Origin of the sequence: Rhodocaloribacter litoris (assembly GCF_011682235.2) — a bacterium.
GTDB lineage: Bacteria > Bacteroidota > Rhodothermia > Rhodothermales > ISCAR-4553 > Rhodocaloribacter > Rhodocaloribacter litoris.
Map to the genome: position 1 here is coordinate 1246036 of NZ_CP076718.1, position 57671 is coordinate 1303706.

General features: G+C 67.2%; 43 protein-coding genes (2 of these 43 only partly in view). 21 read left to right on the forward strand and 22 right to left on the reverse strand.

Annotated elements, in window-relative coordinates; genetic code table 11:
- On the reverse strand, nt 1–928 hold the 5' portion of the coding sequence (locus GQ464_RS05215) for a nucleoside recognition domain-containing protein (RefSeq protein WP_166979809.1). 71 nt of this gene lie to the left of the window's left edge; only the first 928 of its 999 coding nucleotides appear in the window; it begins with the start codon at nt 926–928; its stop codon lies beyond the left edge, outside the window.
- Between the two features lie 453 nt (nt 929–1381).
- Between GQ464_RS05215 and GQ464_RS05220 the strand changes: the two genes are divergently transcribed.
- Nucleotides 1382–1672 carry a Bor family protein gene (locus GQ464_RS05220; protein WP_166979811.1) on the forward strand — a complete coding sequence of 97 codons (291 nt, stop codon included), beginning with the start codon at nt 1382–1384 and terminating at the stop codon, nt 1670–1672.
- Between the two features lie 91 nt (nt 1673–1763).
- Here the strand turns inward: GQ464_RS05220 and GQ464_RS05225 are convergent, their stop codons facing one another.
- From GQ464_RS05225 to GQ464_RS05235, 3 genes are all read right to left on the reverse strand, one after another.
- Complete coding sequence (locus GQ464_RS05225; RefSeq protein WP_166979813.1) at nt 1764–2246, reverse strand: BCAM0308 family protein; 483 nt, start codon at nt 2244–2246, stop codon at nt 1764–1766.
- Between the two features lie 143 nt (nt 2247–2389).
- Nucleotides 2390–4267, reverse strand: coding sequence for an excinuclease ABC subunit UvrC (uvrC, locus tag GQ464_RS05230; protein WP_166979840.1), 1878 nt, complete (start codon nt 4265–4267; stop codon nt 2390–2392).
- Between the two features lie 109 nt (nt 4268–4376).
- On the reverse strand, nt 4377–5072 hold the full coding sequence (locus tag GQ464_RS05235; RefSeq protein ID WP_166979815.1) for a cytidylate kinase-like family protein: 696 nt from the start codon (nt 5070–5072) through the stop codon (nt 4377–4379).
- A 218-nt stretch (nt 5073–5290) separates the two neighbouring features.
- Between GQ464_RS05235 and GQ464_RS05240 the strand changes: the two genes are divergently transcribed.
- On the forward strand, nt 5291–5791 hold the full coding sequence (locus GQ464_RS05240) for a hypothetical protein (RefSeq protein WP_166979817.1): 501 nt from the start codon (nt 5291–5293) through the stop codon (nt 5789–5791).
- Between the two features lie 16 nt (nt 5792–5807).
- Here GQ464_RS05240 and ggt read toward each other — a convergent pair whose 3' ends face one another.
- A complete protein-coding gene (gene ggt, locus GQ464_RS05245) occupies nt 5808–7529 on the reverse strand; it encodes a gamma-glutamyltransferase (protein WP_166979819.1) in 1722 nt (573 codons plus the stop codon).
- A 97-nt stretch (nt 7530–7626) separates the two neighbouring features.
- Between ggt and GQ464_RS05250 the strand changes: the two genes are divergently transcribed.
- Complete coding sequence (locus tag GQ464_RS05250; RefSeq protein ID WP_166979821.1) at nt 7627–9015, forward strand: formimidoylglutamate deiminase; 1389 nt, start codon at nt 7627–7629, stop codon at nt 9013–9015.
- A 61-nt stretch (nt 9016–9076) separates the two neighbouring features.
- Here the strand turns inward: GQ464_RS05250 and GQ464_RS05255 are convergent, their stop codons facing one another.
- Together GQ464_RS05255 and GQ464_RS05260 are read right to left on the reverse strand one after the other, a co-directional pair.
- A complete protein-coding gene (locus GQ464_RS05255; protein ID WP_166979823.1) occupies nt 9077–10324 on the reverse strand; it encodes a dipeptidase in 1248 nt (415 codons plus the stop codon).
- 48 nt (nt 10325–10372) lie between these two features.
- A complete protein-coding gene (locus tag GQ464_RS05260) occupies nt 10373–11188 on the reverse strand; it encodes a sugar phosphate isomerase/epimerase family protein (protein ID WP_166979824.1) in 816 nt (271 codons plus the stop codon).
- Nucleotides 11189–11385: 197 nt separating this feature from the next.
- Here GQ464_RS05260 and GQ464_RS05265 point away from each other — a divergent pair, with 197 nt between their 5' ends.
- A complete protein-coding gene (locus tag GQ464_RS05265) occupies nt 11386–13182 on the forward strand; it encodes a CRTAC1 family protein (RefSeq protein ID WP_166979826.1) in 1797 nt (598 codons plus the stop codon).
- The gene (locus GQ464_RS05270) at nt 13179–14639 is read left to right on the forward strand and encodes a pyridoxal phosphate-dependent decarboxylase family protein (protein ID WP_228350621.1); all 1461 of its coding nucleotides are present in this window, start codon (nt 13179–13181) and stop codon (nt 14637–14639) included. The genes GQ464_RS05265 and GQ464_RS05270 overlap by 4 nt, the downstream gene beginning before the upstream one ends.
- On the opposite strand, the gene GQ464_RS05275 is transcribed toward GQ464_RS05270, so the two are convergent.
- The 3 genes from GQ464_RS05275 to GQ464_RS05285 form a co-directional block, all read right to left on the reverse strand.
- The gene (locus GQ464_RS05275) at nt 14634–16433 is read right to left on the reverse strand and encodes a BamA/OMP85 family outer membrane protein (protein ID WP_228350622.1); all 1800 of its coding nucleotides are present in this window, start codon (nt 16431–16433) and stop codon (nt 14634–14636) included. The two genes, GQ464_RS05270 and GQ464_RS05275, sit on opposite strands and share 6 nt — an antisense overlap.
- A gap of 209 nt (nt 16434–16642) precedes the next feature.
- A complete protein-coding gene (locus tag GQ464_RS05280) occupies nt 16643–17965 on the reverse strand; it encodes an amidohydrolase family protein (protein ID WP_166979828.1) in 1323 nt (440 codons plus the stop codon).
- A 158-nt stretch (nt 17966–18123) separates the two neighbouring features.
- Nucleotides 18124–22197: a hybrid sensor histidine kinase/response regulator gene (locus GQ464_RS05285; RefSeq protein WP_228350623.1), complete on the reverse strand. Its 4074-nt coding sequence runs from the start codon at nt 22195–22197 to the stop codon at nt 18124–18126.
- Between the two features lie 285 nt (nt 22198–22482).
- Between GQ464_RS05285 and GQ464_RS05290 the strand changes: the two genes are divergently transcribed.
- The 3 genes from GQ464_RS05290 (at nt 22483) to GQ464_RS05300 (ending at nt 26047) form a co-directional block, all read left to right on the forward strand.
- The gene (locus tag GQ464_RS05290; protein WP_166979832.1) at nt 22483–24159 is read left to right on the forward strand and encodes an NAD+ synthase; all 1677 of its coding nucleotides are present in this window, start codon (nt 22483–22485) and stop codon (nt 24157–24159) included.
- 55 nt (nt 24160–24214) lie between these two features.
- A complete protein-coding gene (mutY, locus tag GQ464_RS05295; protein ID WP_228350624.1) occupies nt 24215–25330 on the forward strand; it encodes an A/G-specific adenine glycosylase in 1116 nt (371 codons plus the stop codon).
- 219 nt (nt 25331–25549) lie between these two features.
- Complete coding sequence (locus tag GQ464_RS05300; RefSeq protein ID WP_166979834.1) at nt 25550–26047, forward strand: hypothetical protein; 498 nt, start codon at nt 25550–25552, stop codon at nt 26045–26047.
- 32 nt (nt 26048–26079) lie between these two features.
- On the opposite strand, the gene GQ464_RS05305 is transcribed toward GQ464_RS05300, so the two are convergent.
- Together GQ464_RS05305 and GQ464_RS05310 are read right to left on the reverse strand one after the other, a co-directional pair.
- On the reverse strand, nt 26080–26574 hold the full coding sequence (locus GQ464_RS05305) for a DUF4199 family protein (RefSeq protein WP_166979836.1): 495 nt from the start codon (nt 26572–26574) through the stop codon (nt 26080–26082).
- A 207-nt stretch (nt 26575–26781) separates the two neighbouring features.
- Complete coding sequence (locus tag GQ464_RS05310; protein ID WP_166979848.1) at nt 26782–27267, reverse strand: DUF2085 domain-containing protein; 486 nt, start codon at nt 27265–27267, stop codon at nt 26782–26784.
- Between the two features lie 287 nt (nt 27268–27554).
- Between GQ464_RS05310 and groES the strand changes: the two genes are divergently transcribed.
- Both groES and groL read left to right on the forward strand, forming a co-directional pair.
- Nucleotides 27555–27842: a co-chaperone GroES gene (groES, locus tag GQ464_RS05315; protein ID WP_228350625.1), complete on the forward strand. Its 288-nt coding sequence runs from the start codon at nt 27555–27557 to the stop codon at nt 27840–27842.
- A 96-nt stretch (nt 27843–27938) separates the two neighbouring features.
- On the forward strand, nt 27939–29570 hold the full coding sequence (groL, locus tag GQ464_RS05320) for a chaperonin GroEL (protein ID WP_228350626.1): 1632 nt from the start codon (nt 27939–27941) through the stop codon (nt 29568–29570).
- A gap of 91 nt (nt 29571–29661) precedes the next feature.
- Here the strand turns inward: groL and GQ464_RS05325 are convergent, their stop codons facing one another.
- The 3 genes from GQ464_RS05325 to GQ464_RS05335 form a co-directional block, all read right to left on the reverse strand.
- A complete protein-coding gene (locus GQ464_RS05325; protein ID WP_228350627.1) occupies nt 29662–30348 on the reverse strand; it encodes an SIMPL domain-containing protein in 687 nt (228 codons plus the stop codon).
- A 175-nt stretch (nt 30349–30523) separates the two neighbouring features.
- Nucleotides 30524–32029, reverse strand: a complete 1506-nt coding sequence (locus GQ464_RS05330; RefSeq protein ID WP_166977493.1) for an asparagine--tRNA ligase — start codon at nt 32027–32029, stop codon at nt 30524–30526.
- A gap of 153 nt (nt 32030–32182) precedes the next feature.
- Nucleotides 32183–33622, reverse strand: a complete 1440-nt coding sequence (locus tag GQ464_RS05335; protein WP_228350628.1) for a GWxTD domain-containing protein — start codon at nt 33620–33622, stop codon at nt 32183–32185.
- 226 nt (nt 33623–33848) lie between these two features.
- Here GQ464_RS05335 and GQ464_RS05340 point away from each other — a divergent pair, with 226 nt between their 5' ends.
- A complete protein-coding gene (locus GQ464_RS05340; RefSeq protein WP_166977491.1) occupies nt 33849–40385 on the forward strand; it encodes a DUF4397 domain-containing protein in 6537 nt (2178 codons plus the stop codon).
- A 112-nt stretch (nt 40386–40497) separates the two neighbouring features.
- On the opposite strand, the gene GQ464_RS05345 is transcribed toward GQ464_RS05340, so the two are convergent.
- The 4 genes from GQ464_RS05345 to pdhA form a co-directional block, all read right to left on the reverse strand.
- Complete coding sequence (locus GQ464_RS05345; RefSeq protein WP_166977489.1) at nt 40498–41337, reverse strand: metallophosphoesterase family protein; 840 nt, start codon at nt 41335–41337, stop codon at nt 40498–40500.
- Nucleotides 41338–41455: 118 nt separating this feature from the next.
- Nucleotides 41456–42760 (reverse strand): pyruvate dehydrogenase complex dihydrolipoamide acetyltransferase, encoded by a 1305-nt coding sequence (locus tag GQ464_RS05350; protein WP_166977487.1) that lies wholly within the window; start codon nt 42758–42760, stop codon nt 41456–41458.
- A 56-nt stretch (nt 42761–42816) separates the two neighbouring features.
- Nucleotides 42817–43812: a pyruvate dehydrogenase complex E1 component subunit beta gene (locus GQ464_RS05355; RefSeq protein WP_228350629.1), complete on the reverse strand. Its 996-nt coding sequence runs from the start codon at nt 43810–43812 to the stop codon at nt 42817–42819.
- A gap of 42 nt (nt 43813–43854) precedes the next feature.
- Nucleotides 43855–45006, reverse strand: coding sequence for a pyruvate dehydrogenase (acetyl-transferring) E1 component subunit alpha (gene pdhA, locus GQ464_RS05360; protein WP_166977483.1), 1152 nt, complete (start codon nt 45004–45006; stop codon nt 43855–43857).
- A 334-nt stretch (nt 45007–45340) separates the two neighbouring features.
- Here pdhA and GQ464_RS05365 point away from each other — a divergent pair, with 334 nt between their 5' ends.
- The 7 genes from GQ464_RS05365 to nosR all read left to right on the forward strand — a co-directional run bounded on the left by GQ464_RS05365 (nt 45341) and on the right by nosR (nt 53049).
- Complete coding sequence (locus tag GQ464_RS05365) at nt 45341–45970, forward strand: RNA polymerase sigma factor (protein ID WP_228350630.1); 630 nt, start codon at nt 45341–45343, stop codon at nt 45968–45970.
- A gap of 23 nt (nt 45971–45993) precedes the next feature.
- The gene (locus GQ464_RS05370; RefSeq protein WP_166977481.1) at nt 45994–46275 is read left to right on the forward strand and encodes an anti-sigma factor family protein; all 282 of its coding nucleotides are present in this window, start codon (nt 45994–45996) and stop codon (nt 46273–46275) included.
- 139 nt (nt 46276–46414) lie between these two features.
- Nucleotides 46415–47191 (forward strand): polyprenol monophosphomannose synthase, encoded by a 777-nt coding sequence (locus tag GQ464_RS05375; protein ID WP_228350631.1) that lies wholly within the window; start codon nt 46415–46417, stop codon nt 47189–47191.
- 182 nt (nt 47192–47373) lie between these two features.
- Nucleotides 47374–48636 (forward strand): NADP-dependent isocitrate dehydrogenase, encoded by a 1263-nt coding sequence (gene icd / locus GQ464_RS05380; RefSeq protein WP_166977479.1) that lies wholly within the window; start codon nt 47374–47376, stop codon nt 48634–48636.
- Nucleotides 48637–48993: 357 nt separating this feature from the next.
- Nucleotides 48994–51156 carry a PAS domain-containing protein gene (locus tag GQ464_RS05385; RefSeq protein WP_166977477.1) on the forward strand — a complete coding sequence of 721 codons (2163 nt, stop codon included), beginning with the start codon at nt 48994–48996 and terminating at the stop codon, nt 51154–51156.
- Nucleotides 51074–51667, forward strand: coding sequence for a response regulator (locus GQ464_RS05390; RefSeq protein ID WP_228350632.1), 594 nt, complete (start codon nt 51074–51076; stop codon nt 51665–51667). Before GQ464_RS05385 ends, GQ464_RS05390 begins: the two co-directional genes overlap by 83 nt.
- Nucleotides 51664–53049: a response regulator c-di-GMP phosphodiesterase, NosR family gene (gene nosR, locus GQ464_RS05395; protein WP_166977473.1), complete on the forward strand. Its 1386-nt coding sequence runs from the start codon at nt 51664–51666 to the stop codon at nt 53047–53049. The genes GQ464_RS05390 and nosR overlap by 4 nt, the downstream gene beginning before the upstream one ends.
- A gap of 10 nt (nt 53050–53059) precedes the next feature.
- On the opposite strand, the gene GQ464_RS05400 is transcribed toward nosR, so the two are convergent.
- Both GQ464_RS05400 and GQ464_RS05405 read right to left on the reverse strand, forming a co-directional pair.
- A complete protein-coding gene (locus tag GQ464_RS05400) occupies nt 53060–54214 on the reverse strand; it encodes a tRNA-queuosine alpha-mannosyltransferase domain-containing protein (RefSeq protein ID WP_166977471.1) in 1155 nt (384 codons plus the stop codon).
- 51 nt (nt 54215–54265) lie between these two features.
- On the reverse strand, nt 54266–54568 hold the full coding sequence (locus GQ464_RS05405; protein ID WP_228350633.1) for a hypothetical protein: 303 nt from the start codon (nt 54566–54568) through the stop codon (nt 54266–54268).
- Between the two features lie 166 nt (nt 54569–54734).
- Between GQ464_RS05405 and GQ464_RS05410 the strand changes: the two genes are divergently transcribed.
- A complete protein-coding gene (locus GQ464_RS05410; RefSeq protein WP_166977469.1) occupies nt 54735–55472 on the forward strand; it encodes a ComF family protein in 738 nt (245 codons plus the stop codon).
- A 13-nt stretch (nt 55473–55485) separates the two neighbouring features.
- Here GQ464_RS05410 and GQ464_RS05415 read toward each other — a convergent pair whose 3' ends face one another.
- A complete protein-coding gene (locus GQ464_RS05415) occupies nt 55486–56100 on the reverse strand; it encodes an ABC transporter ATP-binding protein (RefSeq protein WP_228350634.1) in 615 nt (204 codons plus the stop codon).
- Between the two features lie 106 nt (nt 56101–56206).
- Between GQ464_RS05415 and GQ464_RS05420 the strand changes: the two genes are divergently transcribed.
- Together GQ464_RS05420 and GQ464_RS05425 are read left to right on the forward strand one after the other, a co-directional pair.
- On the forward strand, nt 56207–56761 hold the full coding sequence (locus GQ464_RS05420) for a DUF4399 domain-containing protein (RefSeq protein ID WP_228350635.1): 555 nt from the start codon (nt 56207–56209) through the stop codon (nt 56759–56761).
- Between the two features lie 784 nt (nt 56762–57545).
- A protein-coding gene (locus GQ464_RS05425) for a DUF5687 family protein (protein ID WP_166977465.1) crosses the window boundary here: on the forward strand, nt 57546–57671 show its start. The gene runs 1404 nt beyond the window's last position; 126 of the gene's 1530 nt are visible here — the first part of the coding sequence; its start codon is at nt 57546–57548; the stop codon falls past the right edge of the window.

A 57671-nucleotide genomic window follows, 5' to 3' on the forward strand; every position in this document is an offset into this window, starting at 1 on the left:
GCCGCCCGAGTACCTTCGCCGACGCGATGGCCACGATCAGGGAGAGGAGCGTGACGATGAGGATACTGAAGAAGAGCTGGTTGATCTGCAGGCCCATGATGGCCACGAGCAGCACCGGCGGCACGATCTGCACGCTGGCGGTGTTCATCGCCAGGAGCATCACCATGTCGTTCGTGGCCGTGTCCGGCTCCGGATTGAGCTTCTGCAGTTCCTCCATCGCCTTGATGCCCAGCGGAGTGGCCGCATTGCCCAGCCCCAGCATGTTGGCCGTCAGGTTGAGCACGATCATGGCAAGGGCCGGGTGATCCTTCGGGATGCCGGGAAAGAGGGGGCGCAGGACCGGCTGCGTGAGGCGTACCAGGCTGTAGAGCATCCCGGCCCTGTCGGCGATCTGGAGCAGGCCCATCCAGAGGGCCAGCGTGCCGATGAGCCCGAGCGCCAGCGTCACAGCCGTCTCGGCGAAGTCGATGGCGGCCTCGGCGATGGCGTGCATCTTGACGAAGCGCACGGGCGGGAACGTGACCGTGGTGGCGGCGAGCGTGTCGCCCCGGAGCGTGAGCGGGCCGATGAGGCCGCGCAGGTCGTTGTCCCGGGCCGAGGTCATCGCACGGATCGTCGAGAGCGGCTCCGGCACGGCCACGTCCTCCGCGAAGCGGAGCTGCCGTCCCTCGCGCGTCTGCACGAGCACCCCCTCGTAGGACGCCGCCGGACGGGCCTCCGTGCCGTAAAAAGCACCGAACGTCTCCGGATCGATCGTCACGGTGAGGGGCACCCGCCGGGCATCGGGATCATAGCCTTCGGGAAAATGCAGCGTGACGGGCAGCGGCCGGTCGTTCCGGTAGGTATCGCGGGAGAGATCGCGGAGGTCGTGCACCATCGCAAAGACCAGGCTGAAGACGATCAGCCCGGCCCAGATGTAGTTCAGCATGTCGAGGACCTCGGATGAACGATGGATACGGGACGAGAACGGACGCGCTATGATACAAAAAACGGGCCTTGCGAACAGGCGCCTCCCGCGACCCTCCGGCCCCTCCGGCGAAGATCACGGCCGGCCGCGCGAACGGCCCGTCGTGGCACCGGGCTCCGGCCCGGCCTCAAAAATTTTTTATCACCCGAAGGTAGATGAAGTGCTAGAAAAAGCTTACATTCTTCGCCGGTTTGCAGCGTTATAAACGGGTCATAGCCATTGAAGGCGTCGGTGTGCAGCGTGATGTAGCCGCACCCTTCACGGGTGCGCCCCCTGTCCGCTGGCGCGCCCGGGCTGCCGGGACGCGCAACGCGTCCAGATCCGCGGCTACACGTGGGCCGTTCGCTAAGAGCAGCCATGCCCTCCATGGCCATGACCTCCGCTATATTCCAACTTGTAGCCGGAGAACTGCGCATGAATGTTCGTCACATTGTCTGTGCCCTTGCCCTGCTGTTGCTGACGGGTTGCTATCATGCCCGGGTCACGACGGGCCTGACGCCTTCGACCGAGGTCATCGACATTCCCTTCGCCTCGGCATGGATCTACGGGCTCGTTCCCCCCAGCATCGTTGATGTCGAGAACGAGTGTGAAAACGGTGTGGCCCGCGTCGAGACACAGTTGAGCTTCGTGAACCAGCTCGTGGGTGCCATCACCTTCGGCATCTACACGCCGATGCACATCCGGGTGACCTGTGCCGCCCGGTGACCCGTCCCTGCCCTGACGGAACAAAAGACGCGGGGCCTGCCCTGATCTGGCAGGCCCCGCTGTTTTCAGGCGCACCCGGTGGAAGCCGGGTTCAACGTTCCCAGCGTGCCCGGATGGTTTTGGCCCCGTCGCCGTACTGGTACGTCCATTCGCCTTCGTAGGAGCGGGCCAGGGCCTCACCGATGCGCCGGGCGACGTGCACCCCGGTCGTGGTCACGACGGTCTGGCTGTCCTCCTGCCGGATCTCGATCAGGCGCTCGAGCGGGTGCAGGGCTTTCTCGGCCTGCTCGACGTTGCGCACGAGGTTGAGGAGCTCCTCCCGGTGGGTTTCGAAAAAAGCCCCCCGCAGCTCGATGTACCCTGCCGGGTAGTGATCGGCGATCCGGCGGCAGGCGGGGCAGACGGTCTCGTTGGCACCCGGCGGCGGCGGCTCCCACGTCCATCTCCCCTTCGTATAGACGGCATTGCATTCGGTGCACCGGGTCGGCTCAGGCCATTTTTCGCGGGGTCGATAGGTATCGATGCGCTTGGTCTTGATCAGCCGGTCTTTACGACCATACTGCCCTTTCTGCATAATCGAATCCTCCTTTAAGGCGATCAACACACGTTTTTCGATGTCGCGAAGACAGGTCGTGGGCGACACGGAGAAGGCAACGGAAACGCTGCTTTCACGATAACAAAATGATTACAAAGACGCCAGTAGCGACCGGTGCGGGCTCAAGAAATCGCGTCGTCGTTCCGGGAAGAGGGAGCCGGCGCGGGCAACTCGAAGTGGGTCCGGATCCGGGCCGCCACGGCCGGGCCGACGACCTCGGCCAGTTCCGCCTCGGAAGCGGCCTTCACCCGCCTGACCGAACCGAAGGCCTGCAGCAACCGGCGCACTCGCTTCTCTCCGAGGCCGGGGACGTCCATCAACTCGGAATGCAGCACCTGCTTCCGGCGCTGCCTGCGCTGGAACGTGACGGCGAAGCGGTGGGCTTCGTTGCGCACCCGCTGCAGCAGTTGCAGGGATGAACTCGTACGGGGAATGATCACCGCCTCGGCGTCGCCCGGGAAGAAGACCTCTTCGAGCCGTTTGGCGAGGCCGACGACGGGAAAGCGTCCCTTCACGCCGGCTGCTTCGAGCGCCTCGACTGCATGCGAGAGCTGTCCCTTGCCGCCGTCGACGACGACCAGGTCGGGCCATGGGCCGTCCTCCCGCCGCACCCGTTCGTAGCGCCGCGCCACCACCTCCTGCATCGAGGCGAAGTCGTCCGACTTGCCTCCCGCCACGGAGCGGATCTTGTAGGTGCGGTAGTCCTTCTTCTTCGGCCGGCCGTCCTCGAAGACGACGCAGGAGGCGACGATGCCGGTGCCGCCGAGATGGGAGACGTCGAAGCATTCGATCCGGCGGGGCAGGCGCGGCAGGTGCAGGTCCCGTTGCAGGGCCCGGACGGCGTGGGGGATGCGCCCCTCTTCCTGCCGGTTTTTTTGCAGGCGCCACTCATCGAGGAGCAGCCGGGCGTTGGCCTCCACCATGCGGAGGAGCGCGGCCTTGTCCCCGCGCTCGGGCACGCGCAGCGGCACCTTCTTGCCCCGGCGCACCCGCAGCAGTTCCTCCAGCGGCGCCGGCTCGGCCACGGGCATCCCGAGCAACACCTCGTCGGGGAAGAAGGTGGCCTCGGCGTAATAGTGCTCGACGAGCGCCTGCATCAACTCGGCGTCCGAGCGGCCTTCGAGGCGGCGCAGGTACTTGTGCTGCCGCCCGATGACCTTGCCCTCGCGCACCTTGAAGATCGCCCCGCAGGCCACATCCTCCGCCCGGTCGATGGCCAGCGCAAAGAGGTCCCGGTCGTCGAAGTCCTGCCCGACGACCTTTTGCCGGTCGGCGTACCGTTCGAGCGCCCGGATGCGGTCCCGCAGCGCAGCGGCCTCCTCAAAGCGCAGTGCGGCGGCCGCTGCTTGCATCTGCGCGGTGAGGTGCTCGATGAGTGCCTTCGTCTTGCCGTTGAGCAATTGCTCGACCTGCCGGATCGTCTCGTTGTAGTCCTCCTCCGTCTGATAGCCGACGCACGGCCCCTTGCACCGCTTGATGTGGTACTGCAAACACACCTGGTACTTGCCGGCGGCGATGGGCTCGGGATCGAGGCGGAGGCTGCAGTCGCGCAACTGGAACAGCGAGCGGATGGTGTCCAGCACCAGGCGCATGCTTTTCACGTCGGTATACGGGCCGAAGTACTTCGAGCCGTCCCGTTTCACGCGCCGGGTGGGAAAGACACGCGGAAAGCGCTCGTTCGTGATGCAGATGTAGGGATAGGTCTTGTCGTCCCGGAGGTTGACGTTGTAACGCGGCTTGAGGCGTTTGATCAGGTTGTTCTCCAGGATCAGCGCCTCGGCTTCGGTGTCGGTGACGATCACCTCCACGTCGGCGATTTTGCGCACGAGTGCCTGCAGGCGCCCGTCCTTCGGGCGGCTTTCCTGGAAGTAGGAGCGAACGCGCTGGCGCAGGTTCTTGGCCTTGCCCACATAGAGAACGGTTCCGGCGGCATCCTTGTGCTGGTAGATACCGGGAGCCGCCGGCAAATGGGCGAGCTTCTCTTCGAGCGACGGGGTCATCGGCAACACCGCGGGCGGTCTTCGCAAGAGGAACGAGTGCACCGGGATGGTGTTTCCTGCCGGAGCCCACCGCTTCCGTTGCACGGCCTGGCGCGGAGCCCGGGTCGTTCTAGGCCGTCACAACGGGCAGCGCCAGGCCGGTTTTCAACTCATAGGCGTGCGCGACGAGGCCCGCCAGGCTTTCCAGATCGAACGTGCCGGCGTTGAGGACGAGGTCGTAGTCGGCGGCGTTGTTGACGTCACGCCGGAAGTTGTGACGGACGAACTCGGCCCGCTCGGCGTCCCGCGCTTCGACCCGGCGACGGGCCTCGCGCTCGTCGAGCCCCTGGGCTTCGGCGTAGCGCTTCACCCGGAGTTCGAACGGGCAGACGACCCGCACGCTGAGCATGTCGCGGGAGCGGAGGATGTAATTGGCCCCGCGCCCGACGATGATGCTGCGGCCGTGGTGGGCGATGGTCTTGACCACCCGCATGAGGGTTCGCAGGTACTGCACGTTGGTGTGGGAGCCCCCCAGCAGCGTGGCGTTGATGGCATCCTCGATGGCCTCGCGATGGTGCTCGTCGAGGGAGGCCAGCAGGCGTGCGTCGGCGCCCGCCTCCTCGGCGATGGCCTTCACCAGTTCCTGATCCCAGACCGTGAAGCCGGTGCGGTCCCCCAGCAGCCGGGCCAGCGCCGCCCCCCGCGCCCCGAACTCCCGCGAGATCGTGATGACGGGATAACGCACCTTCTTGCGGGCAAACGCAAGGTTTTCCCGTTCCCAGCGGCGAATCTGCTCCTCCAGGATCTGTTCGAGATGGCGGGCCATGGCATGAACGCTCTGCTACCTGATACAACCGGACACAGTTCAGCATACGGATCCGCACCCAGATTGGCAACGAACCCGGAGCCACACCGCCCGGGAATCAACCGGGCGGCCGCGTTGTCTAGATGAGGTAGCGCATACGAATTCCCCGGCATTCCACACCGGCAAGGCCGGCGCTACGGCCCTTTCACAGAACCGGTATCAACCCGGAGCAACGACACATGTACGACCGCCTTTCCCGTCTCCGCTCACCGCTTGCCCGGACCTGCGCCGCGGGCGCACTCCTCTTCGGGATGATCTCCTGTTCGATGTCCCCGGACGAAGGGCTTCTGGTCCCTCAATACGATTCCGGGACGGCCGCCTACCGGATCGAGCGGGCGTGGAACGACCGGCTGGTGCAGCAACTCTACCTTTCCGCCACCGAGCTGGCCAGCGGCGATACGCTCGCGCTCCGGTCGCTGCTGATCAACCGGGGCACGAAGCCGGTCACGGCCACCTGGCGCGTCTGCGGGCTGACGATCCGCTCCGAGATGCAGATGGAGGAGCCCTTCATCCTATGCGCCGCCCACAGCGCCACGGGCGCCATCGCGCCCGGCGACACCGTGATCACGGAAGACGCTGGGCGGATCCACGCAGCGCCCGGCGTCTACACGCTGGAAGTCCAGCACCTGATCCACCCACCCCGAACCCTCACCGTGGCGGTCACCGTGCGGGCGCCCTAGCCGCGGGACGACGGCCTCAGTACCCCACGGCCCGGCCGCTCGGGGCCCGGGTATCGGCGGCGCCGTAGCGGATGCCCGTGGCCGGATCGACATAGATGCCGTGCGCCCGGCCCTGGTAGTAACGAACGCGGACGCGGTGCCCCATCATCTCATAGAGACGGCGGGTATCCGGCGAGAGGCCCCACCGTTCGAACGACGTCTCGTCCGGCAGCCACTGGTGATGGATACGCGGGGCCTCGACGGCTTCTCCGATGTTCATGCCATGATCGAGCACGTTGAGCACCACCTGCAAGACGGTGTTGATGATGGTGCGCCCGCCGGGGCTGCCGATGACGAGCACGGGCCGCCCGTCCTTCGCCACGATGGTGGGGGTCATGCTCGAAAGCATGCGTTTCTCCGGCGCCACCCGGTTCGGCGGCGTGCCGATCAGGCCGGTGGTGGTGGTCCGGCCCGGGATCGGGTTGAAGTCGCCCATCTCGTTGTTGAGCAGGAAGCCCGCCCCTTCGACGACGATGCGCGCGCCGTAGCTGTGCTCGAGCGTGTAGGTCAGCGAGACGGCGTTGCCGGCGGCATCGACCACGGAGAAGTGGGTCGTCTCTTCACTCTCCGGGATCAGGTAGGCCGCGTTGAACCGGGCCGAGTCGCTCTCGGAAGCCCGGAACAGGTCGATCGTCTGCCGCAGCGCGCGGGCATAGTCCTTCGAGGTGAGGCGGTCGACGGGCATGTCCGGGTTGAAGTCCGGATCGCCCAGGTACAGGGCGCGGTCGGCATAGGCACGGCGCATGGCCTCGGTGAGCAGATGCAGGTAGAGGGCGCTGTTGTGCCCGATCGCCTTCAGGTCGAACCCCTCGAGGATGTTGAGCATCTCGACGAGGGCGACGCCACCGGAACTGGGCGGGGACATGGCGTAGACGTCGTAGCCGCGGTAGGTGCCATGGACGGGCGGCTGCTCCTTCGCCTCGTAACGCGCCAGATCCTCCTCGGTGATGAGCCCGCCATGCCGGCGCATGAAATCGGCCAGGAGCCGTGCCGTCTCGCCCCGGTAGAAGCCGTCGTGCCCGTGATCGCGGATGCGGGCGAGCGTGCGGGCCAGGTCGGGCTGTCGCAGGATCTCGCCGGGCTCGTACGGCTCGGTGCCGTTTTTGAGGAAAGCGTTGCGCGTTGCCGCGTAGAGCGGATCGGTGAGGGTGCGGAAGGCCCGCAGGTCGTCTGCCAGATCCCACGACACGGGAAAGCCTTCCCGGGCCAGGCGGACGGCCGGCTCGACGAGATCGGCCCAGGGCAGCGTGCCGAGACGCCGGTGCGCCAGCCATAGCCCCGCCACCGTACCGGGCACCCCGACCGAGAGCGGCCCCTCGTGATTGGCGTTGTCACGGATCTCACCGTGCTCGTCGAGGAACATGGTCTCGGTGGCGGCCAGCGGGGCCTTCTCACGAAAGTTGAACGCCGTGACCGTGCCGTCGGCGCCGTGATAAACCAGGAAACCGCCCCCTCCGATGTTGCCGGCGGCGGGGTGCACCACGGCCAGGGCAAAGGCCGTCGCCACGGCCGCATCGACGGCATTCCCGCCCCGCCGGAGCACGTCCACACCCACCTCGGACGCCAGGTAGTGCGTGCTGACCACCATCCCCTGACGGGCCGGCACGGGAATCCGCCCGGCCTGCGCACGGGCCGGCATCACCATCCAGCTACTCCACATCAGCCCCGCCAGAACCAGCAGGCACGAAATTTTTCGCATGATTCCTCCGGCTTGTGTCGTCGTTTCGTATGTTCCCGGCGTGCCTATGCCGGGGGCACGCAATCTACACCGGCGCCGGGACTTATTCACGATACAAATGCGGTTGAAAGAACTCCATTGCCCGACGGCGCTGTTGCCGGACGGCTGGGCCCGCGACGTGGTGATCAAGTTCGACGAGGCCGGATGGATCCGGTCGGTACGGACGGAGGTGATGAGCTGGCCGGCGGTCTCGGCGGCCGGGCCGGTCCTGCCCGGCATGCCGAACGTACATTCCCACGCCTTCCAGCGGGCCCTGGCCGGGCTGACCCAGGTAGCCGGTCCCGGGGACGACGACTTCTGGTCGTGGCGGCAGATGATGTATGCCTTCGCCGGGCGGATGACGCCGGAGGCCGTCGAGGCGACCGCCGAACAGCTCTACGTGACGATGCTCAAGAGCGGCTACACGGCCGTGGGCGAGTTCCACTACCTGCACCACCAGCCCGACGGCACCCCCTACGCAGACCGGGCCGAGCTCTCGCGGCGCATCCTGGTGGCGGCCCGGCGGGTCGGCATCGGCCTGACGCACCTGCCGGTGCTCTACGCCTACGGCGGCTTCGGCGCACAGCCACCCTCCGATGAGCAACGCCGCTTCCTCAACGACGTCGACGGGCTGGGGCGCATCCTGGAGGCGGTGGCGGCCGACTGCGCGCAGGACCCGCAGCTGCGCCTCGGCCTGGCTCCCCACTCGCTCCGTGCCGTCACCGAGGCCATGCTGCACGAGGCCCTCGCCCTGCTCGACCGCCTCGACCCCTCGGCGCCGGTCCACATCCACGTGGCCGAACAGATGCGGGAGGTGATGGACTGCCTGGTCTGGAGCGGGCAGCGCCCGGTGGCCTGGCTGCTGGACCACATGCCCGTCTCCGAACGGTGGTGCCTCGTGCACGCCACCCACATGATGCCGGAGGAAACCGCCGCGCTGGCGGCCTCCGGCGCGGTCGCCGGCCTCTGCCCCACCACCGAGGCCGACCTCGGCGACGGGCTCTTTCCCGTGGTGGATTACCTCCGGCAACAGGGACGCTTCGGCATCGGCTCGGACAGCCACACCCTCGTCTCCCCCGCCGACGAACTGCGCATGCTCGAATACGGGCAGCGTCTCTCCCGCCAGCGCCGGAACGTGTTGCGGCATGCGGATCACCCCTCGATCGGGCGCGGGCTCTATACGGCGGCCCTCGACGGCGGCGCCCGTGCCCTCGGACGGCCCATCGGCCGCATCGCTCCCGGCTACCGGGCCGACCTCGTCGTACTCAACGCCGAAGACCCGCTCCTCTTCGGAAAAAGCGATGACGCCATCCTGGACACGTACCTCTTCTCCGGCGGCCCGGCCCTCGTCCACGACGTCATCGTCGGCGGGCGTCATCTCGTGCAGGCCGGGCATCATCCCGACGAGGAAGCCATCGCCGCACGCTACCGCCGGACGATGGAACGGCTGCTCCGCCAGGTCGTGTGATGCTCGCATGACGGACGCCCCGGTCAACTCCAGCATGGCGTCCCGTCCCGCGCCAGGCCCGTCAGCGGGAAGCCACCTCGGCCTGCATCTCACGGGCGACGCGCTCGACCTCGCGCCAGACGCGCAGCAGGTTGCCGCCCCATAGCTGCGCAATCTGCGCCTCGGTGTAGCCCCGGCGGACGAGCTCCAGCGTCACGTTGAACGTCTCCGAGGCGTCCTGCCAGCCCTCGAGGCCGCCTCCGCCGTCGAAGTCGGACGCGATGCCGACGTGGTCGATGCCGATCAGCTCCACGGCATAGTCGATGTGGTCGACGAAGTCGCGGACGTCGGGGCCGGGCCAGCGGGCGTCGATCTCGTCCATACGGGCGCGGTAGACGGCGCGGGCCGAGTCCGAAAGGGCCTGCCAGGCCGCATAGCCGGTGATGCCCATCTCCTCCCGCAACGCCGCCACGGCCGCCTCTTTTTCGGGCGGGTCGGCCTTCACGAAGGCCTCGAGCGCCACGATCTGGATGACGCCGCCGTTCTCCTTCAGGGCCCGGAGTTGTTCGTCGTCCATGTTGCGCGGGTGGTCGGCCAGCGCCCGCACGCTCGAATGGGAGGCGATGACGGGCGCCCTCGAGACCCGCACCGCATCGAGCATGGCGGCCTTCGAGATGTGCGAGACGTCCACCATGATGCCGAGGCGATTCATCTCCCGGACGACTTCCTCGCCGAAGGGACTGAGGCCGTCGTGCTCGGCCTCGACGTCGCCCAGCTCCGGCTGCGGCTGCGCCGAGTCCGCGATGTCGTTGTGGCCGTTGTGCGCCAGCGTCATGTACCGGGCACCGAGGTCATGGTATTGTTTCAGGAGCGCGAGGTCCTTTCCGATGACGTAGCCGTTCTCGATGCCGATGGCGGCCACCAGCTTGCCCGCACGGTGGATGCGCTCGACGTCGTCCGCCGTGTAGGCCAGCTCGATCAGGTCCGGGTACAGCTCCTCGGTCATGCGATGGATGGCGTCGAACTTGACCAGGGCGTCGGCCTTCGCCTTCTCGTAGTTCTCCGGCGTGCGCTCGGTCTGCCCGACGTAGACGATGAAGAAGGCCGCATCCAGCCCGCCTTCCTGCATCTTCTGCAGGTTGACCTGGCGGTCGGCGTCGAGGGGGTCCACCTCCTCGGTGGCGAAGTTGAAGGGAATGTCGGCGTGCGTGTCGATGGTGAGCACGCGCTCGTGGATGGCACGGGCCGTTTCGACGAGGGCCTCCTCGCCCCGGTCGCACGCAGGGAGAACGAGCATCGAGAGAATCAGGCAGAAGAAAAGGGGGCGCATGGTGCTTGTTCGTGTCTGGAATCGGTTGAGGCAGGCCCAATATAAGCTTCAGGCTCGTGCGGCGAAACGGTCGGCCTGTCGCCGGGCCATCCAGTCGCAGACCTCCCACAGGTCGGCCAGGGGTTCCCCGGTCTGCGGGTGGATGTGCAGATACGGTGGCGGGCCGAACTCGGGCGTCAGCGTGGTCGTGGCCAGGCCCTGGCGCTCCTGGGCATCCCAGACCCGATCCCACCAGTGTTCGTGGGCCGCCAGGGCATCCCGGTAGCGGGGCAGCCGGGGGTCGGGCACCTGCGGCCCCTGGGCGTACCCGACACGGGCATGCAGGTGCAGCGTCCGCGCCGCACACCGCTCCAGCAGGGGGGCCTGATCTTCCAGCAAGCGCTCGCAGACACACACCCAGTGACTGAAGTCGCCGCAGAGCATGAGCCCCTCGAAACGCTCGATCAGCCGGCCCGTGATCCACGGATGAAAGAGGATGCGCCCCCGCTGCGTCTCGTGGGCCACACGCACGCCGTGGTTGGCCTCGATGCTCAGTACATCCTGGAAATACCGGATGCTCTGCTCCTCCGTCCACGCATCGACCCCGTCGCGGCTGGTGATGACCACGGGTTCGAAGTCCTTCAGGGCGGCCTCGAGCTGCCGCCAGAACGAAGTGATGTGCTCGGCGACGGTCCGGCCCCGGGTGAAAAGCACCGGGATGAACTGCAGCTCATACGCCGCCAGCAGGTCCTTGAAGTGGGAGCGCCGGTTCACCGGGGGCAACGCGGCCTCGACGCCGTCGTAGCCGGCCGCCTTGATCCGGGGAAAAGCCTCCTCCAGTCCAAGGTCGATGCCCCAGAGATGACGAAAAAGTGCAAGCTTCATGACGGGAAGGCCCTTGATGTGCACGTCGCCGGGAGAGCGTCAAGGTAGAAAACGAATGCCAGAGGCGAAAGGGATCGTCCCCCGCGGACCGCCGCGGAAAGAAAACGGCCGGGACGATGCCGGGCCACGGCATGCCGGAACCGGAGACCGGTGCGATGGCGTCAGAAGACGCCCGTCCCATCCCACCCAGCGATCCCATGCCGGCACGATCGACTTCGACCCGCCGCTGCCGGAGGTCTCCGGCGCCGGCGTTGCTGCTGGCGGCGGTGTTCCTGGCCGCCGGCGGCGCCGGATGCGGTGCCCCGGGTTCTTCGGAACCCTCCCGCCCCCCGGCCACCGCCCCGGCCGCCCGTCCCGCCTTTACCGACCTCACCACCGCAGCCGGCCTCGGCGACTTCCGCCACGAGAACGGCGCCCGCGGCGACACCTGGTTTCCCGAAACCATGGGCTCGGGCGGCGGCTTCCTCGACGCCAACGGAGACGGCCACCCGGACATCGTCCTCGTCGGCGGCGGCGCCTGGACGCCCGAGGAGGACCGCGCCGTCCGCAAGCTCTGGCTCTACCTCAACAACGGCGACGGCACCTTCACCCTCGCCCCCGCGGGGACCCTCCCCGACGACCTCCCCGGCTACGGCATGGGCCTGGCCGTGGCCGACTACGACAACGACGGCGACGACGACCTCTTCTTCACCACCCTCGGCCCCGATCACCTGCTCCGCAACGACGGCGGCGTCTTCACCGACGTGACCCGCTCCGCCGGCCTCCCCCACGACCCCACCTGGAGCACCGCCGCCCTCTTCTTCGACGCCGACCGCGACGGCCACCTCGACCTCTACGTCGCCGGCTACGTGAAATGGTCCCCCGAAACCGACCTCTTCTGCTCGCAGGACGGGGAAAACAAGGGCTATTGTACCCCCGAACTCTATGAAGGCGTGCCGGGACGCTTCTACCACAACCGGGGGGACGGCACCTTCGAAGACCGCACCGCGGCCGCCGGCTTCGACACCGCCACCGGCAAAACGCTCGGTGTCATCGACCTGGACTTCAACCGCGACGGCTGGCCCGACCTCGCCTTCGCCAACGATACCGACCCCGACCAGCTCTACCGGAACAACGGGGACGGCACCTTCACCGAAACCGGCGTCGCCAGCGGCATCGCCTTCGACGAGCAGGGCCGGGCACGGGCCGGCATGGGCATCGACGCCGGCGTCGTGGACCCCTCGGGCGAGGAAACCCTTTTCGTGGGCAACTTCTCCAACGAGATGATCAGCGTCTACCGCCACCTCGGCCACGGCGTCTTCCTCGACCGGGCCGCCGCCTCCCAGATCGGCCGTACCAGCCTCCTCACCCTCACCTTCAGCGTCTTCCTCTTCGACGCAGACCTCGACGGCGACCTCGACCTCTTCGCCGCCAACGGGCACGTGCAACCGCACATCGAGCGCGTCTCGGACCAGATCCGCTTTCGCCAGCCCCCCCACCTCTTCCTCAACGACGGCAACGGTACCTTCACCGACATCGCCCCGGAACTGGGCGGTGTGATGACCCGCCCCCTGGTGGCCCGCGCCGCCGCCACGGCCGACATCGACCGCGACGGCGACCTGGACGTACTCCTGACCGAAAACGCCGGACCGGCCCACCTCTGGCGCAATGACCTCGACGCCCCCCGGCACTGGCTCCGCGTCGACCTCGAGGGCCGCGTGAGCAACCGGGACGGCCTCGGCGCCCGCATCGAGATCCTCGCCGGCGGCCAGCGGCAGGTACGACGGGTCCGGCGCAACGCCGGCTTCCTCTCGACCTTCGAGAAAACCGCCACGTTCGGCCTCGGCAACGCGACCCGCGTCGACTCGCTCGTCGTCTACTGGCCCGGCGGCCACGTGGACCGCTTTGCCGGCATCGAGACCAACCAGACGGTGCGCGTGATCGAAGGCGAAGCGTTGCTCCGGCCGCAGGCCCCTCCGAAACCCGAAACACGAACGCGCCGACCCACATCTTGAAACCGGAAACGATCGACCTCGACGCCCTGGAAACCGCCGCCCGGCAGCTCGACCCGGACGCACGCGAGCGGGCACGGCTCATGAAGGCCGTCTTCGCCTACGCCGACCGCTACCTCGAAAGCCTGCCCGACCAACCGGCCTACTTCGACCGGCCCGACAACGGCCGGGCCCTGCGGGAGACCCCCATCCCGGAGGAAGGCATCGGCCTCGACGCCGCCCTCGAACTCCTGCGCCAGCACGTCGACACGGTGGGCATCAACCCCACCTCCGGCCGGTTTCTCGGCTATATCCCCGGCGGGGGGCTGTTCCATGCGGCCCTGGGCGACTTCCTCGCCGCCGTCACCAACCGGTATGCCGGCGTCTTCTTTGCCGGACCCGGCGCCGTGCGCATCGAAAACCTGCTCATCCGGTGGATGGCCCGCCTGGCAGGCTACCCGGAAACGGCGGCGGGCTACCTGGCTGCCGGCGGTAGCCTCGCCAACCTGACGGCCATCGTCACCGCCCGCGACGACCGGGGGCTCGAAGGAGACGCCATCGCCCGGGCCGTCGTCTACTTCACCGAACACGTCCACCACTCCGTGAACAAGGCGCTCCGGCTGGCCGGGCTGCGACGGCTCGCACGGCGCCGCATCCCCGTGGACACCCGCTACCGCATGGACGCCGCCGCCCTCGAACGGGCCATCGAGGCCGACCGGCGCGCCGGGCTGGCGCCGTGGATGGTCATCGCCTCGGCAGGCACCACGAACACTGGCTCCGTGGACCCGCTCGACACCATCGGCCAGATCGCCGCCGCGCACGGGCTCTGGTACCACATCGACGCGGCCTACGGCGGCTTCTTCGCCCTCTGCGAAGACGGAGCCGCCCTCCTTCGCGGCATGAACCGCTCGGACTCGCTCGTGATGGACCCGCACAAGACGCTCTTCCTGCCCTACGGCACGGGAGCCCTCCTCGTCCGCGACGGCCAGAAGCTCCATGCGGCCCATGCCGCCGAGGCAGACTACCTGCAGGACACGTACGCCGACGGCGGGGATGAAACGGAGCTCTCCCCCGCCGACCTCTCACCGGAGCTGACGAAGCACTTCCGCGGGCTGCGGCTGTGGCTGCCGCTGCAGGTCGTCGGGCTGGCGCCGTTCCGGGCCGCCCTGGCCGAGAAACTGCTGCTGGCGCGGTATTTCCACGAGCGGATGCGGTCCGTCGACGGCTTCGAGGTGGGGCCGGCGCCGGACCTGTCGGTGGTCATCTACCGGTACGTGCCGCCGCGCGGCGACGCCGACGCCTTCAATGAACGCCTGGCCGAAGCCCTGCGCCGGGACGGCCGCATCTTCGTCAGCTCCACCCGCCTGAACGGGCAGTTCTGGCTGCGCATGGCCGCCGTCGGCTTCCGCACCCACCGCGAGGACATCGACACGGCCATCGAAGTGCTGGAACGAACCGCCCGCCGGCTGGCCGCGCTATAAGCCGAACGAGAGGCCGACGTGCACACGCCCGTCGGTGGGACCGTCCTCGCTGTTGATCGCATAGCTGGCGTTGACGAGCCCGAGCGCGGTGCTGAACTGGATGCCGAGCCCGTACCCGGGATGAACCCCCCGCGAGGCCGCCAGCCCGATCACGGCCGGCGTGTCGACGTAGCCCAGGTCGAAGAACAGGTAGGCATAGGAGAGCCGGTCGATCTGATAACGGTATTCGACGAACGTGCGGGCCACGAAGCGCCCCCGGAAGCGTTCCTCGTCGTATCCCCGGAGCGAGGTGGCCCCGCCGAAGCGGAACAGGTCACTCTCGTCGAAGCGGTTGCTGACGAGCACGGCCGCCTCGCCTCCGAAGGCGAGCACCTGGCGCCGGAACGTCGGCAAGTAGAAGCGGGTGTGCAGCCGGAGGCGCTCCTGGCGGAGCGAGGTACCCTCGCGCGTGGTATCGCCTTCGGCCGTCAACACCGTGGCGGTGCGTTGCTTCCGCCCCCGTTCGAAGTTGGTCTCCACGACGAGCCCCCGCCGCGGGTTGACGGGCCGGTCGACCCGCTGGAACCGCACGCCGAAGCCGGCAAAGAGGGCTTCCGCACGGGGAATGCGCTGGCGCCCGTCACGCAACCGCAGGCCCGCCTGCCCCGGGCTGGTGTTCTCCCGGCTGACGGTGACGAAGGCCGTCAGCCCGGCACCGAAGCGGTAGCCGAGTTCGAGCTGGTACCGCTGCTTGCCGTAGGTGGAGTCTTGTTGCAATCCTTCGAAGCGCCCTTCGCCGCTGAACGGCAGCCCGAAGAGGAAGGGATCGGCCATCCGCACGTCGACGCTGCTGACCTGTCCCGGCAGGCGGTTGAGCCGGAGCGAGAGCACCCGTCCGGCGCCGAAGAGGTTGCGCAGGAGCAAGTGCCCGTTGCCGACGAGGCTACCGCGCCCGCCCGTGCCCGTGGCGGGCAGGTAGCCAAGCACGAGGTCGAACGCCCCCGGTGCCGCCTCTTTCACGGGCAGGCGAAGCACCATCTGACCGCCGGGCTCCATGACGAGCTCCGGCGGGCCCACCTCTTCGAAGAAGCCCGTCTCGAGCAGCCGTTGCCGTATGAGTTCGGGGTCGTAGGCCACCAGCGGGGCACCGGGCGCGACGCCGGCCACCCGCGCCGCATAACCGGGCCGGGTACGCTCGGCGCCCGGCAGTTCCACCCGGTCGAGCACGAGCGTCTTGCCCTCATCGACCTGGAGCGTCAGTCCCAGCCGGGGCGGGTCGCCGGGCAACAGGGTCACCTCCCGAACGTGAATCTGGGCCAGCGGGAAGCCCTCGGCTTCGTAGCGCCGGAGGATCACCTGCAGGTCGGCTTCGAGGCGGGCCGGGTCGAGCGGGCGACCGGGGCGCGTGTCCATCCGGTCGCGCACGTCGAGCGAGTCGAACACGGTCATGCCGAGGAGCCGCACCCGTCCCACGACGACCCGGGGGCCCGGGCGGACATGCACGTGCACCGCCGGCGGGTGGGTCGTCGTATCCACCCGTACCGTGTCGAGGTCGGCGAAGTAGTGGCCGTCACGGCGGAGATGTCCCAGCACCCGTGCCGTCACCGCGTCCAGGCTGTCGAGCGGCGGCGTCTCGGCCAGCGGCCACGGCCATACCTCCTCCCCGGCATGAAGAACCCACACGGCTCCGGCAGCTGGCACGGAGGCCGAGGCCTGCTGCCCGTGTGCCCGCCCCGCCCCCCCCGACGCGAACGCCAGCCCCACCCAGAGCCAGCACCAGCCGCGTATGGACTTCGACGAGAGCACGGCGTTCACCTTCGGCCGCGTGACAGATTTACGATTTAAGGGTGAGGTGGGGAGCGGGATAGCGGCCCGTACCACGTAGCCGCGGGCTTCGGCCCGGGCCTGCCGGCGGCGAGGCACCCCGTCAGGGGTGCGGCTATAACGGGTTTCCCTTCATGACGGCGGTCTCAAAGACACGGACCGCCGCCCTCTCCCCCGCCTCCCCACGTCCACACCTGAAACTACCGGGCATAGGCGGCGGCGATCCGTGCCAGCCGTTCCTGGATGGTTTCGCGGGGCAGCCAGGTACCGCGCACCATCACGCCGGCGGGGCGCCTGAGGTGGTCGAGGCTTTCAAGGGGGTTGCCCTCGAGCAGGATCAGGTCGGCGCGGCGCCCGACGGCCACCGTACCGAACGTGTCTTTGCCGTTGAAGTACGCCCCGACGTTGTACGTGCCGGTGCGGAGCACGTCGTAGGGCGTCATGCCGGCCGCCGTCATGCGTTCGAGCTCGCGGTGCAGGGAAAAGCCGGGCACGCTGAAGAGCTGCGGGGAATCGGTGCCCATGAGGATGCCGGCACCGCCCTCATGCAGGGCGCGCAGGATGCGCATCCGGTTGCGTATGACGCGCTGTGCCGCCGCCGCATCCCGGTCCGGGCTCGCCAGGCGACGGCGGTAGTTCTCCACCCAGGCCTCGACCTGGCCAGGCGGCATGTATTGCAGCTCCGGATAGGCCTGCAGCGTCTCCGGCTCGACCACGCCGAAGAGGTATTCCCAGAGGGCCATCGTCGGCACCACCCAGGCACCGGCCTCGCGGGTGAGGCGCACGACCTCGGCAAGCTGCGCGTCATCGATCTCACCCCGGTCGCCGCCCAGGTACTCGACGTAGCCGTCGAGGTGGTCGAAGGTGTCCTGTCCCATTTCGAGGGCGTGGCGCAGCCCGACGTCGGCCGGGACGTGGCCGGCGAACCGGATACCGACCTCGTGGGCCGTACGGGCCATCGCGTCGTACTCTTCGCGGGTGAGGCCCGGAAAGACCTTGAGCAGATCCCAGCCCGCGGCCTTCTGGCTGCGCACCCGGGCTTCGGCCTCCTCGGGCGAGTTGATGGTGCTGCCGCTGAAACCCGGTCCGGCCATGTAGAACGTCGGCCCGAGGAGCTCACCCCGGCTGGTTTTTGCCCGCAGTTCGAGCGAGTTCTCGAAGCCGAGCATCACCCGCACGGTCGTGATGCCGTTGGCCAGGTAGAGAAACAGGAGGTTCTCGACGTCGGCGGGGTCGGCGCCGGGCGGCAGCAGGTGCCCGTGCATTTCGGCCAGGCCGGGCATGAGATACCGGCCCTGTCCGTCGATGCGCACCGCATCCGCCGGCACCCTGACGGCTCCGGCCTCCCCGACGGCGACGATGCGGGTGCCGCGCACCAGCACAGTCTGGTTCTCGAGCACGCGCTCGCTGTCCATGGGCACGACGTGGACGCCCACGAAGGCCGTCACCGTCTCCGGCGGCGGGAGGGGGTTCGAGCCGGTGAGGGCGAAAAGCAGCGGCAGAAGGGCAAGCAGGCGGGTCATGGTGCAGGGGGGCTGGGTCGGAGAAGAGAAACGGCACACACCGCGACGACGGGCGACCGCGAAGCCCCCGGACCGCTCGACCCGGCACGCCGGCTCCGAGGCCGTCCCGGCATGTCTGGAGCCTACGCCCGGCGGGGCCTCCTGGATCCGCGCCTGCTTCAACCTGCCCGCTCGAGTTCCCGGGCGGCCTGCTCGAGCACGGCCACCAGCCCCGCCAGCTGAACCGGCTTGGTGAGGAAGTCGTCCATGCCGGCGTCCAGGCATTTTTTCCGGTCCTCTTCCATCGCGTTGGCCGTCAGTGCGACGATGCGGAGATCGGTCCGGGCGCCCTTCATGGCCCGCAGTTGCCGGGTGGCTTCCAGCCCGTTCATCTCGGGCATCTGCACATCCATCAGGACCACGTCGTAGTCCACCTTCCGGACGGCCTCGAGCACCTCCTGCCCGTTGGCGGCCACGTCGGCGCGGTAGCCGAGGCGCTCGAGCAGGCGCAGCGTCACGCGCTGGTTGACCACGTTGTCCTCGGCCAGCAGGATGCGCAGCGGCAACCGGCGGCCCATCTCCGGGTCGAACTCGGCACGACGGCCGGCGCGGCGCCGGGTCGGCCCGGCCGCGTCGAAGGCCATCGCCAGCGCATCGTGGAGATCGGACCGCCGGACAGGCTTGCTGATCGAATAGGCCTGTTCGACCTCCCGGACGTCGACCCGCCGGCAGATGTCGTTCAGCAGCACCAGGGGTAGCCGGTGCCCCTTCGGATGCACCCGCACGACCCGGAGGAAGGCGTGCGCGTCGAGGTCGGGCAGGTTCAGATCCAGCACGAGCGCGTCGAAAGCCGGCTCGGCGCTGATGGCCTTGAGCGCCGCCTTGCCCGAAGCCGCCGGATGCACCACCAGCCCCCAGGTGCGCAGCACCGCGGCCAGGCTCTCCCGCGCAGCCGTATGGTCCTCCACCAGCAGCACGCGCCGCCCCTGGAACAGGGTGTCTCCGGCCGCTCCTCGCTGCTCGTCCGTCGCTTCGACGGGCTCGGCGCGGAAGGTGAAGTGAAACGTGCTGCCCCGGCCTTCTTCACTCTCGCCCCAGATGCGCCCGCCCATCCGTGCACAGAGGCGCTTGCAGATCGCCAGTCCCAGCCCCGTCCCGCCATACTTGCGCGTGGTCGAGGCGTCGACCTGCGAGAAGGCCTTGAACAGGCGATCCATGCGGTCGGCCGGGATGCCGATGCCGGTATCCCGCACGGCGACGTGGAACAGCCGGCCGGGCGCCTCCGGGGGTTCCTCCTCCCCTTTCCACAGACCGACCGTCACCACCACCTCCCCCGCATCCGTAAACTTGACGGCGTTCGAGAGGAGGTTGACGAGGATCTGGCGCAGGCGCGTGTCGTCTCCGTTGATGGTTCCGGGCACGTCGGGATCGACGTGGAGCACCAGCTCGAGCCCTTTGTGACAGGCCCGCACGGCCACCACGTCCATGGCCGACTCCAGGCAGGCCGTCAGGCTGAACGGGTGCACCTCGAGCTCCACCTGCCCGGCCTCGAGCTTGGAGAAGTCCAGGATTTCGTTGATCAGGGTGAGCAGGCTCTCCCCGCAGGAACGGATCGTCTCGACGCATTCGGCCTGCTCGTCGGTCAACTCCATGTCCAGCAACAGGCTGCTCATGCCGATGATGCCGTTCATGGGCGTGCGGATCTCGTGACTCATGTTGGCCAGGAACTCGCTCTTGGCCTGCGCGGCCGACTCGGCTTTTGCCCTGGCCCGTTCGAGGTCGCGCACGGTCTGCTCCAGCTCGTTCGCCTTCTGCCGAAGCTCCAGGGTGCGCCGGCGCACGGCCCGTTCAAGGGCGAGCTCGCGCTGCCGGAAACGCCGCATCCGGTATCGTACGGCCCCCAGCACCCCGGCGGCCGCCACCAGCCCGACCAGCAGGAAGAACCAGGGTTGCTGGAAAAAGAAGGGTTTCAGCTCGATCGCAAGCACGGCCTCGCGCTCGCTCCATACCCCCTGCTCGTTGGCCGCGACGACCCGGAAGCGATAGGTCCCCGGCGGGAGATTCGTGTAATAGGCGACGCGTCGCCCGCCGGCATCCACCCAGTCCCGGTCAAACCGTTCGAGCCGGTATTTGAACCGCACTTTTTCGGGGAAGAGAAAGCTCAGCGCCGTGTAGTGGACCTCGATCTTGGTTTCACCCGGGGGCACCACGACGGGCTCGCCGCGTACCGGGGTTTCGGTGTCGCCAACGCGCACCTTTTCAATGATCACGGGAGGCGGAAGGGGGTTGGCCTGGTCGCCGTCCGGGTGGATGCCGGCGGCACCGCGCATGGTGGCGAACCAGAGCCGGCCGTCCCGTGTCTGCCAGCCGGCCGGCGAGGCGCTGTTGCCCTCCTGGCTGCGCAGCCCGTCCTCCCGGCCGTAGACGGTGGACGAGACCGCCCCCAGGCGTCCCTCGAAGAACGCGTCGAGTTCGGCCTTCGGCACCGAGAAGATGCCCCGGTTGCTGCTCATCCAGAGGCGTCCCCGGTCGTCTTCGAGGATCTGATGGATGACGTCGTCGAAGAGGCCGTCTTGCGAGGTGACGACCGAGAAGCGCCCGTCTTTGAGGCGGGTGAGCCCTTTGCCGTAGCTGCCGATCCAGAGCGCCCCCTCGTCGTCCAGGTGGAGCGCGGTGACGAAGACGTCGGCGAGGCCGTCTTCGGGGGTGTACGTGTTGAAGCGGCCGTCCTTGAAGCGGCTGAGCCCGCCGCCCCGGGTGCCGATCCAGAGCGTGCCGCCCGGGTCCTCCCGGATCACCCAGACGACGTTGCTTCCGAGCCCGTCGGCCGTGGTATACCGGGCGACGAACCGCCCGTCGCGCAGGGCCTGCAGGCCGCCGCCGTCGGTGCCGACCCAGAGCGTGCCGTCGGAGGCTTCGAAGATGGTGCGCACGAAGTCGTTGCCGAGGCCATCGGCGGTGGTGTAGGACGTAAAGCGGCCGTCCTTGAGACGGGCGAGCCCGCCCCGCCGCGTCCCGATCCAGAGCGTGCCGTCCCGGCCTTCCCAGAGGGCCCAGACGGCATGGTTCGGCAAACCGTCGGCGGTGGTGTAGGTCCGGACGACCCCGTCCTTGATCCGGTTGAGGCCGGCCATCGTACCGATCCACAGGCTGCCGTCCTGCGCCTCGATGATCGCCCGCACGGGGTCGTAGGAGAGTCCTTCCGGCACACCATAGACGAGGAAGCGGCTGTTCTTGAAGCGATGGAGCCCGCCTCCGAAGGTTCCCACCCAGAGGCTGCCCTCCCGGTCTTCCTGGATGGCCCACACGACTTCGCCGGCGGCCCGGCCGGAGAGGGAGGCGGTTTCGAAACGTCCCTCGCGGTAGCGAACGAGCCCGCTGCCGTCGGTGCCGATCCAGAGCGTGCCCCGGCGGTCCTCAAAGATCGTGTTGACGTGGTCGTGCGGGAGGCCGTGCCGGGTCGTCAGGGTGTGGAAGGTGCCGTCCTCCAGGTAGACCAGGCCGCCGCCGCGCGTGCCGATCCACAGGCGCCCGGCCCGGTCCTCATACAATCCCCGCACAATGTTGCTCGCGAGGCCGTCTTCGGTCGTGTAGGCTGTGAAGCGTCCCTCGCGGTAGCGGAGGAGACCGCCGCCGTTGGTGCCGATCCAGAGCGTGCCCCGGCGGTCCACCAGCAGGCCGAGGATACTGACGTTGGGCGGCAGGTCCGGCGGGATGATGGAGGTGAAGACGCCGTCCCGAAAGCGAGTCAGCCCGCCGTTCTGCAGGCCGATCCACAGGTTTCCCTCCGGGTCCTCAGCCAGGGAGGTGACGAAGTTGCGCCCGAGCCCGTCCGCCGTGGTATAGGTCTGGAAGACGCCGTCCCGGTAGGCGATGAGCCCGCCGGCCTGCGTGCCGATCCAGAGCGTGCCGTCCCGCCCCTCCAGCAGGGCGTAGACGACGTGATCCAGAAAAGCCGGTGTGTTGCGCTTGTCGAAGACGGTGAACCGCACCCCGTCGAAGCGCACCAGGCCCTCGTAGGTACCGAACCAGAGGTAGCCGTCACGGGTCTGCACGATGGCGTTGATGGAGTTCTGGGGCAACCCGTCGTCCACCGTCCACACGTCGTGGGTATACTGGGAGAGCGACAGCGCGGGATCGAGTCCCTGGGCCTCCGACCGGCGGACTCCCCCCAGCAGCAACACCCCCGCGAGGAAAACCACGCCGGTGCCCCATCCCCGGGGCGACCGCCCGGGCCTGCGGTATGAATCCATGATCTCCACGAAAAACGTCTACATCGTGCGGCCGGCACATGCCGCGGAGAGGCGCTTAACAAAACCCGGGCCGTTCTCTCGATCCCGCCTCCGTACCGCCGAGGAGACCCGTCCGGCTTCCTTCCCCCGCCCCCGGCCCCTCCCCGAGCCCACCGCACCCTCCCGGTCCCCCGGCCGGACCTGCATTCTTTTCCCGGATCACCGGAAAAAAATCCGGAACGCCGCCCGGGACCTGCTCGTTCGTCTGTGCATCCGGCCCGTTTCCGCTTCCGTTGCACCCACCTCATGAAGATCGCGCTGGCCCAGATCAACCCGACCGTCGGCGACCTGCCGGGCAACAGCCGTAAGATCATCGACTTTGCCCGCCGGGCCCGTCGTGAGGGCGCCGACCTCGTCGTTTTTCCCGAACTCTGCGTCACCGGCTACCCGCCGCTCGATCTGCTCGAGAACGTCTATTTTATCGAGGCCGCGCAGCAGGCCGTCTCCTGGATCGCCCGGGAGGCCCCGCCGGAGACGGGCCTGATCGTCGGCGCCCCCGTTCCCAATCCCCACCGGGTCGGGAAGCGGCTCTTCAACGCGGCCCTCCTCCTCGAAAACGGCGAGACGGTCGCGTGCATCCACAAGACGCTCCTGCCCACCTACGACGTCTTCGACGAATACCGGTACTTCGAACCGGCACCCGGGCGTCAGGCGGTCGCCTGGCGCGGGCTCCGGCTGGGCCTCCACATCTGCGAGGACATGTGGAATAACGAGGAATACGCGGACTACCACCTCTACGACGTCAACCCGATCGACGAGCTCGCCGCGCAGGACCTCGACCTTTTCGTCAACATCAGCGCCTCCCCGTTCTCACAGGGCAAACACGCCCTGCGCAACGCCGTCATCGAGGGCATCTGCCGCGAGCACGGCGTCCCGTTCGTGCTCGTCAACCAGGTGGGCGCCAACACCGAGGTGCTCTTCGACGGGGACAGCCGCGTGCACGCCGCCGACGGCACCCGGCTCGTCTGTGCCCCGTCGTTCCGGGAAGCACTCCTCCTCTGGGACACCGAAACCCGCACCGGCCCCTGCTCCCTGCGCCACGACGACCTGGCCGACCTGCACGACGCCCTCACCATGGGCATCCGCGACTACTTCGAAAAGACGCGGGCGTTCACGAAGGCCATCGTCAGCCTCTCGGGCGGTATCGACTCGGCCGTGACGTGTGCCCTGGCCGTGGAGGCCCTCGGCCCGGACCGGGTCACCAGCGTGACGATGCCTTCGGCCTTCTCCTCGAAAGGATCCGTGGACGACTCGCTCGCCCTGGCCGAGAACCTGGGCATCCCCTGCCGGGTGATCCCCATCCATCCGGCCGTGGAGGCCTTCGGCAGGATGCTCGAAGACGCCTTCCGGGGCACCGAGCCCGGCATCGCGGAGGAAAACATCCAGGCGCGGGTGCGGGGCACCACGCTCATGGCCCTCTCGAACAAGTTCAACTACCTGGTCCTCTCCACCGGCAACAAGAGCGAGCTCTCGGTGGGCTACGCCACGCTCTACGGCGACATGAGCGGGGGCCTGGCCGTCCTGGCCGACGTGTTCAAGACCCAGGTGTATGCGCTGGCCCACCACATCAACGAACGGGCCGGACGGACGGTGATCCCGGAAAACACGATCCGCAAGCCTCCCTCGGCCGAACTGCGCCCCGGCCAGCTCGACACGGATTCGCTGCCCCCCTACCCCGTCCTCGACGAGATCCTCCGCCTCTACATCGAACAGCGTCTCGACCTCGACGCCATCGTCGCCGCTACGGGCCACGAACCCGCCTTCGTGCACCAGATCCTGCGCATGGTGGACCGCAACGAATACAAACGGCGACAGGCCCCGCCGGGCCTGCGCGTCAGTGCCAAGGCCTTCGGCATCGGCCGCCGCCTGCCCATCGTGATGCGGTGGAACCGCGACCAGGTCGCCTTCGCCGTGCAACGTTGAACGCGCCCGGCAAGGCGATGGACCACCGCCCCGTGAAACCTGTCATCGGAAAAGCTTGCAACCCGTAACCGAGGCCCATCGCACCGCGTTTCGCCGCGACCTGATCGGCTGGTTTGCCGCTGCCGCGCGGGATCTGCCCTGGCGGCACACGCACGATCCGTACCGCATCTGGCTGTCCGAGGTCATGCTGCAACAGACCCGGGTGGATCAGGCCGTGCCCTATTATCAGCGTTTCCTGGACGCCTTTCCGACCGTGGAAGCCCTGGCCGCGGCCGACCTCGACGAGGTGCTCCGGCTCTGGGAGGGACTGGGCTACTATGCGCGGGCCCGGAGCCTGCACCGGGCCGCCCGCATGATCGTCGACGACTTCGGCGGTCGCTTCCCGGCAACCTACGCCGAGGCCCGGCGGCTGCCCGGCGTCGGGCCCTACACGGCGGCGGCCGTCCTCTCGCTCGCCTACGAGAAGCCGCACGCCGTGCTCGACGGCAACGTCGCCCGGGTGCTGGCCCGCGTCTTCACCGTCGGCGACGACGTGAAAGCCGCCGCCACCCGCCGGCGGCTCCAGGCAAGGGCCGACGACCTCCTCGACCCCGAACGCCCCGGCCCGTTCAACGAGGCGATGATGGAGCTCGGCGCCACGGTCTGCACGCCCGCCGGTCCCCGGTGCCCGGCCTGCCCGCTCCGCCCGGTGTGCGGCGCCTTCGCCGAAGACCGGCCCGAAGCGTATCCCGTCACGACCAAAAAAGCCCCGTTGCCGCACCACGACGTCGCCGTCGGGCTGGTGTTCGACGAGCAGGGACGCGTCCTTATCCAGCGACGCCCCCCCGACGGGCTACTCGGCGGGCTGTGGGAGTTTCCGGGTGGCAAACGCCGGCCGGGTGAGCCTCTGGAAGCAACCTGCCGGCGCGAGCTGTACGAAGAACTGGGCATCGAGGTCGAAGTCGAGGCACCCTTTCACCGGCTCTCGCACGCCTACACCCACTTTCGCATCACCCTGCACGCCTTCCGGTGCCGCCTCGGCACGGGCACGCCGGCCTCGCAGAACGGGGAGCCGGTCCGGTGGGTGCCCGTCGCGGAGCTGAAAGACTATGCCTTCCCCCGCGCCAATCGCCGCCTGATCGAGCGGCTGCTGGAAACAAAACACACCCCCTCTCTCTTTGACACAGGGTGAACCCCGGGTGGAATACCGTTGCCCTTTTACGGGCGTCGGGGCAGGCGCCTGCGTGGTGCGTACGGGCACGCATCTGCGGGCGAGGGCGATCGCCTCGTGCAGGCCGCCAGCCAAGGTTCTCTCTGCCACGAAAACCCGAGAAGAAGGCAAACCCGGGGCCATAGACCGGATCGCCTCCCGGAGCGTCACCCCCGCAACCCGTACCAACCCGCCGAACGCATGGACTTCGAAACCCTGTTCTGGTTGATCCTGCTGGGTCTCTATGTGCTGTACCAGCTGGTGGGCGGCAAAAAGCCGCGTCCGCGGCCGGCGCCTGCCCCGGACGCCGACGCGCCGGCCGAAGCCGGGGACGACCTCGACCGCAACCTGCAGGAGGCCCTGCGTGAAATCCGTGAGGCGCTGGGGGTTGAGGCACCGCCCGCTCCGGAACCTCCCCCTGCCCGTGAGCCGTCGTCGCGGCCGGAGTGGGTTCCCGTCGAGCAGGAAGCATGGGGGGCCCCCCGGGTGCCCACCCGCCCACGTGAACCCGCCGCACCGCCGTCAGACCGCCTCCCCGACACGCGGGACGCCGTCCCGGCGGAGTCGGCAGCCGCCGGCGGCCCGACACCGGCCCAGCGACTTCGCCACCGCCTGCGTGAGCGGGACACCCTCCGCGAGGCGGTTCTGCTCAAGGAAATCCTCGACCCGCCGCTGTCCCTGCGACGGCCCGGAAGGTAGCCGGGCGACAGAACGGACCACGGCCGCCCGGCCTACATCGCCGCCCCCTCCGGCGCTTCCCCCCCTTTCTTGAACAGCACGGCGCCGAGCACCCCGCCGATTGCACCAAAGATGGCCGTGACGATGAGCACGGCACCGTACCACGCCTGCTTGAGGTACGAGCCGAGTGTGACGGGCTGGCTCATCTGCTCCCGGATCTGCTCGTACTGCTCGGGCGGCATCCCCTCTCCAAAGCGCTCCAGCATGAACTGCGAAATGACCAGATCGTGCCGGATCCCGATCTTCATCAGCACGAAGTTCAGCACCAGCGAGATGAGTCCCCCTATGAGGGCCGCCAGCGCGCCGATCGTGGCGCCTTCGCCGGCCGGTATGGTCAGTTCGTACGTGCTCGTGTAATGCCATACGGCCACGACCGCCCCGATGAGCACGCCGGCACAGCAGAGCATGTTGATGAGTCCCAGGTATGAGGTGCTGAGCAGCCCCACGACCAGCCCACCCAGCAAAATCGACTGGTTTTTACTTGGCATGGTTCCTCCGTAGCATAAACTCTCTGGTGATGAAAACGGCGCGGGCAGGCACACGAAACGTCCTGCGGCGTAGCCTTTCGCCCCGGCGCGCAGCGGTCACGCACACCCCCCGTACCCTCGCCTCCCTCGACGGTCCCCTGCCTCTTCGGGTTGCGAAATTAGAACCTACAGGGCGAAAAGGAAAGGAACGACACACACGGCCCGCTGCTATTCGGCGGCCTTCCCCGTTGCGGCGGCCGATCCCACCCGCCGGCCCGACACCGCGACGGCTCCGCGCGTCACGTAGTAACCCGCCACGATCCCGAACAGCAACCCGGTTGCCAGGCGACTGACGGGGGTGTTCTGCCAGACTCCCAGCACCCCGGCAAGCCAGTCCATCCCGGCAGGAACCAGCGCGACGGCCAGCACCGGCAGGGCGTGCCTGTAGAGCAACGAATCCCACCGCCGGAACAGGAAAAAGCCCGGTGCAGCCAGCAGCATACCCCACAGGATCCCGTAACAGCGGTGACACACGGCCAGCGCCACCCCATCCACATGCGGCGAACGACCGGGCAGCTGGTGGCAGACGGCGGAAAAAGCCGTCATCAGCAGCGAGCGGGTTTCCGGCCCCACAAACGGCGGCAGCGTCGCCAGCAGGACGAGCCCCCCGGTGACGCCCAGGGCCAGCATCCAGCCCCCCCGGGACACCGGCATGCCGGCAGCGAAAGTCCCATCGTTCCGGGGTGTGGAGAAAGACATGGGTGTTCGATGCACTCCGTTCATCTAAAATTAATCACAGGCTGGCCCCGGGCAGTACGTAAACGGCAGTTCGGGACCTTGCCGGGCGGAACAGCCGCCCGCCATGGCCGGTTATACGCGGCGGCGTCTCCTTCGGTGCACGCCGCTTTTTTTCGCATGCATTTTAGCACTCTCCGCATCAGAGTGCTAACAGTTTTCCTTTCTGCCTTACGCGTCAATCCCATTCAAGAGGAGGTAACCCTATGTCCATCAAACCGCTGGGCGACCGCGTGGTCGTCAAACCCGAACCGGCCGAGGAGAAAACCTCCAGCGGGCTCTACATCCCCGACACCGCCAAGGAGAAACCCCAGCGCGGCACCGTCGTCGCCGTCGGCCCCGGACGCGTCGAAAACGGCACCAAGATCGACATGACCGTCAAGGAAGGCGACACGGTCCTCTACGGCAAGTACGCCGGCACCGAAGTCCGCCTCGGCGACGAAGAGTACCTCATCATGCGCGAGACCGACATCCTCGGTGTCATCGAAGAATAAGTAGCATCCCCGCCCGGCCCGGCGCCGTGAGCGGGTTTTTTGTGGCCGGTAGCGGCCATTTACAACCTTTTTTCGAACCCAACAAAAAGCGAAACTATGGCGAAGCAGATCATTTTCAACGCGGAGGCGCGTGCGGCGCTCAAGCGCGGCGTCGACACGCTGGCCAACGCCGTCAAGGTTACCCTCGGTCCGAAGGGCCGCAACGTGATCATCGAGAAGAAGTTCGGTGCGCCGACCGTGACGAAGGACGGCGTCACCGTCGCCAAGGAGATCGAACTCGAGGACAAGCTCGAGAACGTCGGGGCGCAGATGGTCAAGGAGGTCGCCTCGAAGACGAGCGACGTGGCCGGCGACGGCACCACCACGGCCACGGTGCTGGCGCAGGCGATCATGTCGGCCGGGCTGAAGAACGTCACGGCCGGGGCCAACCCGATGGACCTCAAGCGCGGCATCGACAAGGCCGTCGAGCAGGTGGTCGAGCGCCTGCGTGCGCTCAGCCGTGAGATCGAGGGCAAGCAGGAGATCGCGCAGGTGGCCACGATCTCGGCCAACAACGACACGGCCATCGGGGAGCTCATCGCCGAGGCCTTCGAGCGCGTGGGCAAGGAAGGGGTCATCACGGTCGAGGAGGCCCGCGGCACCGAGACGACGCTCGAGGTGGTCGAGGGGATGCAGTTCGACCGGGGCTACCTCTCGCCCTACTTCGTCACCGACGCCGAGAAGATGGAGGCCGTGCTCGAGGACGCCTACATCCTGATCCACGACAAGAAGATCTCCTCGATGAAGGATCTGCTGCCGATCCTGGAGAAGGTGGCGCAGATGAGCCGTCCGCTGCTGATCATCGCCGAGGACGTCGAGGGCGAGGCGCTGGCGACGCTGGTGGTGAACAAGCTGCGGGGTACGCTGCGCGTGGCGGCGGTGAAGGCGCCGGGCTTCGGCGACCGTCGCAAGGCGATGCTGGAGGACATCGCGATCCTGACGGGCGGCACGGTGGTCTCGGAGGAGAAGGGATACCGGCTCGAGAACACGACGCTGGACTACCTGGGCCGCGCCAAGCGGATCGTCATCGACAAGGACAACACGACGATCGTGGACGGGGCCGGGAGCCCGGATCAGATCAAGGCGCGGGCGAACCAGATCAAGCAGCAGATCGAGACGACGACGTCGGACTATGACCGGGAGAAGCTGCAGGAGCGTCTGGCGAAGCTCTCCGGCGGGGTGGCGGTGCTGAAGATCGGAGCCGCGACGGAGCCGGAGATGAAGGAGAAGAAGGCGCGCGTGGAGGATGCGCTGCACGCGACGCGGGCGGCGATCGAGGAAGGGATCGTGCCCGGCGGGGGTGTGGCCTACATCCGTTCGCTCCCGGTGCTGGAGGAGCTCGAGGTGGAGAACGAGGACCAGTCGATCGGGGTCTCGATCGTGCGCCGGGCGCTGGAGGAGCCGCTGCGCCAGATTGCGGCGAACGCGGGTCTGGAGGGTTCGATCGTGGTGCAGCGGGTGAAGGAAGGCGAGGGCGACTTCGGCTTCAACGCCCGCACGGAGGAGTACGGCTCGCTGCTGAAGCAGGGCGTGATCGACCCGACGAAGGTGACGCGTACGGCGCTGGAGAACGCGGCGTCGGTGGCGGGGCTGCTGCTGACGACCGAGTCCATCGTGGCCGACAAGCCGGAGAAGGAGAAGGCATCGGCCGCTCCCGACATGGGCGGCATGGGCGGGATGGACTTCTAATCCTGCCCGTCGTGCACGTAGAAAAGGGGCCGGAGGTCAAACTCCGGCCCCTTTTTGTTTCAGGTGCCTCTCTGCGCCACGGCACGGTCCCCTATTTCAGGGCAAACGCAACCTGCACCATCGCCCGCACCTCGATCTCGCCGGAGGCATAGGCTTCCGGCACCGCCTCGCCCGCATCCTTGGCCATTGCCGCGGCTTCCATGCGAAAGACCGGGCGCGGGATCTCAAGGCTCTGCTCGTTGATGTGCAGCACCTCCCCCAGTTCCGCGCCGAGGGCGCTGGCCATCAGCGCGGCCTTTTCGCGGGCGTTCATCACGGCCATCCGCAGCGCCTCGTTCCGCACGGCCGCGCGGTCGCGCAGGTCGTAGGTCACCCCGTTGAGCCGGTTGGCCCCCTGCCGGACGACGTCGGCGATCAACGCCGGCAGCCGGTCCAGGTCTTCCAGTTCCACCACGACCTCCCGGACGGCCTCGAACCCTTTCTCCTCGTAGCGCCGGGTCTCCGGGTTGAATTCACGATACGGCTGGATGCTGAGCGTCTCCAGGCGGAGCTTCCGCTCGTCGACGCCCAGGGCCCGGACGGCGTTCATGGCCGCAGCGGCCGCCTCCGCATTGCGCCGCCGTGCCTCCTCGGGATCCATGTCGCGCGTGACCACCCCGAAGCGGACGATGGCCTTGTCGGGTTGTACATGCAGCACGCCTTCCCCGCTGACGTTCACGGTGCGGCGGCTCTGATTTTCCTGTGCCATAGCGGGCGGCGTGACCAGTACGGCCAGCATGAGGAAGAAAAGAAAAAAGCAACGTCCCGGCGAAAGAAACGAGTCCATCGGGTTTACCTCAATATAAGGATGATGACAGGGGTATGACCGGCGGGATCCATGCCGGTCTCGCCGGTACCGCTTTAACGTCCGGCGTCGCCGGTATATTATCCGGGCCGGTGGTCGTCCTCCGGCCTCAGGGCGTGAGGCGATCGATGAGGCGCGGGAAGGGGATGGCCTCGCGCAGGTGCGCCAGCCCGCAGATCCAGGCCACCGTGCGTTCGAGTCCTAGGCCGAACCCGCTGTGCGGCACCGAGCCGTAGCGGCGCAGGTCGAAGTACCAGTCGAACACCTCGGGCGGGAGGTTGTGTTCCTGCACCTGTCGTTCGAGGAAGGCCAGGTCGGTGGCCCGCTCGCCGCCCCCGATGATCTCGCCGTAGCCCTCCGGCGCGAGCACATCCATGCCAAGGGCCAGGCGGTCGTCCTCCGGATCGCGCTTCATGTAGAACGCCTTGACGGCGGCGGGGAAGCGATGCACGATGATGGGCCGGTCGAAGTGCCAGGTGAGCACCGTCTCGTCGCTGCCGCCGAAGTCGTTGCCCCAGGCAAAGTTGCGGGCACTCTCGGCCCACTGCGGGAGGTTGCGCAGATCCTCCTCGATCTCGGCCAGACGGCGGTGGATCTCGATCTCGCGGGCATCGATGCGGCGCTTCTCGGCCTTTTTCGCCTGACCGTACCGCTTGCGGTTGGCCTCCATCTCGGCCTTCAGCGCGGTCTCTTCCTCCTTGAGTGCCTCGATCTTCTCTTCGATCATGCGGGCCGTCTCGTCGCTGCGAAGGATCTCGACGGCCTCGTCGTAGGCGACGCGCGGGAAGGGCGGGCGCACGCGCTCGAGCGGCGCCGTGTCGCGGCCGAGCACCTCCAGTTCCATCCGGGCCTCCCGCAGCACCGTCTGCACGATGTGGACGATCAGGTCCTCGGCCAGCTGCATGTTCATGTCGAGGTCGTAGAAGGCCATCTCCGGCTCGATCATCCAGAACTCGGTCAGGTGCCGCCGCGTCTTCGACTTCTCGGCGCGGAAGGTGGGGCCGAACGTGTAGATCTTGCCGAAGGCCATCGCCATGGCCTCGCCGTGGAGCTGCCCGCTCTGCGTCAGGTAGGCCTTGCGGTCGAAGTAGTCGATCTCGAACAGCGTGGAGGTGCCTTCGACAGCGTTGCCCGTGAGGATGGGGGCGTCCATCTGCAGGAAGCCGCGCTCCTGGAAGAAGCGGTGGATCGCCATGATGATCCGGTTGCGGATGCGGAGCGTGGCCCAGGGGCGGCGGCTGCGGAGCCAGAGGTGCCGGTGGTTCATCAGAAACTCGATGCCGTGCTCCTTCGGCGTGATGGGATAGTCCTCCGCCCGGTGGAGCAGGCGGACCGTCGTGGCCTGCACCTCATAGCCGCCGACCTGCCGCTCGTCCCGGCGGACGGTCCCCGTCACTTCGAGGGCGCTCTCCTGCGTGGCCTCGTCGGCGGCCTGCCAGGTGGCCTCGTCCACGGCATCCTGCGTCACCACACACTGCACCAGCCCGGTGCCATCCCGCAGGATCAGGAAAAAGATGCCCTTCGACGCCCTTTTATTATACAGCCAGCCCTTCAGGGTGACGGTCTCGCCCTCGTGCCGGTTCAGGTGTTCGATGTAGGTCGGCTCACGCTCCATGATGCGAAGTCCTCGGATGGATGACAGGACGGACAACCGGAGCGGGAAAATCCGAAATCGTCCCGGACGATACAAACGGTGCAGGCCGGGACCCCCGCGGCGACCCGTGAAAAAACGAGCGAAATCACAGCGGCACCGGGTATCGAATCGGGATCATTGCCGCCGGAGTTCCTCCTGCCAGTTGGCCAGCCGGCGTTCCCCGGCGACCGTCGAATGAATCAGCTCGAACTGCCCGAAGCCGTTCCGGTCGGCAAAGATGAACTGCGCCTGTCCTTCGCCGGGGATGTTGTTATAGACCCAGATCTCGTGCGGGGCGACGCCCCGGTCGAACAGGTGGGGTTCGATGTTGGTGGGGAGGCCGTATTTGATCAGGATGCGCCCGCGGTCCGTTTCCCAGCCTTCGGCCAGGCTGGAGGTGTAGCGGTCGTTGGCGTACTGGAGGCGCTGGTAGAACTCGTCCTTGAACTCGTTGACCGTGGTGTTCGGGTTGGGATCGCGTTTGTCCCAGAACTCCATCAAAAAGCGCTGGCGGGCTTCCAGTGTTCGGAGGCCCTTCATACGCCGGCGCTCCTGCTCGGTCGCGATGAGGTCGATGTGTGCGAAGGCACGGCTGACCTCCTCTTCGCTCATGGCCGCGTACTGGCTGTTCTCGAAATCCGTCTCCACCAGGGTGGGGCCGGCCCGCTCCACGCCCGGATTGTAGACGAAAAACTTGCGGGCCTGCTCGGCGAGGGCTTCATTGGCCTCGTTGAGCAGGGCAATGCGGAGGAAGTACGAGCCGCTGGGCAGCCGGCTGATGTCGAAGGAGCCGGCGAGCACGTCCGGATGGCGCACCGGGCGCTGTGTGCGCTGCTGGTAGTCCGGCAGCGGCTGCGGCAGGTTGGCCTCGGCGATGTAGGCCAGCACCGTGTACGAGGCGTCGTCGCCGAGGACGGCCGGCAGGTTATAGACCTCGCCGTAATAGAAGAGCCGGCGGAGGTTGCTGCCGAAGAGTTGATTGGCATTGGGCCGGATGACGAGGCCGTTCTTGTAGAAGGGGTTTTCCCGGTCCCGGCTGGGTTCGATGGCGGTAGCGAGGGTCAGGTCCGAGAGGCCGACCAGGCCGGGGTTCGAGAAGTCGGGGATGAAGACGTCCCGTTGCAGCGTGAGTTCGGCGCGCTGCCGGGCGGGGTCGCCGGGGATGATGACGCGCAGGGTGTATTCGCCGGGTGGGACCGCCGTGCGGAGCTGGTGCACGAAGCGCTGGCCGGTGAGGAGGGCGCTCGTATCCGGCACGACGAACTGCAGGGTCAGAGAATCCTGCCACACGGGCGCTTCCGGTGCGGCGGGCAGGCCGGGCAGGGTACTGTGCAGCAAGGCGAGGTCCACCGGAAGCCGGGCGCTGTAGCCGGCCTCCGCCCTCTGATACGTCAGGTCGCGTGCCGCAAAGGCCAGGTAAACTTCCATCAGCGCATGGCGGTCGTCGTAGGCAAAGGCCGCGTGGTCGACGTCCACCTGCACGGGCCGCCGCTCCTGCGCCAGGGTCGTGGCAGGTTGCCAGCTCAGGCAGCCGACCAGGATGCCACACCGGAGTATCGTAGCAAGGTATCTCATCTCGGATAGGGGAATAGCCCGCGGGAATCGTTCCTCATACGACCCGGGACTTTCTCACGTTTCCGCACGAACGCAGTCCTGACCGGATACGGCGGCTTGGGTATGGCCGTTCGCGCTGGTGTAGTCATCCCGTATGGGAACCTGGCGTGCCGTCGGGGCAAAAAAATGGGTTACCTCAAAATCCGGGGGGGCGCACCGCCCCCGCCTCCTGTCCGGCGTACCGTTTATGAGATTGCTGTCCTGCATGGCCCGGTCCGGTCTGGTGCTCCTGCTCACCATGTTTGCCGGCACGGCATCCTACGGACAGGCCTGCGTGCGCTGGCTCAACGTCACCGACGGCTCGGACCTCAACGACGGCCTCACCTCAACGACGGCATGGCAATCCTTCGAGTTCGCCTATAAAAATGCACCCGATGGGTGCGTCGTCCGAACGGCCGCCGGCGAATACTTCCAGGGAGACGACAACGACGGCATCCAGCTCTCGGGGTCGAAGAACCTGATCTTCGAGATCAACACCTTCGGGGGCAGCGACGAGCTGCGTTTCCCGGAAGACGTTTTTACCCTCAACCTGAGTGCCGGCAAAACCGTCGTCATTCGGGGCGGCACGGCCACCAATCCCACGGTATACTTTGGCGACGGGGTGATCAACGACCCGGTCAACTTTCCGAGCAACCGGGGCTTTCTCGACACGATCACCATCACCTCGGGCACGCTGGACATCCAGGTGCCGGTGACGATCGACGCCTTCGTGACGACGATCAACCGCAACACGGCCGGCAGCTTCATCGCCGGCAACGTCACCTATGCCCCGCTCAACCGGGCGATCAACATCACGGGCAGTGTATCGGCCACAGCCGGCGCCGAACTGCCGCCGGCCCTGGCGGCCGGCACGGTCACGATCAGCACCACGGCCGGCACTTACACTTCGAACAAGAGCCATACCCTGAGCGATGGCGGCACGCTACAACTGACCGGTGCCGGCCATGTCGTCTTCGCGTCGGTCTTCACCGTGACTTCGGGCGGGACGGCGGCCATCCTCAACACCGGCCCGGGGACCCTGGCCTTCAACGGTGGCCTCGTCGTCAATGCCACCGGCAGCGTCGGTAACCTCATTGCCAACCTGTCGACGGGTTCCATCTCGATGGCAAGCACGACGTTCAACCACCAGGGCGCCGCCAACGGCACCGGCGGAGACCACTTTACGGCGACGATCCTGAACGGCGGCACCGGCACGATCACGACGGGCCGGCTGACCGACAACCCCAATACCGATCCCGGCGAGGGAGACCGGGTGCTGGTCACGACGAACAACGTCGCCGCGGGCACCTTCAACGTCGGCGGGGGGCCTTCGGTCATCCGCGGCGATCTGCTCAACGCCGGCACCTTCAACCTGCTGGGCGACGTGCTCCTGACCGGCAACCTGGTCAACCCCCCCGGCGCCACGATCAACACCAACACGTTCACCCTCTCGCTGGCGGGGGGGCGGCTCTACGACAACGACGGGGACATCACCGGCAACGGCACGGTGGAGCTCCAGGCAACCGCAACACTCGGGGCCAACCCCGGCACGGGCGGCAGGCTGCCGAACGTGTACGTCTCCGGCGGCCATGCCACCCTCGACGCGCTGGAGATCACCGGCAGCCTGACCATCGACAGTGCCGGCAGCAACAACACCGTCAAGACGACCAGCGGCATCACCGGTGACCTCACGATCACGAACGCCGGCTCGGTGACCGTCAGCGGGCCCTCCATCGGCGGCAACACCAGCGTGGCCGCCGGCACGGTCACCATCGAGGCCACCACCTTTGGAGGCAACGTCTCGACCAGCGGCAGCGGCACGCTCACCCTGAACGCCGGCGCGCCCCTCACCATCGCCGGCAACCTGACAGCCGGAAGCAGCGGCCAGTTGACGCACACCCCCGGAACGGCGACGACCATCAGCGGCAACCTGAACCTGCACAGCGGCACGCTGCTGATGAACGACAGCATCACCGTCAACGGCAACCTCACCCAGACCGGCGGCACGCTCAACTTCAACACCACGGCCCATACCCTGACCCTGAAGGGGCACTTCACCCGCACCGGGGGCACCGTCCTCCGCGGCAACGGCACGCTGCGCTTCACCGGAGGACAAACCCAGACCCTTCAGGGCGGTCCGAACCTCATCCTCTGGACCGTCGAAGTCCTGGAGCCGGGCACCCGGGTCGTTCTCCAGGACGGCTCGCTCGACATCGAGCAGGGCTTCACCATCGGCTCCGGAGCCAGCGTGGACCTCGGCACCCGGGCCGTCCGCCTCGCCGGCCAGAACGCGGTGATGACCAACGACGGCTCGTACACGGCCGCTCCCGACGGGGCGGTGGTCTTCGGCTGTACGGAAACGGTGGCCGGTGCCGGCAACTGCGCAGCGACCCTGCTCAACCAGCGCCTGCGGGGCAACGGGCTCTATGGCAACCTCAAGATCCTTCAGGTCGAGGATGCCGCCAACGTGCGGATCGATCCGGACCCCGGCCACGCCGTGGTGATGTCCGGGATCCTGACGTTTCAGGTGGGCGGCATCGACCTCAATGGCCGGCACTTCGACCTCTCCAGCGCCGGCGGCACGCCCCTGATCCGCCGGAATCTGGGGAATGCCGTCGGGCCCGATGCCCGGCCCGACGGCAGCGACGGCGGCTGGTTCACCGACCCGACCGGACAGGGAACCTTCAACGCATCGGGCATCGCCTACGACATCGAGTACTTCGGCACGCTCACTGCCGACGTCACCGTGAGCGCCATCCCTTTCGGTATCTGGGCGGGCACGAACGTCCGTAACGTCTCCGTCATAACGACGGGCCCCTTCTCGGTCCTGCTCAATGCGAACCATTCGTTTGCCGGCTCCCTCACCGTTGCCGCCACCGCCACCCTCGACCTGAACGGATTCACCCTGACCTCGACGGGCACGAACGTAACCCACCTGGTCGCCGGCACCATCACGGGCGACCAGGGAATGACCATCTCCGGTTCGGGCTCGCTCGGCGGCGGCGGCACCATCAGTTCCCTGACCATCAACACACCGCCGGGCTCCACCTTTACGGTCAAAACCCTGCGCCATCTCCACCACCTGAACGTGAACTCGGGCCGGGTGAGCCTCGGCTTCGACCCCGAGACGGACAACCCGGCCAGCCCCGGAAACATCGACCGATACAACCAGACCGGCGGAGACGTCACGCTGACGACAGCGGTCGACATCGGTGAAAAGGTATCATCCGGTGTGTTCAACCTTACCGGCGGTACCTTCAACAATGCCAGCTTCGACGTCAACCTGTACAACACGGCCCTGACTTCGGACGACCCGGCTTCTTTCGTGGATGGCGGCACGGGGGCTTTCATCTACCGCAACGCAGGAACCCTCAACAACAACCTCGACGGCGACGTCCTGATGACCCTGCCCCCCCGCCTGGTCATTCAGGCCGGGGCCGGGGCGGTTACGCTCACGGGCAACGCCGGCGTCACGAACGCCCTCATCCACACCACGGGCAACCTGGACCTCAACGGCCACAGCTTCTTCCACCGGGGAACCACCTGGCACTACGAAGCTTCCGCCGACAACTACGGGACGGCCGGCACGTTCGTCATCAACGGAGCCGTCACGGCCCTCCTCAACAAGGACGTCACCCTCCCCGGCCTGACAAAGAACAGCACGGAAACCTTCACCCTGACCGGACCGGCCGGCCGGCTTACGGTCGCCACGCGATTGACCCTCAACAACGGCACGATCAACCAGGGGAACATCGACCTGGTGCTTTCCGGCTCCGGAACCGTGTTCGACTACAACGGCGGCACCCTGGCTTCGACCGGCGGGCGGCTCGTCTTCGATGCCGGTACGGCCCAGACGATGACCTTTGCCGCCGGGCTCGACATCCCTCACCTCCACCTGAAAAACGACCTGACGGCCGACGGCGACCGGGGCAGTGAGGTCTTCAACGTGTCCGGAACCTTCACCTTCGGGGAAAACGACAGCGACCTCCTCTTTGCCGACGCCAATACCAACATCTCGTTCTCGGAGGGTGCCGTCATCAAGCGCAACGGGCCGGGAACGATCGTGGACAACACCGGGCCCCGCCCCAGGATTCCCCGTTTCCCCGATACCGGCCTCGTCGACGTGTGGTACCTCGCTCCCGTCACCACGGACACCGAACTGCCGTCCGAGAGGCTCGGAACGCTCCGCATCGACCCCGGAACCGGCCATGTGCTGCTCGACAAGGCCGTCACGGTGGGCGTCGCCCTCGAACTGCTTTCGGGCAACCTGAACACGAACGACAGCAACACCATCACCATGGCAGAAGGTGGTACGGTGCTGCGAGCCCGGGGTACGCTCAACGACGACAACGGCAACGGCCTCTCCGACGCCGAAGACGGCTCCGGAAACGGCACCAACATTCAGGGGACGAGCTACACGCTGGTCTACGACGTCAGCGGTGGGGATATCGTCACCCAGTCGGGTGAATATCCGGAGGGTCCCGCCATTGCCCTGCAGGTCGTCGGGGCGGGGCACACGTTGACGCTGCACGCCGGCCGGCGTGCGGCCTCGCTCGAGGTGACGTGGTCCGAAACGATGACCGGCACCGCCCCCCTCTTCGATCTGAACGGCTTCGACCTGACCGTAACCGGCGCAGCGACTGTCACAGGACCGGCCGGTGCCGGCTCGTCCGGGACCCTGGTCAACACGCGCAACGACCGCACCTCCACCCTCCATGTCGGCGGAAACCTGACCGTCGGCGCCGGCACCGCCATCGGTTCACCCGACGACCCGGAGCCGAACGGCATCGTGTCGGTAAATGCGACCGGAGACGTGATCCTCCAGGGGGACTACCATGGCGGCACGATCAGCGTGGCCGGCAAACTCATCCTCGGCGGCAGGCTCCACGGCGCGCTCGTCGCCGCCGGGGACGTAGAGCTGACCACGGGCGTGCTCAACGCCACCTCGATCACGTTCAACGGCTTCCGCCAGCAACTCACCCTCAACGGCGACGTGACCGCGGATACGATCACGCTGGCCCAGTCGCCGGATGCGGAGGGCAACCAGCCGTACGTCATGCTGGCCACGCACCGTGCCGACGTCATCGCGGTCGGCACCGTGCTCAATCTGAACGGCGGTCTGTTCATCACGGGCCCGAACAACCGCATCCTGTTGCCGACGCCCACCAGCGCCCAGGGCTTCACGCGCAACCCGCCTGCGGGTGTGCAGAGCCACGTCGTGGGTAATGTGAGCATCTTCGTTCCGGCCGGCACGCCGGGATCGGCTACCGCGGGCAATGGCCGCTTCGAGTACCCGGTCGGCAGCATGGCGGCTTACCGGATGGCCGCCATCACGTTCGAGGACGACGACCCGGCCATCACGGGCGCCACCATCACGGTGCGTCACGTGGATCAGCGCCCGGAGGGGCTCGTCGGCTTCCCGATCCACACGAACGGGCAGGTGATCTCCGGCACGGCCGACTTCTACTGGCTGATCACGTCTTCGGTGGGCTTCGGCACCACCCAGGCATTCAACCTCGAGTTCCTGGCGGAAGGATTCACCGGCTACGACGACGTCCGCACGCTCCGGATCGTGCGTCGCCTCGCCCGCGACGTGGTCAACCCGTGGACGTTGCAAGAGGGCACCTACGACAACTTCAACACGGGCCCGTCGGATACGGACCCGCTCGTGCGGGTAACCGGTACGCAGGGGGGCCTCGTGCCACAGGGGGCGCTCTTCAGCTTCGGGATCGAAGAGGTTCCCGGCCTGGCGTTTCTCCAGGTCATCCACGCCGCCGCTCACCCCGACCTCGCCGAGATCGACATCTACCTCGGCGACGACCTGGCCCTGAACGACTTCGCCTATCGCCATGCCACACCGGTCTTCGCACTCGACGTCTCGAACAGAAGCACCGGCCCCCTGGCCACGTTCCACATCGGCGTGGCACCGGGCAACAGCACCGGCGCGGCCGACACCCTCCTGACCCGGCGCGTCGAACTGGCCGAAGGCCAGACCAGCCCCCTGCTCCTCCTCGACGACGGTGGCGGGAGCATCCGGCTGCTCCAGGCCGATGCCGTGCGGACGCGCGCCGCCGACCCGACGAGCGTCGACCTGCTCCTGGTGCACGGGGTCTCCGATGCACCGGCCGTCGACGTACGCCTCTTTCAGGGCTCGTCCGGACAGGGCCCGCTCGTGCTCGCCGGCCTTGACTTCACCGAGGATCTCGTCCATTATCGCTCGCTCGACCCCCAGGTGTACACGCTCGAATTCCTGGAAACCGGTACCACGGAACAGGTCTTCGCCTCCCGAATCGATCTGAGCGGCCTCGATGGCGAAGCCGTCCTGGCCATCGCCCACGGGCTGCTCGACCCGCCGGTCGGGCGTGAAGGCTCCCGGGGTGCCAACGTGATGGTCGTCACCCTCGCGGGGGAGGTCCGCGTCGGCACGGTCGTCACGGCCGGCGAAAGGGAAACGACCGACATCCCGGCCCGCTTCAGCCTCAAGGGCAACTTCCCGAACCCCTTCAACACCGGCACCACGATCCTGTTTGACCTGCCCGAGACGGCCGAAGTCTCCATCCAGGTCTTCGACGTGCTGGGTCGCCAGGTGCTGGCACTGCCCGGGCAAACGGTTGAGGCGGGGGCCAGGCGTTCGATCCAGCTCCAGGCGACGAACCTCGCCTCGGGCACCTACCTCTACCGGCTGCAGGCCGTCAGCCCGAACAACACCTGGGTCCGCGCCGGCAAGATGACGCTACTCAAGTAATACCTCTGCGCTTTGAACCTCACCGTAGCGTCGACCGGCCGCTCGACGTTACCAGCGGTCCGTCGGTGCGTTCGATGGCCCGGCGTCGTGCCAGGCCGGGGCCTTTTGCACTTCAGGGTTCCGGGCCCGCCGCCGCCACGGGGTCCCCTCCTCCCCCCGCCCGCTCGAACCGTACCGTGCCGTCCGTCACAAACCGCCGCCGTTCCGGTACGTAGCGCCGTTCCTCGATCACGAACGCCTCCGGCGTCACGGAGACGAGGTTGTAAAAGTTCGTATCGCGGTGCCCACGGCGTCCCCGGTTGCTCGTAGCCGTGCCGGCGCTGGCAATGACGATCCGGTGCTTTCCGGGGACGATATCCAGCGGTTCGATGTGCGAGATGTGCAGGTGACCACAGAGAATCAGATCGACGCCGGCCTCGGCCGACGCCGCCAGCGTGCGCCGTGCGCGGCGGGCCACGTCGTGCGGCCCGAGGGCCTGCAGCTTCGTCAGGTGATGATGCACGACCAGCACCTTGAAGATCCCGGGGGGCTGCCCGCCAAAAAACGTGCGGATGGCCTTCAGGGCCTCCCCTGTAATCCGCCCGCCCTTGATGGTCAACCCGTAGGCCGAGTTGATGCCCAGCACCGCCAGGCCGTCTTTGACGAACGACGGGTTCAGGTCGTCCGAGATGAAGGTGCGGTAGCGATGGAGCGGGTCGAAGATCCGGGTCCAGGGCCGGTGCCACCAGGCAACGACATCGTGGTTGCCGGGTACCACCAGCGTGGGCGCCTCGAAGGCCTCCAGCATGGCCCGGGCCGCCTCGAACTGCGCGCGACGGGCCCGCTGGGTCAGGTCTCCGCTGACCGCGACCAGGTCCACCCCTTCCGTGTTGACCTCCCGGACGAGATCCTCCACGATGAACGGATGGGCGATGCGACCGAAGTGGATGTCGGAGAGATGCGCAACCTTCATGACCTCATGCAGCAGGGGTTCGCCGGCTTGATACCCCGAAGCGGGTCCATGCGATCCGCACACAAAAGGGCGGCTCCCCGCAGGGGGCCGCCCTCGTGCGCCCGGAACGGTCATCGATTCAAAGCAGCAGGTTCAACGGCTCTTCGAGGTACTGGCGGACCGTCGTCAGGAAGCGGGCCCCTACGGCCCCGTCGACGATGCGATGATCGCACGAGAGGGTCAGCCGCATGCGCCGGCCCGGCACGACCTCGCCGTCGCGCACCACGGGCACGTCGCGGATCGCCCCGATGGCCAGGATGCAGGCGTTCGGCGGGTTGATGATGGCGGTGAACTCGTCGATGCCGAACATGCCGAGGTTGCTCGTCGTGAACGTGGAGCCCGTGTATTCCTCCGGCTGGAGTTCCCGGTTCCGGGCTTTCTCGGCCAGGCGCCGGGTCTCTTCGGCAATCTGCCCCAGCCCTTTCCGGTCGGCGTGGCGGATGACCGGCGTGATCAGGCCCTCGTCGATGGCGACGGCCACGGCCACGTGGATCTCCCGGTGCAGGCGAATCTCGCCTTCCGCCTCGAGATAGGAGGCGTTGACGTACGGGTGTTGCCGCAGAGCCAGCGCACACGCCTTCGTGACGAGGTCGTTGAACGACACCTTGCCGCGCCCCTGGGCCTCGGCCAGTTCGTTGAGCTGCTCCCGGAACGCCGTCGCCTTCTCCATGTCGACGTCGACCGTCAGGTAGAAGTGCGGGGCCGTGAACTTGCTCTGCGCCAGGCGCCGGGCAATGGTCTTGCGCATCTGCGAGATACGCTCCACGTCGTAGGCCGCCGGCATGGCCGGCGCCTCGGCCGGGGCCTCTGCCGGGGCCGGCTTCGGAGCGGCCTCCGGCACCTCGACCGGCGCACCGGCCAGCAACGCCTCGATGTCGCGTTTGATGATGCGCCCTTCGGGGCCGCTGCCCCGCACCGTACGCAGGTCAATGCCGTGCTCGCGCGCCATCTTCCGCGCCAGCGGCGAAGCCTTGATGCGTGCCCCTTCCTCCGGCCCGGCGGCCACGGCCGCCTCCTCCGCCGCACCGTCGCCCGAAGGCGCCTGCCCGGCTTCCGCCTCCACCGCTTCGGCCTTCGTTTCCGGCTCGGGCGCCGCAGAACCGTCGCCTCCGCCGTATTTCGCCAGCACCTCGGAAATGTCCTCGCCTTCCTCCCCCAGCACGGCGATGAGGCCGCCGATGGGCACGGCCTCCCCCTCCTGAATCACCTTCTTGAGCAACACCCCGTCGTCATAGACTTCGAGGTCCATCGTCGCCTTGTCGGTCTCCACCTGGGCAATCACGTCGCCCGCCGAAACCGACGCGCCTTCTTCGACCAGCCAGCTGACGAGCACCCCCTCTTCCATGGTGTCGCTCATCTTCGGCATCTCAACAGGAATAGCCATATCTCGATCTTCGATGCTAAAGGTTCGATCCCGGATTGCACACGGCGTGCCGCCGGTCAGCCGGCGTACATCACCTGCTTGCAGGCCTCGTACGCGTCGTCCTCCTGCGGCATGTAGTACTCCATCAGGTTCTTGGCATACGGAGCGGGCACGTCCTTCGCCGTGATGCGCCGGATGGGTGCGTCGAGGTAGTCGAAGGCACGGTCCTGGATCTGATAGGCGATTTCCGAAGAGATACTCGCATAGGGGTTGCTCTCGTCGATGATCACGCAGCGGTTCGTCTTCTTGATCGAGGCGACGATGGTGTCGATGTCGAGCGGGCGGAGCGTGCGCGGGTCGATGACCTCGGCGCTGTAGCCTTCTTCGGCCAGGCGGTCGGCCACACGCAGGGCGATCCAGTAGCTCTTGCTGTGTGCCACGATCGTCACGTCCTCCCCTTCCCGGGCGATGCGCGCCTTGCCGAGCGGGATGAGGTAGTCCGGCTCGTCAGACACCTCCCCGCGCAGGCCATACATGACCTCACTCTCGAGAAAGATGACCGGGTCATCGTCCCGGATGGCCGACTTGAGCAGCCCCTTCGCGTCGTCCGGGTTCGAGGGGGCCACGACCTTCAGGCCCGGAATCGTCGCATAGATCGACTCGGTGGAGGTGCTGTGTGTGGCGCCGAGTTGCCCGGCGGCCCCGTTGGGCCCCCGGAAGACGATGGGGAGCTTGAACTGCCCGCCGGACATGTACCGGATCTTCGCCGCGTTGTTGATGAGCTGGTCGAAGGCGACGAACGAGAAGTTGAACGTCATGAACTCGATGATCGGGCGCAGGCCGTTCAGGGCCGCGCCGATGCCCAGCCCGGCAAAGCCGTTCTCGCTGATGGGCGTGTCGATGACCCGCTTCGGCCCGAACCGGTCGAGCATGCCCTCGCTCACCTTGTAGGCCCCGTTGTACTGGGCCACTTCCTCCCCCATGAGGAAGATGTTTTCGTCGCGCTCCATCTCCTCGACCATGGCCGCGCGGATCGCTTCACGAAACTGCAGTTCTGCCATATCGCTGTGCAAAGGTTGTTCGTTCAGGAACGGGGGATCTCCGATCCGCCCGGCTTACGCGAGAAAAGGATAATCCTCCTGCGTGTACACGTCCTCGTAGATCGTCTCCAGCGGCGGGAGGGGGCTGTTCTCGGCGAACTCGACCGCCCGCATCACCTCCTCCTTCACCTCCTCGTCGATCCGGTCGAGGTCTTCGTTGCTGGCGATCTCGTGCTGGCGGATGTAGGCCTTGAGGCGGATGATCGGGTCCTCCTGCTTCTTTCGCTCGAGCTCCTCTTTCGTGCGATACTTGCCGGGGTCACTCATGGAGTGGCCGCGGTACCGGTAGGTGCGGATCTCGAGGATCGACGGCTTGAAGCGACGCGCCAGCTCGGCGTGATCCTGGATCGCCTTGCACACGGCAAAGACGTCCATGCCGTTGACCATCGCCGCCTCCATGTTGTTGCTGATGGCGTGCTTGATGAAGACCGTCTCGGCAAAGGCCCGGTCGATGGCCGTGCCCATGGCGTACTGGTTGTTCTCGATGATGAAGATCACGGGAAGTTCGTAGAGCGCCGCCAGGTTGAAGGCTTCGTGCACGGCGCCCTGCCCCATGGCCCCGTCGCCCAGGAACGTCAGGCAGACACCGCCGTCCTCGCGGTACTTGTGGGCAAACGCGATGCCGGTACCCACCGGCACGTGGGCCCCCACGATGCCGTGCCCGCCGAAGAAGCGTTTCTCGGCCTTGAAGTAGTGCATCGAGCCGCCCTTGCCGCGCGAACAGCCGTCGATCTTGCCGAAAAGCTCGGCCATGCACTCATCGGCCGTCATCCCCAGCGCCAGGCCGATCCCGTGATCGCGGTAGGCGGTGATGACCGAGTCATGCCCGATGCGGATCGCCTGCGCGGCCCCGGTCGAGACCGCCTCCTGCCCGATGTACAGGTGCAGGAAACCGGCGATCTTTTGCTTGCCGTACATCTGTGCCGCCCGCTCCTCGAAGCGACGCTGCAGGAGCATGTTGCGGTACATGCCGAGGACCTGTTCCTCCGAAAGGCCGACGTCCTTGTGGCCGTACTTGCCGGCCTGGTAGTTGGTAAAGACGTGCTTGACCTCGATCCGGGGCGGAATCTCCAGATCCTGCCCGTTGACCACGGCCCCCTCGGCCGGTACACCCTGCTCCTCTACCTGGTCACGCTGGCGCGTGCGCTTTTTCGTCTCGCTGGCCATAACGTTTTCGTCTTAAGAGGTTAAAGGGAGATGATCTCCCCGAACTACGTTGTGCAATATAGGACAAACCGCCCTGCACCCGGCACCGATCCCGACCGGCGCAGCGCATCTTTTCACGGAAAGCGAGCTTTATAAAATAAGACTTTTGCGCCCCCAAACCCAGCGTTAATCCGATCTTAACGAGCGGAACCCCTTTTCCCCCCGCCCGTAGATCCCGGCGGTCGTGCCTGTAGCTTTTCCGCCCTGCCGAACACGAAGGTGCCGGCAGCTTCCCGGGTGCCGCGCGGCGCAGGTTGTGCGGACCCGTTTCCCCACCCCAGCTCCCTCGTGTAACGTGCCCGAGCCCAAGCCTACCCAAGGACACGCATCGCCTTCGAAGCCCCCGGCACCCGGCGACCCGATCGACCTGGAGGCACTGCTGCAGGGCGACCCGGCCGTCTTCGAACAGCTCGTGCGCCAGGAAAGCCCCCGGCTCTACCGGGTGATCCTCCGCATCGTCCACGACGAGGACGAGGCGGCGAGCCTCCTGCAGGAGACCTTCCTCCAGGCCTACCAGCGCCTGCATACGTTCCGCCGCGAATCGAAGGTGACCACCTGGCTCTATGCCATCGGCATCAACCTGGCGCGCGCCTCGCTGCGCAAATCGCGCCGCTACGACACGCTCTCCGACGAAGACCTCGAACGGCTGCAACCACGCTTTACCGGCTTCGGCACCCATGCCGGCGACTATGAACCGTGGAACCCACAGCGTGTGGCGGAGCAGGCCGAACGCAAACGCCTGGTCCACGAAGCCATCCGGCAACTTCCACCGGACTACCGGCTCGTCGTCACGCTGCGCGACATCGAAGAGCTCTCGACGGCCGAAACGGCCGAGATCCTCGAGATCAGCGAGGGGGCCGTCCGCGTGCGCCTGCACCGTGCCCGCCGGGCCCTCCGCAGCCTGCTGGACCGCTACTTCCATTGAATGAATGCACGCCCTGATCCTACATGCGCAAGGTTCTCCATCTCCTCCAGCAAATGATCGGCCGCACCCCCTCCTGCAGGAAGGTCAACGAGTTCCTGGCCGATTACCTCGACGGCACGCTCGACCCGCAGACCAAGGCCCGCTTCGACGCCCACCTGGATGCCTGCCCGAAGTGCAAGCGTTACCTCGAACAGTACCTCCAGACCGTCGAACTCGTCAAGACGAACGGCACCGTCGAGCCGCCGCCCGAACTCGTCGAGCATACCCTCGCCTTCCTGCGCCGGCAACTCGAACGGCCGTCCTGACATCCCGGTCCCCGGCCACAGATTCAACGATTCCTCGCCTGCAAAAGCCGCCGGACCGGGAACGCATCGCCCCTCCCGCTCGTCATTGGCGGCAATTTTTTGGATATTCCGGGACCCTCAACCGGATGCAGCCTGCCCTGTGGAACCCAGACCCTCCGCCCTTCCCTTCCGAGACGATGCACCCGGCACCGGCAAACGGGCCCTGGTGATCATCCCCACCTACAACGAAGCCCGCAACATCCAAACGGTTCTCGAGCAGGCGCTCGCCCAGCCCGGCACCCTCCACGTCCTCGTCGTCGACGACGCCTCCCCGGACCGGACCGCCGACCTGGTCCGGGCCATGCAGCCTCAGTACCCGGAGCGGCTGCACCTCATCGAGCGCTCCGGCAAACAGGGCCTGGGGACGGCCTACCTCACCGGCTTCCGTTTCGCCCTGGACCGCGGCTATACCTACATCTGCGAAATGGACGCCGACCTCTCCCACAACCCCGAAGACCTGCCCCGGCTGATCGCCCCCGTCTGCCGGGGCGAGGCGGACCTGGTCATCGGATCCCGCTATGCGGGCGGCGTCCGCGTGATGAACTGGCCCCTCTCCCGCCTCATCCTCTCCTATGCCGCCGGGGTCTACACCCGCCTGATCACCCGGTTGCCCGTGCACGACGTGACGGCCGGCTTCAAGTGCTTCCACCGGCGCGTGCTCGAAGCCATCGACCTCGACCGGGTCAAATCCAACGGCTACTCCTTCCAGATCGAGATGACCTACCGGGCATGGCGCAAAGGATTTCGCATCCTCGAGGTGCCCATCATCTTCACCGAACGCACCGAGGGACACTCGAAGATGAGCCGGGCCATCGTGCGCGAAGCGGCCTGGAAGGTCTGGGAACTGCGCCTGCGCGCGCTGATCGGACGACTCTGAAACCGGCGAAAAGCGCTTCCCCGTTTCGTTTTTGATTAAATCGACAAACGTGGCACCCGATCCGGCGCCGGCACCGCACTTCGATCCCGTGCATCCAGTATTTTCACCGGCAGACCGGACCCGGTCCGCCGCGGCGAGGATCCATCGCCGTTGCTTCCCAGAACCTGATCCGTCGATAGCCCATGCCTGACTACGCTCACCTGACGCCGCCTGCCGAAGGCGACCTGATCACGATGGAAGGCGGGCGCCTGCGCGTGCCCGACCACCCGATCATCCCCTTCATTGAAGGAGACGGCACCGGCCCCGACATCTGGCGCGCCGCCCGGCGCGTCTTCGACGCCGCCGTGGCCCGGGCCTACGGCGACGCCCGCCGGATCGTCTGGTTCGAGGTCTTCGCCGGTGAAAAGGCCTACAACCTCCAGGGCACGTGGTTGCCGGAAGACACGCTGAAGGCCATCGAGCACCACCTCGTCGCCATCAAGGGCCCGCTCACGACGCCCGTCGGCGGCGGCATCCGCTCGCTCAACGTGGCCCTGCGCCAGAAGCTCGACCTCTATGCCTGCGTGCGGCCCGTCCGCTACTTCGAGGGCGTCCCCTCCCCCGTCCGGCAACCCGAGGCCGTGGACATGGTCATCTTCCGGGAAAACACGGAAGACATCTACGCCGGCATCGAGTTCAAGGCGGGCACGGAAGAAGTGGAACGCTTCAAACAGGTCTTCCGCGAAGCCTTTCCCGAGCAGTACGCCAAGATCCGCTTTCCCGACACGAGCGGCATCGGCATCAAGCCCGTCTCACAGGAAGGAACGGCCCGCCTGGTCCGCGCCGCCATCCGGTACGCCATCGCCCAGGGACGCTCGAGCGTGACGCTCGTCCACAAGGGCAACATCATGAAGTTCACCGAGGGCGCCTTCCGCGACTGGGGCTACCAGGTGGCCCGCGACGAGTTCGGCGCACGTGACCTCGACGGCGGCCCCTGGCAGGTCCTCCCCCTCGACGACGGCCGCGAGCTCGTCATCAAGGACGTCATCGCCGACGCCTTCCTGCAGCAGATCCTGACCCGCCCGGCCGAGTACGACGTCATCGCCACGATGAACCTCAACGGCGACTACGTCTCCGACGCGCTGGCCGCGCAGGTGGGCGGCATCGGCATCGCACCGGGGGCCAACATCAACTACGACACCGGCGCCGCCATCTTCGAGGCCACCCACGGCACCGCACCCAAGTATGCCGGGCAGGACAAGGTCAACCCCAGTTCGGTCATCCTCTCCGGCGAGATGATGTTCCGCTACCTGGGCTGGAACGAGGCGGCCGACCTCATCATCCACGCCATGGAAAAGACCATCGCGCAGAAACGCGTGACCTACGACTTCCACCGGCTCATGGATGGCGCGACGCTCCTGAGCACGAGCGCCTTCGGCGAAGCCCTCGTGGAAAACATGGGCTGAGCCCGCCCCCCTCCGCATCCTTCCGGGCGCACGGAGCACCGCCACCGTGCGCCCTTTTTTCGTTCTCCTTCACAACCCGGTCCGGGCCGGCCCATTAAAAATCGCCGCCTCGATCCGATACTCACTCAAAACGAAATTCAACCCGGATACGCATCCGAAGCGAAGGCCCGGCCTCCGATCGCGCTGCCCCTCTCTTGAAACCCCTGCTCCTCAGGCGACCGGACCCTTCGTGACGGGACGATGCGCACGACCGGCCCGCAGGCCGGTGCGACGTCGAAAAACGTGTCGTACGCTTGATCGTCGCGGGATACGCCGGGGCGAGGTGCCCTGTGTGTCTCCCGGCCAGTAGTTCGTCCCATGAAACAGCCTGCCCGCACCAATGGCCTCGCTGCCCGGCGATCCGGGCGGGCGGCCCGGAACGGCCTTCCGGCCTGGCTCGCCGCCTGCCCGGTCGGCGCCTTCGTCGTCCGCCTCCGGGACGGCCGGCTGCGCTACGGCAACGCGGCCTTCGCCGGCCTGGTGGGGTATCCCGACCCGGGCCGCCGCTCTCTGCGCCGGCTGCTCGTCGATCCCGGCGCCTTCGAGCAACTGCTGGCCGACCTGCGGGAGGACCGGTGCCACACCGCCCGGGCCGAGGCCGCCCTGCAGCACCGCAACGGGCACACCGTCTGGGCCCTGCTCACCCTCTCCACCGAAGCACCCGCGGGCACGCTGCCGGACGGGCACGCCCTCGGCTTCGCCCAGGAGATCACCGAATACAAACGCACCGAAGCCGCCCTCCGAAACGAAAACGCCTTCCTTGACGCCGTCCTGGAGCACATCCCCGTCAAGGTCTTCGTCAAAGACGCCGAGACCCTGCGCTTCCTGCGTTTCAACCGGGCCGCCGAGACGATCCTGGGCTACCGCCGCGACGAGCTGATCGGCAAGACGGACTACGACTTCTTCCCCAGAGAGGAGGCCGACTTCTTCGTAGCCAAGGACCGGGAGGTGCTCGCTTCCGGCAAACTGCTCGACATTCCCGAAGAACCGATCCACACCCGTTCGGGCGTACGCTACCTGCACACGCAGAAGATCCCGGTGCTCGACGAAACGGGCCGGCCGGTCTACCTGCTCGGCATCTCCGAAGACATCACCGAGCGCAAGGAGGCCGAACGGGCCTTTCAGAAGAGCCGCGAGCTCTTCCTGGCCACCCTCGAAGGGATGCTCGACGCCTACCTGCTGCTCGAATGCCGCCGGGACGAGGACGGCCAGGTCGTCGACTTCACCGTGATCGACCTGAACCGGCGCACGGAAGCCGGGCTCGCCCTGCCGCGCGAAGCGCTGATCGGGCAACCGCTGTGCGAGCGTTTTCCCGTCTACCGAACCAGAGGGCTGTTCGAACAATACCGGCAGGTGTTCGAAACCGGCACGCCCCTCGAACACGAGTACCAGATGCCCGGGGATTTTCCGACCCCGGGCTGGTACTACGAGCAGGTCGTGCCCTGGTCGGACGGCGTGGCCATCATGAGCCGGAACATCACCGAGCGCAAACGGGCCGAGGCCGCGCTGGCCACGTATGCGGCGGATCTCGAAGCCACCTCGACGGCGCTCGAAGCGCGGGCCCATGAGCACACCCTCACCATCCACGAGCTCGAGGCCGCCAAGAGGCGGGCCGAAAGGGCCACCCGCCAGCTCCGCGAAGCCAACGAAAAGCTCAAGGAGAGCCAGGCCCAGCTCGTTCAATCGGAAAAGATGGCCTCACTGGGCCAGATGGCCGCCGGCATCGCCCACGAGATCAACAACCCGGTGGGCTTCGTGATGAGCAACCTCAACACACTCTCCGAATACATCGACACCTACCGGCTGCTGCTGCAGCACTATGCGGCGCTGGCCGCCACCCTGCCGCCCGATCCGCCCCCCGAACAGGCCCGGCATCTGCAGGCCATCCGCACCATCGAAGCGGAAGAAGACCTGGACTTCATCACCTCGGACCTGGACCTGCTCATGGCCGAGTCGCACAACGGGCTGCAACGAATCAAGGAAATCGTCCAGGGCCTGAAAAGTTTTGCCCGGGTGGACGAGGCCGAGATGCAGATGGCCAACGTCAACGAAAGCCTGGAGACCACGCTGCGGGTGATCTGGAACGAGTTGAAGTACCGGTGTGCCGTCGAGACCCGGTTCAACCCGCTCCCGCTCATTCCCTGCTATCCCGGCAAGCTCAACCAGGTGTTCATGAACCTGTTGCTCAACGCCGCCCAGGCGATCTCCGACCACGGCGTGATCGTCATCGAGACCGAAGCGACCGAAACGGAGGTGATCGTGCGCATCACGGACAACGGCACGGGCATCCCGCCGGAGCACCTGCCCAAACTCTTTACGCCCTTTTTCACCACGAAGCCGGTCGGCAAGGGGACCGGTCTCGGTCTTTCCATATCCTATGGCATCATCCAACAGCATCATGGTCGAATCGAAGTCGAAAGCACCGTCGGTGAAGGTACCACTTTCACTATCTACCTCCCCGTATCCCAAGAACCCGCCTGAGCGAACGCTTCTGTGTGTCGATGATGAGGAAGGAGTGCTGCGCTCGCTCCGGCGCGTGCTCCGGAAGGAGCCGTACCGGGTGCTGACGGCCACGAGCGGCACCGGAGCGCTGGCGATCCTGGAGCGGCACCCCGTACAGGTGGTGCTCGCCGACCAGCGCATGCCGGACATGACGGGCACGGACCTCCTGCGCGAGGTCCGGAGCCGCTATCCGGCGACCATACGGATCATCCTCTCCGGCTATGCCGAGCCGCATGCCATCGTGGCGGCCATCAACGAGGCCGAGGTGTTTCGCTTCCTGCCCAAACCCTGGAACGACGACGACCTCCGGGCCACCCTCCGGGCCGGCTTCGCCCGCTGGGAGAGCCGGCAGGCCACGCTCCGTCTGACCGAACTCTTCAGGACCGAACTGGAGCGGATGCGCCGGGACCGCGAGGCGCTCGCCGAGCGGCTGGCCGCCCACGACCAGGCCCCCTGCCGTCCAACCCACAAACCCGACCCTGCACCATGACGGCTTCCCCGGCTGCCCGGCGGGACGAGACGGCCGAACGGCCCCGGCTGCTGCTCGTCGACGACGAGGAAAACATCCTGCATGCCCTGCACCGGCTGCTGCGCAAGCAGTACGAGGTCCATACCACCACCTCGCCGGAGGAAGCCCTCGACCGGGTGCGCGAGCAGTCCTACGCGGTGCTCCTCTCGGACCAGCGCATGCCGGGTATGGACGGCACCGAGCTGATGGCCCGCGCCCGCGAACACGCCCCCGACACCATACGGATCATCCTGACCGGCTACGCCGACATCCACGCCGTCATCCGGGCCATCAACGAAGGCGCCATCTACCGCTTCCTCACCAAACCCTGGAACGACGACGAGCTGCAGGCCACGCTGCGCCAGGCCGTGGCCCAGTACGAACTCGTCCAGGAAAACCAGCGGCTGCTGTCCCTGACGGAAGAACAGAACCAGAAGCTGGAAGCCTTCAACAGGACGCTGCGCCAGAAGGTCATGGAGCGCACCCGCCAGGTGACCGAGTTGAACCAGTCCCTGACGAAGAGCTTCCGCGGCACGATCGAGGTGCTGTCCCAGCTGGCGGACATGCACAGCCCGGCCCTGAGCAAGCACGCCAAGCGCGTGACGGCCCTGGCCTGCATGATCGGCGAACGGCTCCGGCTCGGCAGCGAGCAGCTCTTCCAGCTGGAGGTGGCCGCCACGCTGCACGACATCGGCAAAATCACGATGGACCCGAACCTGCTCAAGCAGCCCTATGCCCAGATGAAGGCCCACGACCGGGCCGTCCTGATGACGCACGCCACCCGGGGCGCCGCGCTCGTCCAGATGATTCCGAACCTGGAGGAAGCCGCCCGCTACGTCCGCCACCACCACGAGCACTACGGCGGCGGCGGGTTCCCCAAACGCCTCGAAGGCAACCAGATCCCCCTGGGCTCCCGCATCATCGCCGTCGCCGATGCGTTCGACAACGCCCTCAACGGGCGCAGCTCGTTCCAGAAAACCACCCCCGAACAGGCCCTGAAGTACGTCCGGGACAACACCCCGACGCTGTTCGACCCCTACCTCGTCGATATCCTCATCACGTGTATCCTGCAGGAGAACCGCCCCATCAACCACGCCATGGAGGTGGAGGTGGGCCTGTTCGACCTGAAGCCCGGCATGGTACTGGCCCGCGACGTGCGCTCGATCCGCGGCATCCTGCTCCTGGAGAAGCACCAGGTCCTCGACGAAGGGTTCATCAACCGGCTGCACGCCTACCACGAAACGGAACCGATCATCGACGGCATCCTGGTCTACCGCAACCAGACGGCGGCCACCGACGCACGACCGGCTCCGGCCGACGTGCCGCCCGCCGCCGGTCCTCCCCCGGTGCTCCTTTCACGCTGACCGGCGCAGCCTAGACCGTAGCCGCCGGAACGGCCGCGACCTCTTCGAGCAGGCTGTCGTAGGCCGCCACGTGCGTGCGCCAGTCGAGTCGCTCGGGTATGCTCCGCAGCGTGGAAACGGGCAGCGGGCGTTCCTCTCCCCGCAGGATGGCGGACAGGATCCGGTAGAGCTCCTCCTCGTCCTCGTAGAGGATGGGGGCGTGCAGCAGCGGCCGGTGCAGCGACGCGGGAATGAGTTCGGGATAGCTGAGCCGGTTGGGCAAAAGCGGGTGACAGCCGCAGTAGATGGCTTCCAGGATGGCGATGCCGAAGAACTCGTGCAGGGAGGTGGAAACGACCAGGTCGGCGCGGTGCAACAGCCGGCTGTACTCCTCGAAGTCCTCGGCGTACCCGTAGTGGAGGATCCGTTCCGCATACCGCTCGAAGGCCTGCTCGAACTCGTAGGGCTGCTCTTCGAAGCGCTCCCCGGCCAGGATGAGTTGAAACCGGTGGCCGGTGTCGTCGAGCCGGTTCATCAGGCGGAAGAAGGCCTCCGGGTTCTTGTCGTACTCCCAGCGCTGGTTCCACAGCACGATGGGCGGCTTCATCCCGGGACCCCAGGTATGAGGCGGGTATTCGGCCCGGAAACGATCATGCGCCGCCAGGTCCATGCCCAGATGCAGGACGGTGCTTTTCTCCCGGATCTCCTGCACCGTGTGCAGGTGCGTATAATCCGGAAAGCGCCGGAGCAGAACCGGCAACGCCTCCATAAACTCCTCGTAGTGAAAGTGGGAGTTGAAGACGACGCGGTCGGCGGCCAGGCACGAGAGGTAGTTGATGTAGCCGTAGGTTTCGTCGCGTTCCTGGCCGGGCGGCAGCGGATAGGTGAGCTGGTTTTCGTGGAGAAAGAAAACGACGGGCACGCCGTCGAAATGGGAGCGGGTCAGCGCCAGGAAGGCCGGCAGGTTGACCATGTCCGTGGCGAAGATGACGTCCGGGTGGAACCCCTGCTCGGCGGCCTGGACGGCCTTGCGGGCCATCGTGACGGCCCCACCGTGCATCCGCCACTTCCAGAAGCGGGGCGCCATCGTGATGGGCAGGATCTCATGACGGCTGTGCTTGCAGAAACCGTCCAGAAAGTTACGGTGGGACCCTCCGTACCAGGGTTCCAGGGCAAGGACCTTCATCGGCTCGTTACGATCTGGGAGCGTTCCGAAAAAAGGACGTGGGGGCTGCACCTACCGTCCGGGCGTCTGCTCCGGCCTGGGCTCGGCCTCGTCGTTCGCTTCGGCGTCTTTCAGGCGGGCGGCCTCGGCCAGTTCCCGGAGCAGCGCCTCTTCCTCCTGCGGCTCGGCCGGCCGTACGATGGAAACGGCCCGCACCTGGAGCTTCTCCCGCAGTTCCGCGTCTCGCACCTCCTCGGCCGTGATCAGCTTCTCCTCTCCCGGCCCAAGCCGGAGCGTGCGCGTGGCCATCTCGATCACCACCGGCCGCGGGTTCGTGTTCTTGATCAGCATACCTTTGCGCTTCCGGGTAGCCATGCGAATTCCTGTCTGATGTCGTAGCTTATGCGCTGCCGGACCCTGCCGAAGTATACGAATTTTACGTGCCTCCCGGGAAGGACGGGCGTGCAGGGGGGCGTTTTCATCCTTTTTCCTCCATTGCCGGAGGAGCGCCCGGCAAGCTGAACAACGACCGGCCTCCGTCATGTTTTCCGGGCTGCATGCGCTGCTGCGATCCGTGGGCGACGGCCTGCTGGAGGTCGTCATGCCGGCGTGCTGCATCGGTTGCGGGGACCGGCTCCGGTCGGCGGGCGGCCCGGTCTGCCCGTCCTGCCTGCGGAGCCTGGAGCGGGCCGATCCCGCGGAGGTGGCCGCCCGCCTGGCGGCCCTTACGGCGAGCCGGGACGTCTTCGAGGCGGCCTTTTCGCTGTGGCTTTTCGACAAGGGGGGCACCCTGCAACGGATCCAGCACATCCTCAAGTACGGCAACCGGCCGGCCCATGCACGCGCCCTCGGCAACCTGGTCGGGCAGGCCTTCGACGAGGCGTTGCGCACCGGGTCGCTGCGCGGGACGGCCCCACCGGAGCTGGTCGTCCCCGTGCCGTTGCACCCCAGGCGGCTCTACGAACGGGGGTACAACCAGAGCGCCCTGCTGGCCGAGGGGGTCGCGGCGGTGCTGGACCTGCCGTGCCGGCCGGAGATGCTGCACCGCACCCGCGCCACCCGCTCGCAGACCCGGCTCACCCGCCCGGAGCGGTGGGCCAACGTCCACGGAGCCTTTGCTGCGCCCGCCTCCCCTGCGGCCGGCGTCGCCGGGCACCGGGTGCTGCTGGTGGACGACGTGCTGACGACCGGTGCCACCGTGGTGGCCGCGGCCCGGGCGCTCCGGGCGGGCGGCGCGGCTGCCGTCCTCCTGGCCACGCTGGCCCTGGCCCGCGATTGACCCGCGCCGCCCCTCAACGGTAGTCCTCGACGCACAGAATCCGGGAGCACCCCGCCGCTTCCCCGGCATCGTTCGTGGCGATGACGACGAGCCGCCCCGCCGCCAGGGCCCCGGCCACGATCCGGGACACCATGGCCCGGCCCGGGGCATCCAGGTTGGCGGTCGGCTCGTCGAGCAGGAGCAGCGGCGGATCGGCCAGGAGCGCGGCCGCGAAGCGCATCCGCTGTTTCATCCCCGACGAGTAGGTGGCCACCAGGTCGTCGGCACGGGCGGTAAGCTCCACCGCCTCGAGCACCGCCTCGATGCGACGCGGCGCCTCCGGAAGCCGCCGCGCCCGCGCCAGAAAAGCCAGGTTCTCCCGGGCGGAGAACCCTTCATACACGTTCAGGTAGGGAGCCACCAGGCCCACGTGCAGCGGCCGCTGCGCCGGCGGTATCGCCCGGCCGCCGGCCGTCAGCGTCACCGTGCCCCGGGACGGCACCAGCACCCCCGCCAGGATCCGCACGAGCGTCGACTTGCCGGACCCGTTCGCACCCGTCACGGCAAGCGCCTGCCCGCCCTCCAGGGTAAAACCGAGCCTCCGGAAAAGGATGCGGCGGCCGAACCGGTGACCCAGGTCTTCGGCCACAAGGCATGCTATCGAAGGCGAGGTCGGCACCAATCCCGGAAACAACGACGGGCAAAACGGGTTGCTGGGGGCGTGTTGAAGATAGGATGCCCGCCCCCGTGCCGCCATGAAGATTGTGCGAGGCAACCTGCGCCCGCGGGCACGGCCGGCCCACCTGCTTCAGCGCTCCTTCGTTCCTCCCACCCACCACCACACCACGATGAAACACCTTGCACTACCCGCCTCCTGCTTCCTCCTGCTCCTGTTTGCCGCGGCCTGCGGCGGTTCGGAGACCCCCTCCCCGGAAAACACCGAGGTGACGACCACCGAGACGGACACGACCGCCGTACAGGTCTTCTTCGTCACCCCGGCCGACGGCGACACGGTCACCTCGCCCGTGCGCGTCGTCATGGGGGCCGAGGGCGTCCGGATCGTCCCCGCCGGCACCATGGAGGAAGGCACCGGGCACCTGCACATCCTCATCGACACGGACTTCGTGCCGGCCGGCCAGGTGATCCCGACCGATTCCCTGCACCTCCACTTCGGCCAGGGACAGCTCGAAGCCGAGCTCGAGCTTGCACCGGGCACCCACACGCTCCGCCTGCAACTGGCCGACGGTGCCCACATCGCCCTCGACGGCCCGCAGTACCGGGACGAGATCCGGATCACCGTGCAGCAGTAGACAACCGGCCCGAAACCGAATCCCACACGGGCGACGCGCGTCCGGGTTCCCCGTTCCGGGTCGCTTTCCCTTCAACCGGAACGGGGAACCCTGCGCGTTTCGCGCCTTCGCGGCAACCGGGGCGGGCGCGTCCGGGTATCCGTCCTCCTGAAAATGGGTCCGGTTCTTGCGAACCCCTGTCGCCGGGACTCGACCTTGCACCGGAGATTCCGGATATTGCCTCCGTTGAGCCTCCCCCGGATAAATCCGGGAGATTCCTGCTTCACCGACAGTAGCCTCGCTGACCGAAATCAGCGCTGGTCTTACACCGTCTCCACAGGCTGTCACGGTCGCTCCGACCGCCGGACCAAAGCACGAGACGATTCTGCCAAAGTTCTCGGCTGGCCATTCATCCCTGGTTTAAGAACCGGGGATCTGGACGTTCGGCCGCGTCTGGACGCGGAACGCGTCCATTTTGCCTGTGCCACACCCCAACGTTTCTTATGTACTGATGTTACGCAGTAGGCGACGAAGCCGTCCCGTTGCTTCCCTTTCGCTTCGTGGCGGGCCCCTCGACCAGGGAGAGGGCGACCCCCATCCCCCCTTCGGGGACCTTCCCCCTGCAGGGCCGCCGGGTGCGGCCAGGGGGAAGGGCCTGGGCCGAGACGATGCGGCCATGCAGCCCCTCCCCTTGCGAAGGGGAGGTGTCGCGAAGCGACGGAGGGGTAGTCCTGCTATCCCACAGGTTTCAACTGCGTAACATCAGTTATGTAAACAGCTGTAAACAGCTTCGTTTTTCGCCCGGATGCCTGCCTTCGCGACGTATCGCCTGCTGACCCGAAACCAGTGGCGGATCTTTCTCCGCTCGCTGCGGGCACGCCAGAACCTCTTCGTCTGGAGCGTTTTTGGCATTATGGGGCTCTATCTGGGA

Excerpts from the sequence above, each read along its gene's own strand:
- uvrC (WP_166979840.1), bottom strand. The coding sequence starts at position 4,267 with ATGACCCCGTCGCTCGAAGAGAAGCTCGCCCATTTGCCGGCGGCTCCC.
- groES (WP_228350625.1), top strand. The coding sequence starts at position 27,555 with ATGTCCATCAAACCGCTGGGCGACCGCGTGGTCGTCAAACCCGAACCG.
- GQ464_RS05305 (WP_166979836.1), bottom strand. The coding sequence starts at position 26,574 with ATGCCAAGTAAAAACCAGTCGATTTTGCTGGGTGGGCTGGTCGTGGGG.
- icd (WP_166977479.1), top strand. The coding sequence starts at position 47,374 with ATGCCTGACTACGCTCACCTGACGCCGCCTGCCGAAGGCGACCTGATC.
- GQ464_RS05235 (WP_166979815.1), bottom strand. The coding sequence starts at position 5,072 with ATGGCCCGCCATCTCGAACAGATCCTGGAGGAGCAGATTCGCCGCTGG.
- GQ464_RS05410 (WP_166977469.1), top strand. The coding sequence starts at position 54,735 with ATGTTTTCCGGGCTGCATGCGCTGCTGCGATCCGTGGGCGACGGCCTG.
- GQ464_RS05265 (WP_166979826.1), top strand. The coding sequence starts at position 11,386 with ATGCCGGCACGATCGACTTCGACCCGCCGCTGCCGGAGGTCTCCGGCG.
- GQ464_RS05255 (WP_166979823.1), bottom strand. The coding sequence starts at position 10,324 with ATGCGCCCCCTTTTCTTCTGCCTGATTCTCTCGATGCTCGTTCTCCCT.
- GQ464_RS05405 (WP_228350633.1), bottom strand. The coding sequence starts at position 54,568 with ATGGCTACCCGGAAGCGCAAAGGTATGCTGATCAAGAACACGAACCCG.
- GQ464_RS05310 (WP_166979848.1), bottom strand. The coding sequence starts at position 27,267 with ATGCCGGTGTCCCGGGGGGGCTGGATGCTGGCCCTGGGCGTCACCGGG.
- GQ464_RS05290 (WP_166979832.1), top strand. The coding sequence starts at position 22,483 with ATGAAGATCGCGCTGGCCCAGATCAACCCGACCGTCGGCGACCTGCCG.
- GQ464_RS05370 (WP_166977481.1), top strand. The coding sequence starts at position 45,994 with ATGCGCAAGGTTCTCCATCTCCTCCAGCAAATGATCGGCCGCACCCCC.
- GQ464_RS05335 (WP_228350628.1), bottom strand. The coding sequence starts at position 33,622 with ATGAGATACCTTGCTACGATACTCCGGTGTGGCATCCTGGTCGGCTGC.
- nosR (WP_166977473.1), top strand. The coding sequence starts at position 51,664 with ATGACGGCTTCCCCGGCTGCCCGGCGGGACGAGACGGCCGAACGGCCC.
- pdhA (WP_166977483.1), bottom strand. The coding sequence starts at position 45,006 with ATGGCCAGCGAGACGAAAAAGCGCACGCGCCAGCGTGACCAGGTAGAG.
- GQ464_RS05400 (WP_166977471.1), bottom strand. The coding sequence starts at position 54,214 with ATGAAGGTCCTTGCCCTGGAACCCTGGTACGGAGGGTCCCACCGTAAC.
- GQ464_RS05350 (WP_166977487.1), bottom strand. The coding sequence starts at position 42,760 with ATGGCTATTCCTGTTGAGATGCCGAAGATGAGCGACACCATGGAAGAG.
- GQ464_RS05300 (WP_166979834.1), top strand. The coding sequence starts at position 25,550 with ATGGACTTCGAAACCCTGTTCTGGTTGATCCTGCTGGGTCTCTATGTG.
- GQ464_RS05420 (WP_228350635.1), top strand. The coding sequence starts at position 56,207 with ATGAAGATTGTGCGAGGCAACCTGCGCCCGCGGGCACGGCCGGCCCAC.
- groL (WP_228350626.1), top strand. The coding sequence starts at position 27,939 with ATGGCGAAGCAGATCATTTTCAACGCGGAGGCGCGTGCGGCGCTCAAG.
- ggt (WP_166979819.1), bottom strand. The coding sequence starts at position 7,529 with ATGCGAAAAATTTCGTGCCTGCTGGTTCTGGCGGGGCTGATGTGGAGT.
- GQ464_RS05225 (WP_166979813.1), bottom strand. The coding sequence starts at position 2,246 with ATGCAGAAAGGGCAGTATGGTCGTAAAGACCGGCTGATCAAGACCAAG.
- GQ464_RS05385 (WP_166977477.1), top strand. The coding sequence starts at position 48,994 with ATGAAACAGCCTGCCCGCACCAATGGCCTCGCTGCCCGGCGATCCGGG.
- GQ464_RS05330 (WP_166977493.1), bottom strand. The coding sequence starts at position 32,029 with ATGGAGCGTGAGCCGACCTACATCGAACACCTGAACCGGCACGAGGGC.
- GQ464_RS05250 (WP_166979821.1), top strand. The coding sequence starts at position 7,627 with ATGCGGTTGAAAGAACTCCATTGCCCGACGGCGCTGTTGCCGGACGGC.
- GQ464_RS05260 (WP_166979824.1), bottom strand. The coding sequence starts at position 11,188 with ATGAAGCTTGCACTTTTTCGTCATCTCTGGGGCATCGACCTTGGACTG.
- GQ464_RS05280 (WP_166979828.1), bottom strand. The coding sequence starts at position 17,965 with ATGACCCGCCTGCTTGCCCTTCTGCCGCTGCTTTTCGCCCTCACCGGC.
- GQ464_RS05325 (WP_228350627.1), bottom strand. The coding sequence starts at position 30,348 with ATGCTGGCCGTACTGGTCACGCCGCCCGCTATGGCACAGGAAAATCAG.
- GQ464_RS05240 (WP_166979817.1), top strand. The coding sequence starts at position 5,291 with ATGTACGACCGCCTTTCCCGTCTCCGCTCACCGCTTGCCCGGACCTGC.
- GQ464_RS05345 (WP_166977489.1), bottom strand. The coding sequence starts at position 41,337 with ATGAAGGTTGCGCATCTCTCCGACATCCACTTCGGTCGCATCGCCCAT.
- GQ464_RS05340 (WP_166977491.1), top strand. The coding sequence starts at position 33,849 with ATGAGATTGCTGTCCTGCATGGCCCGGTCCGGTCTGGTGCTCCTGCTC.
- GQ464_RS05390 (WP_228350632.1), top strand. The coding sequence starts at position 51,074 with ATGGTCGAATCGAAGTCGAAAGCACCGTCGGTGAAGGTACCACTTTCA.
- GQ464_RS05220 (WP_166979811.1), top strand. The coding sequence starts at position 1,382 with ATGAATGTTCGTCACATTGTCTGTGCCCTTGCCCTGCTGTTGCTGACG.
- GQ464_RS05285 (WP_228350623.1), bottom strand. The coding sequence starts at position 22,197 with ATGGATTCATACCGCAGGCCCGGGCGGTCGCCCCGGGGATGGGGCACC.